The organism is Zhongshania aliphaticivorans, from assembly GCF_902705855.1.
Classification (GTDB): Bacteria; Pseudomonadota; Gammaproteobacteria; order Pseudomonadales; family Spongiibacteraceae; genus Spongiibacter; species Spongiibacter aliphaticivorans_B.
The window spans coordinates 56,932-114,602 of sequence record NZ_CACSIJ010000013.1; the positions used below are offsets into that span (position 1 = coordinate 56,932).

A 57,671-nucleotide genomic window follows, 5' to 3' on the forward strand; every position below is an offset into this window, starting at 1 on the left:
AATATAGAGATATTCCGCGCCGATGACCGCAAGGAAAACTGCGCCAAAGGCGGAGACGAAGAATAGGGCGTGGAGTACGTCTTGCACGTGAATACCTCACAAGGATGAATCAGATAGTGCCATCTTAGCGGGATATTACAAGCTAGGATTGACCTTCAAAGCCAAGTTTTTGACATTTACTGCCATGGCCGTAATGATACGGGAATAAATAATGGGGAATAATTATGCTTGCAGAGTTGCAGGTGAGCGGCGATTTAGCGGGTTTACTGCGGGATTATTTGGAGAAGCAGGGCGACACCCACTGCGAGCTATACACTGGGTTGCAGTCGTTCAGCGCGAATAATCGTATGAGCTTTGGGCAGTGGTGGGGCTTGCTAGATAAATTGCAGGCGCGCTTCCCTGATCGTCATGTGGGATTAGAACTCGGTGAGTTGGTGCGCTCGTCCCATTTGGGTGTTATTGGTTATCTCACCTTGGCCAGTGATACCGTCGCCGGCGCCTTGGCAGCGTTCCAGAGGTATCAGCGTCTTTTACATGATGGCGATAAGGCATCGATTCGCCTTGATGATGGAGTAATGACGCTGTTTTGGAGCAGTGATTATGGTCCGTCTACTCGCTTGTCTGACGAGGTCTTGTTGGCAGGCTTATTGAATTTTATTCGGCTGATGAGCGGTAATTCTGCACTGGCGCCTGTTCAGGTTGATTTCACCTTTGCGTCGCCAGCAAATGTCCACGTTTATGAAATGGCTTTCGGCTCGCCAGTGTTTTTTTCCCAGCCTCATACTGCACTGCATTTTCCTGCTGAGTATTTGAGTTTGCCGGTTAGTAATAGTGACCCCGGTTTGCGGGCGCTGCTAGAGCGGCAAGCGCAGGCGTCGATAGCCGTATTGCCGCAAAAAGAGAGTTTTATTCAAGCATTACGCACTGCGTTATTGCGTGGCTTACAAAGTGGTCGAGCTGGTTCTGCTGGGGTGGCCGCTATGCTCAATATGTCTGAGCGAACTTTGTTTCGCCGATTAAATGATCAAGGACTGGTTTTTAAACACGTTCTGTCGCAGATCCGTATGCAGCTTGCTCAGGAATACCTGGCCGACGCGCGGCTCACTCAAAGCGAGATTGCCTTGCTACTAGGCTATTCAGAACAAAGCGCGTTTAGCCGCGCATTTAAACGTGAAACCGGCATGACGCCGCGGCAATTTCAAATGCAGAGCTAGTCGTTTTTGTCAGCAGTGAACAGCGCGCGCAAGGTTTCAACACGCTCGCGATTCACTTCAAAATCGTAGTAGCCGATACGTGACGAGCTGCGGACATCGACTTTGTTCTGAGTCGGTGAATACAGTAATTCCACGTCATCTTTGTAGCGCATAATCGCTGTGCTGCTAACCGCATGCAGGTAGTTGGTATCGCGTGCAGCTACCTCAGTGCGCGGCATGGTCAGCAGTAATTGCTGCAGTCGTTGCCAGTCCTGCGCTGAGTTAACCGCTATCGGTGCAATATATTTATCGCTGTCTTTTTCAGTGCTCGACACGCAATGCGGCGCCGACGGGCAGTCTTGAAATTGTCCCTTACTAGCACCGAGCTGCGGTGCGCTACACGCTATGAGTTGGGTGCCCGCTAATAAAGTGGTCGCGGCATAAGCTGTCAGGCGTATTTGTTTGATCATAGGAACCTCTATGAGACCTTTGCACGATAGTTATTTTGCCCTCTGCCGGCGTCAAAATCGTACTCAATCGGTCATTTATGAGTATAAACTCCCTCATTCCGTGCGATTTTTCCTTGCCAGAGAACAAAATTCCCGCTCGTGCAAAGATCTATCTATATTTGTTTTATTGCCGTTCTACGTAAGAAGTGGGTTGTTGGAGTTTTAGCGTGTAATGAATTTTTATACTTTGTGTGATGCCTCTTCAGTCTTGCATAAAACTGTCACATAAACTCAATAAGCTAGTTGAAAGGCTATCAACAGTGGGGCAATGGGCATGAATTTAGATGAGCGCTTAGTGATGGATCGAATTAAAGACGATTTGCTCGACAGTTACGATGAAGAGTTAGAACTGGAATTAGAGGATCATTTTGACGAAGGTACGTTCTCAAATAATGTAGACCCTAGTGTTCAAGAAGAGCGTAAGCTGGCACGTCGAGTATATTTTAAAGAGCTATTTCGTCTACAAACCGAACTGGTAAAACTGCAAGACTGGGTGGCTGATAGTGGCCATAAGGTTGTGGTGATATTTGAGGGACGCGATGCGGCGGGCAAGGGTGGCGTCATCAAACGTATTACCCAGCGCTTAAACCCGCGTATTTGTCGTATAGCTGCATTACCTGCACCGAATGAGCGCGAACGTACGCAGTGGTATTTTCAACGCTATGTGTCGCATTTACCGGCGGCGGGTGAAATCGTCTTGTTTGATCGCAGCTGGTATAACCGTGCGGGTGTCGAGTGGGTGATGGGGTTTTGTGACGATAATGAATATCAGGAATTCTTTCATACCGTACCGGACTTTGAGCGCATGCTGTCTCGTTCAGGTATTCAGGTCATTAAATATTGGTTTTCAATTTCTGACGAAGAGCAGTACTCGCGTTTTTTGAGCCGTGTGCATGACCCCTTAAAACAGTGGAAGCTGAGTCCCATGGATTTAGAATCGCGCCGACGCTGGGAGCAATACACCAAGGCTAAAGAAATAATGCTCGCTCGTACTCATATAGATGAAGCACCGTGGTGGGTGGTTGAGGCTGTTAACAAAAAGAAAGCGCGCTTGAATTGCATCAGCCATCTTTTGAGCCAGATTCCGTATCAAGAGGTAAAGCGCCCCTTGATAGAATTACCGGCAAGGGAAAATAACGCGGACTACATTCGTCAGCCGGTACCAAAGGAGATGTTTATACCAGAGTTATATTAAGCGTTTAGATTTTAAGCGTACGCAACTAGTGCGGAATTTATTACTCTCTGCCCAACTGCTTTAACTGTCATTCTCGTGAGTGCTTAAATCGATTGTGTTGCAAAAATGTACTCGTTCTCAAATATCGACTATGAATTTTCGACTTACGTAACTAAAGCGTAAAACTGTTTGGTGGGTGTCAATGCGTCCGCCAAATTTTTCTTCATTTAACCTTTCTTCAACATAGCAACCAGCTCAATTCGAGCCAAAGTACTTTGGCCACAGTAAAAGCTTTTAAAACCTAGTATTGATCGTGTTATTCGGATGATTCCCCTCTTTTAGCTGAAGCGCAAATATGACGCACCCGGTATTAGTACCTTTCGTGAGAGTGCGGCCTGTGGACAAGGTCACCCGAATTAAAATTTTTTCGAAATTACACCAAACCATACGTGCGATTACACTGTGAAGGCTTGTGCAGCTTTTGAATTACATTTTCGCGCTAATTTTTCGATGGGCCGATTTCTAGCATACGTTTGATTACGGCGGGGGTGCGACCACCTAATGACACTTTATAGCAGCCTCTCACTGGAATGCCGACGGCCTTTGTGACGCAAATAATGGGGCTAAAGTGGTCGATACTTTCGTTTATTGAGCAATTGATGTTTTTTGGGTTAGAGGCTTCTGAAGCGGCAGCAAAAATAACGACCGCATTGGCTTGTGCCTTTAGGGCGTATTCGAAGCTGAGGCACTAGGGCGACGTAGCGAACATCGTCACGACGTTTTATCAGCTTGAACACGTCCTCGGTGTCGGCCATTTGCGGCACCTACGCGGGATTTACAAAACTGCTGGCTTCAATGTTTTTTATATCAGCGTTGGTGAGTAAATCGATTAACTACGTGTTGCGGCGTCAATCAATCAGTTGTTTCTCGTTTTACAGGCCGTTACGAATTCCAACTTCCCCAACGCGCACTTGGCTGGGCAGTTCGGTGCAGCTCATTCGGCTTTCTCAAATTCAATTAATTCAGCACCGCCGCTCACCAGCTCGCCGGCTTGGTAATAAAACGCTTTCACTATACCGTCGGCGGGGGCGCGAATAGTGTGTTCCATCTTCATGGCTTCCATTATTAGCAGGGCGTCACCTTTGCTGACGGTGCTACCCGCGGCTAATAGATGGCTGACAATGGTGCCATTCATCGGCGCGATCAATTGGTTCTCAGAGGCGTCGCCACTGCTGTCGCCTAAGTCGGGTCGTTTTATATTAAATTGCACGGCGCGCTCGGCGGTGTACATACTAAAGCTACCGTCGTGCTCCGCAAAGCTGGCGCTCTGACGGTGGCCGTCGATATCGGCCTGTAATACGCGCTCGTTGAGTTCACCGCTAACGGTGTATTCTTGTTCGCCGTGCTTAATATTGAAACTGGTGGGATCGGTATCAAGAGCCGTGGCGCAGACCGAGACGACGTCGTCACCAAATTGCAGCGCAAAGTGATGCTGCGCGGGTTGATTTAAACGCCAGCTGTGGGGGGTATTCCATGGTGAGCCGGCGTCGCTGCTGTTATAGGCGCGAGCGGCAATAAGCTGTTTCTGTTTTAAAATGAGATAGAGCGCGGCCAGTGCGAGATTGTCGCCAAGCTGGGGAATATCCCGATTGAGCAGCTGGTCTTCATGCTTGCCGATAAAGCCCGTGTCAAATTCTGCTTGGGCAAACGCGGGGTGCTGGCAAAGCGTGTACAGAAAGTCGATATTTGTGGTGACGCCATTTAAACGGTATTCCTTTAAGGCGCCACCCAAACGCCGCAGCGCGTGTTGGCGGTCGGTGTCCCACACAATTAATTTGGCGATCATGGGGTCGTAAAACACACTAACTTCATCCCCTTCGATCACGCCGGTGTCGATACGGATATGGGCCGATTCCGCAGGGGTTTCTAAAAAGTGAAGGCTGCCGGTTTGGGGTAAAAATTCATTGTTAGGGTCTTCGGCGTAAATCCGCACTTCTATGGCGTGGCCGTTAATTGTTAATTCATTTTGCTTAAGCGGCAGAACGTCGCCGGCGGCAACCCGCAGTTGCCACTCCACTAAGTCTAAACCGGTAATCATTTCGGTAACGGGGTGTTCTACCTGCAGACGGGTATTCATTTCCATGAAATAAAAACTACCGTCGGCGTCGAGTAAAAACTCCACGGTGCCAGCACCAACATAATCAATGGCTTGGGCAGCGCATACTGCGGCGTTACCCATTTCGGCACGCAGGGTTTCGCTCATGCCGGGCGCGGGGGCCTCTTCAATTACTTTTTGGTGGCGGCGCTGTATGGAGCAGTCGCGCTCAAATAAATACACCGCATTGCCGTGGCTGTCGCAGAACACTTGAATTTCGATGTGACGGGGCTGGGTAAGGTATTTTTCAACCAGCATGGTGTCGTCGCCAAAGCCGTTCATGGCTTCGCGCTTGGCGGCGTCAAGGGCGGTGTCAAACTCCTCGGCGCTCCACACTTGGCGCATGCCTTTACCGCCGCCGCCAGCCGTGGCTTTAAGTAATACCGGGTAGCCCATGTCGTTGGCGGCTTTGCGGATTATTTCCGGATCTTGGTCGTCGCCATGATAGCCTGGTACCAGTGGTACACCGGCTTTTTCCATAATTTGCTTAGCGGCAGATTTAGAACCCATGGCCTCGATTGCGGGGGTGGGCGGGCCGATAAAAACAATATTTTCAGCGGCGCAGCGACGGCAAAAGGCCGCGTTTTCTGATAAAAATCCATAGCCGGGGTGGATGGCCTGTGCGCCGGTTTTTATTGCGGCGGCGATGACTTTATCAATATCTAAGTAAGAGTCTCGCGCTGCGGAGCCGCCAATATGGATGGCTTCGTCGGCCATGCTGACATGCAGGGCGTTGCGGTCGGCGTCGCTGTAAACCGCCACGGTGCGGACACCCATGCGGCGTGCAGTTTTGATAATGCGGCAGGCGATTTCTCCGCGGTTGGCAATCAGAATTTTAGTAAACATGCTTGCGCTTCCGTATTATTTAATAAGCCAGTATTCAGTGCTAGAAAAGTGTGCTGAGTAACTTGTGTTGAAAGCTCAAGGCACTACATTCTGAATACGCCAAATTTTGTGTCTTCAATTGGCTTGTTTAAGCTGGCAGACAAGCTCAAGCCCAACACCATGCGGGTGTCGGCGGGGTCGATAACACCGTCGTCCCAAAGCCGCGCCGAGGCGTAATACGGGTGGCCCTGCTTTTCGTAGGTGTCGAGAATTGGCTGCTTAAAGGCTTTTTCTTCCTCGGCGGGCCAGTCTTTATCGTCGCGCTCATATTGGTCGCGTTTTATTTGCGCCATAACGCCAGCGGCTTGCTCACCACCCATTACCGAGATGCGCGCATTGGGCCACATAAACATAAAGCGCGGGTCGTAGGCGCGGCCGCACATACCGTAGTTGCCGGCGCCAAAGGAGCCGCCAATAAGTACGGTAAGCTTGGGCACTTTGGCACAGGCAACTGCCATTACCATTTTGGCGCCGTGCTTGGCAATGCCGCCTGCTTCGTATTGCTGGCCGACCATAAAGCCGGTGATGTTCTGCAAGAAAATCAGGGGAATTTTGCGTTGGGCACACAGCTCAATAAAATGCGTGCCTTTCTGCGCAGATTCAGAAAATAGTATGCCGTTATTGGCGATAATACCCACCGGGTAGCCAAATATGCGGGCAAAGCCACAGATTAACGTGGTGCCGTACAGGGCTTTGAATTCGTCAAAGTCAGAGGCATCCACAATGCGAGCGATAATTTCGCGCACGTCATAGGGTTTGCGACTGTCTTTAGGCACAATGCCGTAAATGTCTTTGGCGGGGTAGGCGGGTTCTTCGCTGGGCGCAATGTCGAGTTCAATTGGTTTGCGGCGATTTAAACGTTTTACGGCATTGCGCGCCAATTGCAGCGCGTGGTGATCGTTTTGGGCGTAGTGATCGGCAACCCCTGAGGTGCGGCAGTGAACATCGGCGCCGCCGAGATCTTCGGCACTAACCACTTCACCTGTGGCGGCTTTTACCAGTGGCGGGCCGGCAAGAAAGATGGTGCCTTGTTCGTGCACTATAATGGATTCGTCGGCCATCGCCGGAATGTAAGCGCCACCCGCCGTGCAACTGCCCATGACCACCGCGATTTGAGGAATGCCCATGGCCGACATATTGGCCTGATTAAAAAAGAAGCGGCCAAAGTGTTCGCGGTCTGGGAATACGTCGTCTTGGCGGGGTAGATTTGCGCCGCCTGAGTCGACCAAATAAATACAGGGTAAGACGTTTTCTTGGGCGATGCTTTGGGCGCGTAAATGCTTTTTCACTGTAAGGGGGAAATAGCTGCCGCCTTTAACTGTGGCGTCGTTGGCGATAATCATGCATTCCTGCCCGCAGACGCGGCCAATGCCGGTAATGATGCCCGCCGCGGCGAGTTCTTCTTCGTAAACTTCGTAAGCAGCTAATTGCGATAATTCTAGAAAGGGCGTGCCGACATCGACAAGAGCACTGATTCTTTCCCTTGGCAGTAACTTGCCGCGCTCGGTATGGCGGCGCTGAGATTTTTCACCGCCGCCGCGGCTGATTTTGGTCACAATGTTTTTGAGGTCGTCGACCTGCGCTTGCATGTGCTCGGTGTTTTCGAGAAAACCGGCATCGCGGGGATTAATTGTCGATTTCAGTACGGTCATGGTGGCTGCCTGTATTTCGTTTTATATGGGTCAAAATACTGTTATTCATATTCTCGCTAGGGCGAGAACGTGTTTTGTTAAGGCCACCACACCGTGTTTTTGTTTTTAGGGTGGCCCGTATTTAAAATCGCAGTGGCTAGATTTATACAGTCTCTTTAAACAGTTCGCGGCCGATTAACATGCGGCGAATCTCTGAGGTGCCGGCGCCAATTTCATAGAGTTTGGCGTCGCGCAGTAAACGGCCAGTGGGAAATTCATTGGTGTAGCCATTGCCGCCGAGAGTTTGAATGGCTTGTAGCGCCATTTGTGTGGCTTTTTCGGCTGCGTAAAGAATTACCCCTGCGGCATCTTTGCGGCTGGCTTCGCCGCGATCACAGGCGCGGGCTACCGCGTATAAATAGGCGCGGCTGGCATTGAGTTCGGTATACATATCGGCGAGCTTGCCCTGCATCAGCTGGAATTCACCAATGCTTTGGCCAAACTGTTTGCGGTCGTGTAAATAGGGCACCACCACGTCCATGCAGGCCTGCATAATGCCAGTAGGGCCGCCAGACAAAACCGTGCGCTCAAAGTCCAGACCACTCATTAAAACTTTAACGCCTTCGCCTTCCTTGCCAAGAATGTTTTCTGCGGGCACTTTGCAGTTATCAAACACGAGTTCGCAGGTGTTGGAGCCGCGCATACCGAGTTTGTCGAGCTTGGGTGAGCGGCTAAAGCCGGGGTAGTCGCGCTCTACTATGAATGCCGTCATGCCACGCGGGCCGGCATTGATATCGGTCTTGGCATAAATCACGTAGGTGTTGGCGTCGGGACCGTTGGTGATCCACATTTTATTGCCGTTAAGCACATAGTGATCGCCCTGTTTGTCGGCTTTCAGTTTCATACTAACCACGTCGGAACCGGCATTGGGCTCAGACATCGCCAAGGCGCCAATGTGTTCGCCAGAGCACAGTTTGGGTAGGTATTTTTCTTTTTGGGCTTGGTTGCCGTTTTTATAAATCTGGTTAACACACAGATTGGAGTGCGCGCCGTAGGACAGGCCCACCGAGGCGGAGGCGCGGCTGATTTCTTCCATGGCAATAACGTGGGCCAAATAGCCCATGTCGCTGCCGCCAAACTCTTCGCTAACGGTAATACCAAGCAGTCCCATGTCGCCCATTTTGCGCCATAAATCCATTGGGAAGGCATTATCTTTGTCGATGCTTTCGGCGCGGGGGGCTATCTCGGCCTGCGCAAATTGGTAGGTGGCGTCGCGCAACATGTCGATTTCTTCGCCAAGGCCAAAATTAAGAGAGGGGTAGCTAGAACTCATGGAAATCACCTGTGTTTTGTTTATTTAATTTGTATGCGCGGCTTATGCCGTTTTACTGGGCTTTTCTTTGCATGTCCTCAAGAGCTTCAACACAGCGTTCTTCTGCTTGGTCTAGTTCAGATAGCATGTCGTTGAGATCTTGTAGCTGTTGTCGTAATTGTTCTTTTATTAAACGTCGGCGCTCGCGAATTTTGTCTATTAATTTCATGATCTGAGGGCTGTTATCGTGCTCGGGGTGGTACATCTCGATAATGTCTTTGCTGTCTTCAAGTGACAGCCCCAATCGCTTGCCGCGTAGAATCAGCTTTAGTTTGATTCGGTCGGCGGCGCTATAAATACGGGTTTGGCCATTGCGCTCGGGATTGAGCAAGCCTTTTTCTTCGTAAAACCGAATAGTGCGGGTGGTGATGTCAAAGTCAGTGGCTAAATCCGTAATGCTATAACTGCGATTAGACATAAGGCGTTGTCCGAGATTTTAAATAATGGCATTATGCTACTTCACACCTTACGTTAACGTCAACGTAAGTTTTTGAGTGTAAATTTAGGATGGTTTACTGCGCAGGTTCTATCGGCGGCTTGTCGCGAGGGGGCTACCGACTGAGGTATTTTCTTAACTGGGCTAATGCGGTCGCCATCCACCCTGCATATTGATTTAGTAGCAGCATTATTAGAGGAATCTTATGAGTATTGAGGATCAAAAAGCGGGCGAAATTATTCGTCGTGAAGTAATGGGTAGCGACCATGTTGATAGGTCTTTGCGGAATGCGACGGCCTTTGATATGCCACTGCAGGAGGCTGCGATGGAGCATGCTTGGGGTGGTGTGTGGGCCCGCGAGGGATTGGATCGTAAGACCCGCAGTATGGTGACAGTGTCGATGTTAATCGCGCAGCAAGCACACGGTGAATTAAAGGGGCATGTGCGTGGAGCCTTGAATAATGGCGTGAGTCCAGATGAGCTTCGTGAAATTATCATGCATGCGGCAGCCTATTGCGGATATCCGGCTGCGTTGTCAGCGATGCGAGTAGCAAGGGAGGTGATTGATACTGATCAAGTCTAAATTACCTATTATAGGCCTTTGATATCGGCCGAATTTTTTGGCTACCCCCGTTGTACGTATAGCAAACTACTGAAAAGTTGATCGATAAGAGCGACTACGGCTTGGGCTATTTGCTGAGCGCATTGTTTATCTATTTACCCTTCTAGATTGCGTATAAACCCGTACTGCTTGCTTTCTGCCTTTGCTCGATAGAGCTTGGTAGGGCGTCTTCGTGGCCGGTGTTTTAGAGGCGTTCCGTGCTTTCTAAGTGTCGCTGGGCATGCCGTGAGATTGCCTTAGAAAAGGCGGCGGTCTTCCTATTGCATCGTTTCGCCTATATTGTTACATTTAGTGATGTAACATTAATCAGTAGAAGAATAACATTATGAGTACTCTCTCAAATGAAGATCTAACGGGGTTTCGTGATATTCAGCGGCTTGCCTATGACTGTGCTGAGGCGATTGCCGCTGACCTTCAGCCTGGAGTAAGTGAAAAGGACGTCGCGAAGAAAATGGAATCCTGGCTAATGGATCACGGTGTGGACGACTGGTTTCACAAACCTTTCGCGTGGTTTGATGATAGAACTGCCTTTGACGGATTTATTGGCTTCAAGCATCTGGGTGGTTTCAATCCTGCGTTTTACCCGAGCAATCGTCGTCTCGAAGAAGGCATGCCTTATATCCTCGATTGCGCACCTAGCCGACATGGTTACACGGCTGACATCGGCTACTGTGGAGTAGTTGGTGAGAATAAGCTTTTAGACCGGTTAATGGATGACTTACTCGAGTATCGAGTATTGCTGCTAGATCAAGTGCGGCAGCGCCTACCGTTGGCAGATATCAGCCGCGCGGTTGATTCACTTTGTGCTCGTCATGGTTATGAACCGCGTCATAAGGCCTATCCCTTTGAAACGCTTGCTCATCGGGTTGAGCTTCTTAAAGATGATGGTAAGCAGAGTCATATTAATCTGGCCCATTTTGGATTGAGAAATATCCGTGAGTTGGCGACGAGTGGCTGGGACATGTTAAGTGGTGGTGATTCTCCGATCTGGAACAGCGGTAAGCGAGCGGATCACGCCCCGACACCAGGTTTGTGGGCGGTGGAGCCTCATTTAGGCTTCCGCGGCACAGGTGCAAAATGGGAGGAGTTGCTTGTTGTTACCGAAACAGACGCGTATTGGCTGGATGACGATGTACCGCATGTGCGCCGTTGGCAGTCTCGCGGTATTTGGCCTATGGAGAAAGTAGCATGAATGAAATTAAACGCACTATCACGGTTAATGGCGTCAATCTTCATGTTCGAGAGTGGAATCCAGAAGCTCAGCCTACGATTGTCATGGTTCACGGCTATCCAGATTCTAGTCATGTTTGGGACGCTACGGCGAAATTATTGGCAAAGCGCTTTCATGTTGTGGTTTACGACGTGCGCGGTGCTGGTGAATCTGATGCGCCTAAACATACTAAAGCGTATTCACTAGAGCACCTCGCGGGAGATTTTCGCGCGGTAATCAACGAAGTAAGTCCAGATAATGCTGTTCATCTTGTTGCCCACGACTGGGGTTCAATTCAGAGCTGGGAGTCGGTAACTGATCCAGAGATGGCTAGCAGAATAGCCTCATATACGAGTATTTCTGGGCCCTCATTGGATCATACCGGTTATTGGATTGGGCAGCGTCTTAAGAGCGGTAAATCCAGTGAATACAATAAAGTTGTTAATCAACTTGTACACTCTTGGTATATCGGGGCATTTCATTTTCCGGGGTTCGCGCCAGCATTGTGGAATACAGGTTTAGATAAGCTGTGGCCCAGCCTTATAGCGCGTGTGGAAGGGGGTGTTGAAGCTCTTCCTAATCCTAGTCAGCGTAAAGACGGTGTTATAGGCGTGCGGCTGTACCGCGCAAATATGAGTCAGCGGCTCACTGCACCGCAGGAAAAACATACTACCGTACCCGTGCAGTTGATTGTGCCCGAGCGAGACAAATTCGTTACAGTTGAATTGCTAGATGATTTACACAAATGGGTGTCGCGACTTTGGAGAGAAAATGTAGATGCCGGTCATTGGCTGCAGCTTAGTCATCCCCAATTGGTTGCAGATCGAGTTAGCCGTTTTGTCGATTTTATAGCATCTGGTGAAGATGATAGCGAGGCGCCGGTCGCGCTTAGGCGCCTTCAGGTCGGCGGCCCCCGTAAAAAATACTCTGGGAAATTGGCTGTTGTTACGGGTGCGGGCAATGGTATTGGCCGCGAAACATTGTTGGCGTTAGCTGAGCAGGGTGCCGACGTTATTGGTATAGATATAGATCCAATTGCGCTTGATCGCAGTATTGAATTGGCGCAGTTATTGGGCGCCAATGCACAAGCGCATGTCATGGATGTTAGCGATGCAGCGGCGTGGGAGGCCTTCGACGCGGCGCTGGAGGAAAATAAGGACTGCCCGTCTATTCTGGTCAATAACGCCGGCATCGGCATGGCAGGACCGTTTTTGGAAACCAGTACCAAGGACTGGGAGAAGATACTGGGCGTTAATCTTTGGAGTGTTATTCACGGATCGCGCCTGTTTGGGCAGAAAATGGCTAAGGCTGGGAGGACGGCTACCATTGTCAATGTCGCCTCGGCAGCAGCTTTTACGCCTACTCGCACCATGACAGCTTACTCCACTACTAAAGCCGCCGTGCGCATGCTGTCAGATTGTATGCGTGCAGATCTCGCCGATTCAGGTATACGCGTGATTACAGTTTGTCCCGGTATTGTTAATAGCGGCATCACAGATCGGTCTAACTTTGTTGGGCAAGATGAAGCGGGAGAAAATCAAAAGCGTGCCCGTGCTTCAGCGCTTTATGCACGTCGCAATTTAAGTCCCAAGGCAGTTGCTCGCGGTATTCTCAATGCCATTGATGGCAGTCGCGATGAAGTATTGGTAGGGGCAGAGGCTTACGGATTGAATTGGTTGGGGCGTTTTGCGCCAAAATTAGCACGTCGTATAGCGCGTTATGACTTAGCAGGATAACGGGAGAAAATTGACAATGAATATAACAATGAAAGAGCAGTCTGAATCAGCGTCGCGTAAAGCTTGGAAGTTTCCACGCAAAAAAGGATCTTCCACTCCCCATTCCGTGACACCGCGACGAGTAGAGTTTGACTGGTCTAAGACCCAGCTCGAGTGGATACCTGATCAACCGTTTGCTAGCCACTTTATTAATGAACTTAATTTGATTCTGCCAGCAGGTGAGTTTTGGTTCTGCCGACTTTACAATCAAGCCTTACCCTTGATCACCGATGATAAATTACGCGAAGACGTGCAAGCATTTGTGCGCCAAGAAGCAATGCACGCGCGCGCACACGATGGCGCCATTGAGAAATACCTCAAGGGACATGGGATTGAAACTGCGCGCAACACCGACTTTATGGAGAAGTTGTTTACGGTTACTCTCGCTGACAATCCCTATGGTCGCAAGGTGCCTAAGTTTTTAGAGAGGAGATGGTTGGTATTTCGGTTGGGAATTATTGCCGCTATTGAGCATATGACGTGTGTGCTTGGTATGTATGCGATGGACAACAAGAAGTGGGATGAAGCAGGCGCAGACGAAATGTTGCTAGATCTATTGCGTTGGCATGGAGCGGAAGAAGTTGAGCACCGCTGTGTCGCTTTTGATTTGTATCGGCATCTGGGGGGCGGATATCTTTCTCGCTACTACCTAGCATCAATTTCTTTCCCCTTGATCTTTATGATTTGGGCAGACGGTGCGGCTCATATCATGAAGCAAGACCCGCGCTTCGCTAAGAAGAAACCTAGTGCGTTCCGCCCTTGGTTGTGGCGGGAGTGGGCGAAAGTCTCTAAGACGGGACATTTGCCACACCCGGCGTGGTTATTTATGAAAGAGTTACCTTTTCTTTCTCCTTTATATCACCCGTTAAATGAGGGATCGACAGAGCGGGCATTAGCTTACTTAAATAGTTCGCCGGCATACCGTGCTACCCAACAACCGAATGTTGCTAGCACCTAGCGGCAGCCGAGAAGAGGCTATGCGTGCATCGGGAGAATTTTAAGTGCGCGCATAGCTTTTTGGCGGGTCGCAATTGTACAGGCGCACGCGGAGTGAGAAATTCTCCGCAGAGTTAGCTGTTGTTTTGCAAGTGAGTTTGGTGCGTTAATGTGGCGGCTGAGTTTGCTGGTTAGGTGTTAGCTGTTTGGTCTTATTCTGTGATGGATTTTTGAGGTCTTTCTTAGCATTTTAGAGTAGCCATACATGACTACTACTCGTGTAAATGATCTATCACTGCAGAAAGGCGATCTCCGAGAAAGTTTCGTAGGGATCGATTTAACGCTAGCTCTGCTTCTGCGCGAATAGCTTGGTGTGCGACAGGTTTGAGTTCCCAAATAAGGCGGGAAAGTTCATTGAGGGTTTCAGGTGGAGGAAGCTCATCTCCAAATTCATCAAAGCGATCAACGGCGACTTTGACGAGACCGTCTGCTGCGCGTTGAACATTACCACGCAGCAGGCGTAATAGTTCGATGATTTCCTCAAAAGACATTCCTAGCTTCACCAGTTGTTCACCGGCTTCAATTAACTTGGGGCTAGGTGCTACAAACTTACTGCGCTTTCGTTCTAGTAGTCCGAGTTTAACGGCTTCATCAATCACACTTTTACGAGCGGCCTTGATGCCGAACATTTTCAAAAGTTCGGTAGCGGTGTACTCGCGTGACTTTTCGATATTGAATACTTGTGTAATAGCCCGCTCTAAGCCAAGAAGATCTTCTAAATCGCGGCCATCTGTCCAAGCGGCAAGCAGTTCGCGAATATTCTCAATGGTGTAGCCGCGGTCGAGCAAATTGTTGATGATGTCCAGCCGTGCGGCGTGGTCGTCGTTGTAAATCCCCAGTCTTCCGCGTTTAACCGGAGGCGCGAGAATGCCCCGATCCTGATAAGCGCGGATATTGCGCACGGTGGTATTGCCACGGCGCGCGAGATCGTCGACGGTATATTCGCCCTCGGGCAATGGTTGTTTGCCGGATTTACGTCCGCGGATACTGGTAATGCTAGTGGGTACTTTCATGCGGAGTATTATATAGCTGATGTGGTTGTTGGCAATAGATACCTGTACCACCGGTGTTTCCACCGGCGGTACAGTCGTTGCAGATATCTCCCTAATGTTATGAGGCGAGCTTGGCTACTTTGGGTGATGGTGCAAAACGCTTGGCCAGCGCATCAAGACGCTTCAATTGTACTGAATTGTCGTGATCCCATGGATGGAAGTCTCTGCGAAAGTAGTCGATAAAATCCTTAGAGAAATGCCTTATAATTCCCTTGCGGCCAAATAGTATTTTACCGCCAGCACGCCATCCTTTTACGTCGGTTATCGCTCCAGATCGATAGTTCATATATAACCAAAATGGCAGCACGCTACTCCAGAATATGCTCATAGCAATAATCATAGAGCTCCCGCGAATTGCGTAGGCTTTGGTGTCTTGGCCCACTACGTGTTCGTACACGTCGTAACACACGCCCTTGTGTTCGGTTTCTTCAAGAGCATGCCATTGCCAGACCGCTGCCATATTTTCTTCTGCTCCCTCGAGAAAACTTTCGTCTTCGAGAATATATCCGGCGAGCGAGGCAGTGAGGTGCTCCAGTGCGCAGGTGCCACCCAGTTGCATGGAAGGTGGCAGAACTTTACGCATGGTACGGAGTAATTTACCAACAAAGGCATCCATTTGTTCGCCGCCCAAGCCAGCGTCGGCGATCGCGGCATTGTAGTCGCGGTGTTCGCGGCCGTGCATGGCCTCTTGGCCGATAAAAGCGCTTATTTCTGCAAGTAGTTTTTTATCTGTAATCTGTTTGTTATCGCGATAGTGCCGCACCGAGTCGATAAAAAATTGTTCACCTTCGGGAAAGAACACCGAAAGCGTGTTGTAAAAGTTACTCGCGTGGGCGCCATCGGGGTGCCAGTTGGTCATTCGCTTGCTGTCGAATTTGAAGTGTAGATCACGGCGTACAGGGTTCACGGGTAGTGTTGTAGTTTTCATGTCAGTCGCTTCCTTATTTATGCTTGTGTGATTTTGGTGATGTGTTTATCGACCTTGCTGGAAGGTTCCAGGCGATTGATAAGACGCTCGAGTAGGCTGAATGCATCGGTGTAGTATTTGGGGAACAGTCGTTGAACCAGATCTAGCGCGAATGCATCTGGCCCAATCAAAATGCGTGAACGCTTGCGTTGAATACCGTCGAGCAAAATACTGGCGGCTTTTTCTGCATCGGTAAAACTGATTCGGGAAAATAGATCAACGCCAGCTTGAGAGCCAGTTATGCCGCCTGGTGCCTGATACAGTCGAGCATTGCGGGCGATATTGGTGCGAATGCCGCCGGGGTGTACCGAGTGAGCTGTGATCTTTGTTCTTTTCAGCTCGGCCTGCAGTGCTTCAGTAAAGCCGCGAATGGCGAACTTGCTGGCGTTATAAGCACCTTGGGTGGGGATTGAGAGTAATCCGAACAAGCTCGATACATTAATGATGGCTGCTTCTGGCTTGTTTAGTAATTGCGGAAGAAAGGCCTTGGTGCCGTAGACCATTCCCCAGAAATTGATATTGAATAGCCACTCGAAATCATCGTAGTCCAGATCGGCAATAGTTTGCGATACGGCGACACCGGCATTGTTAATCACTACATCGGCGCCACCTAGCTCAGTGCTGACGCGCGCTGCAAATTGGTAGACCGCTTTGCGATCGGCTACATCAAGCTCTTGAGTGAGATGGCGATGCCCTGTTGCGTCATTCAATGCGGCTAGGGCGCTGGTATCTCTATCTACTAGCGCGAGTACCGCGTCCTGTCGGTCGAGTTGTAGAGCCAAGGCTCTACCTATTCCTGATGCGGCGCCGGTAATCACGACGACCTTGGATCTAAAGTTCTTCATGTCATGCCTCTTATTCTTGACAGAATTCTATGAGTCACTAATATTTGTAACATTGATCATGTTGACATTAGTAAATGTAACGATGTATGTTGGCATCGTCAAGTAGCGTAATAAAAATATATTCAGGTTAATGGCGGAGAAAATTATGGGTGCATCGCAAACCGACAACATTACTAGAACGACCCGACGGAAAAACCAAGCCGAGGGGATACTGGATGTTGCGATTATAGGAAGCGGGTTCTCTGGAATTGGTATGGGCGCAGAGCTTAAAAAGCGCGGTATTAATGATTTTCGTATTTTCGAGAAAGCGGCCTCGGCAGGCGGCACTTGGCGGGACAATAGTTACCCCGGTTGCGCTTGCGATGTTGAGTCGGCGCTTTACTCCTTTTCATTTGCGCAGAATCCGAGCTGGTCGCGGGGCTTTGCTCCTCAGGCAGAAATACAGCAATACCTTGAAAAAGTCCTTCAGGATGTCAGCCTAGATGAGCATATGTGCTACGGCCACGCATTGTCTGCCGCTCGCTACGATGCAGAAGAGCAGATTTGGCAGCTAAAATTTAGCAACGGTCAGCGGGTGCAGACCCGAATGCTGGTCTCGGCTATTGGCGCTTTGCATTTGCCGAATATTCCAGATATTAACGGCCTTAACGATTTTAAGGGCGAGGTGTTTCATTCGGCACAGTGGCGCCACGATGTCGATTTAACGGGCAAGAGAGTCGCAGTGATTGGCACCGGTGCTAGCGCGATACAGTTTGTGCCGGCGATTGCCCAGCAGGTGAAATCTTTAACCTTATTTCAGCGCTCGGCTGCTTGGGTACTACCAAAGCCTGATCGGTCTATTTCTAAGCTGGAACAGGGCTTGTATCAGACCGTACCTCCCTTGATGTCTCTGCGCCGTGCGGTGACATATTCGCGACTCGAAGGGCGCGCACTAGCATTTAATTATTTCACTAGTGCTTTAAGGGTGACAGAGGCTCAAGCAGTACGGCATATCAAAAAATACGTAAAAGATCCCGTTAAAGTGCAGAAGCTGACGCCTGATTACCATATGGGCTGTAAGCGGGTTCTTATTTCTAATGACTATTACGCGGCGATTAATCGCGAGCATGTCGCGGTTGAAACCTGCGGTATCGAGCGCGTTAACGGAAACGCCATTGTTGACAGTAATGGCGTAAGTCATGAAGTGGATGTGATTTTACTGGGTACCGGTTTTAAGACTTTAGATGCGGTTGCGGCGCTCGATATTTGCAATGCTGAGGGGCAGTCTTTGGCGAAGTCTTGGGAAAATGGCGCGGAGTCGCATTTAGGTTGTATGTTGGCAGGCTTCCCTAATTTCTTTTTATTGCTGGGGCCAAATACCGGCTTAGGTCATAACTCTCAGGTGTATATGATCGAATCTCAGATTCGCTATATTGGCGATGCACTAAGCAAAATTCGTCAGCACGGTTTGGCTAGTGTTGAGGTGAAAGAATCGGTGCAGACGAAGTTTGTTAGTCAGATTCAATCGCGTTTAAAGAATACTATCTGGCAATCCGGTTGCCAGAGCTGGTATCTCAACGATAAGGGTGAAAATTGGACCTTGTGGCCGGGCTTTACTTTTGTTTACCGTTACCTGAGTCGAGAGTTTAAGTTGCGCAACCATCATTGTATTCCCAGCAAAGTAAATCAGGATGAGATGGCCCTCGACGTGATGGAAGGGGAACTCATTTAGCCTCCTTTCGCAGTAGTTGCAATGTTGCCGGCCTGAGGTTCAGCTCCGAGTGAGTAATCGTAGCTGACACCTCTGTTTGGGGTAGTTCAGCTGCGAGGTTTAGGCGTGAGGTTACCGGCGTTGACACTCTTTGGTCGACTTTAATTGTCGTCTCAATAATCGTATCTACCGGTAGTTTTAGCATCTCGTCTGCGAAGACGGTGATCGGCCCATGATAATTAAATCGGATATTGTCTTTTACCGGTACGCGCAAATTAACTGGCAGATCGAATTTCATCGGAATTGAGGTGGAAATCCGTAGATTACGCAGTTTCTTTACATTCCCGAAATTAATTTCTGTTGTCGCGGTTATCGCTGCCATTGTGTCTACAGGGATAATGCCTTCGTAGACGACCTCAAAGGCGACTGGAATATTGGCATCAAGTTTAACGTTGACCGGAAATTCACCTTTGAAGGGGACCTCCAGCACTTCTTTAAATGGCACTACAGTGCTGATGTCACCATCGAGTTGAATGTCGAGGGGGCGGGTAGTTTCCAGTGATGCATTTAACTGTGGAGGGAAGCGCACTTTCATATTTTGTTCGTGAAGGGTGAGCTTAATCAAGCCAAACTGGAATAGCTGTGTACCAACCCAAGCACAGGCGATGATGATCGCCAGCGTTAGTGGCACCAGTAACAGAAGGCCGCGNGGCGAAAGTATTTTCATTTGGACTCCTTCGTGTTTTCTTCGTGCCGTTCGGGGGAGTCTTTGTCGCTCAGGCCTAACTTCAGTGTACTTAACGGAATATTCAGGTCGGCATAGATGATGGTGACATTAAACGCTTCTTTGGGTAGAAACAGCTTGCCCTCGATATCCGAGTGCACAGGAACGCTCATATTGCTGCGGATGGGGATTTCAGCATCGATCACGGTGTTTAGCGGTACCGTTAAGGCTTGTTTTAGTACGGCTCTCACTGGTGTCAGCAGGTCTACGGGGATGTTTTCGCGCACCGGAATCGTCAAGCTGATGGGTACCTGTGCTTTAACTGGTACCTTGCCGCGAATAGGAATATCGATAATTTCTCCCAGCACCTCGGCCTCGACCACGGCATCTAGGTCGAGAATTTGGTCGATAGTAATCACGTCGTTAACCTGAACGGTGAGTTCAACGGGCACGTTAGTTTTTATTGCGGCCATCAGATTTAGGGTTTCATTTACAGGTACGGTGACGTCTTTTTTGATAGGAACCTGAGTCCGGATCATTTCATCAATACTGATGTCCAGTTGGTTTAATACCCGTGCACGTACCGTGAGAGCTTCATTGATTCTGATGTCGGCGGGTTGCTCTTGAAGTAATAGGCGGGCTTCAACATTTTGGATTGTCCATAGGGCACCTAGGCCCCCGCCGATGATGGCGCCGACCGCTAGGGCCGCAATAAGCATGGCGATTGTGGAGATGCCGGCTTGGCTTCGTTTTGTTTTTATCATTGTAGGGTTTCCACTATTTAGAATTTGAAGCGTAGGTACATCGACATAAAGTCGCGATCTCTAAATGCATTGCGGTCTCCGCCGCCGCCGAAGAAGTTGTAGGTGGTGCCTACAGTCCACGGGCCACGACGAAAATCGACTTGGAAAATACCAATTTGACGGCCTTCAAGAAAGTTTTCTGCAAAGCCTGGGCTGACGCCTTCAATGTCATGTAGCCATACCAGCATTGGTCGCATTTCAACGCCATCTATGGGTAAGTCAAATGAGCCTATTGCGGTTAATCGGTAGCCCCAAGAGAACTCGCTTACATAGCCGCCTTGGTTACTTATTGGGTTCAGTAGTGAGCCGTTACCGGTGTCTGCGGTGCCTGGGCTAGCATGTGTGTGAGTGCCAGGTCCCTCATACTGTAATCGATCTAGTGATGGTAAGCCGGGCACCCAAATGCCTTGTACTTCTGCTAAGAGGGCAAATTGTTTGGAGCCCAAAAATGCGCTGCGATTGCCAAACAATTTAGTGGCGGTGAGGGTGACCTGCACGGTTTGCTCCGACTCGTAACCTCGTATATAGGCGTTGGGGGCGATTTCGCCAGGTGTGCCACCGCGATAGCTAGTTACGTAGTCGGGCAGTGCGGTCTGGGAGGCCGGAATAGTCGCGGCAGGGAGTCCCGGTAGGGTTCCCGGTATGATTAAAATGTCGTGTCTGGGGAATGCGGGTTGTAGGCCGGCAAAAATGATGTCTTCGAGATCGACCTGAACGGGTTGGTTGTGCCTGTAGGCAAATTCTCCGCCGTAGAGAATGCCGCTCGATTCAATATTAAACGTAGCACCTAATAGGTGGATATCTTCAGGGTATTCAAGGAAGTATCGGAATGTGTCTAAGGGCAGCGCCTCAAAGTCTTCACCTGGTGTATTTAGCAACGGAATGCCGCAATCAATCAGAAATTCCGCGATATTGCGTGTATCAACACCGCGGCTATTACCCTCGCGGCGGGTGCAGGATGCATCGGCTGCGTAGCCGCTTAAGCTGGGAATACGAGCGTGATAATTGGCCAAAAATACTGCCAGTTCGGTGCCGTCAAACCAGTCATCCCGAAAATAGCGCAAGCCAACGCCAAATTGACCACCGTCGCGGGCCTCTCGATTTGATGCACGGCGGGCACTAAAGCTGGTACCTGAAATTAGGGATAATAAAGGGCTGGCTGGGGTTTGGAGCTGATCTGGATCGTTGGGTGTTTTTGCAAATGGCAGCACCACAGATTCGTTGTGGGTGACTTCGTTGCCTGCATCGAGAAAAGAGTAGATGGCGCCTTTGGCAGGTAATCCATAGGGCAGCCACTCAAATTGGTAGAAGGCCTGAACTCGGAGGCGGTCAGACCATACCATATCGAAGTTGACTAGTCCTACTGGGCGATAAATTTCCTCTAGCTCAAAACCGGGGCGGAATAGGTTGTTGGTTTCATAGGGGTTTATAAAGTTTAGATTACCACGTAAAACAAAGGTGGATTCCCCCCAGTTTAGGAGTTGGCGGCCGATTTTGATGTCGGCTTCGCGCTCCCCTATCGGCATACGAAATGCTACCCATGCGTCTCGTAGGTCAATAAATTGGCCAATCGCAGCTTCGGTTTCTTCTGGGCGACTGCGATGTGTCGGTTGGCCAGGTTGGGTTCCGGGGCGGACAATTTGATTGTTAGAGAACTCATCAAAGCCATAGTTTACGGCATCGAACAGGTACTGCCAGCTGATCTCGACGTCGAAATTTTCAAAGCCAAGTGATAATCGCGAGTCCCATTTCAAAAAACCGAGAACAGGGNCGCCGGCGTCGTAATTTAGATTGCCGTCGTCTGTATTCGACGACAGTAATCCTCTGGCTGCCATAAAACGTTCATTAGGTGCTGTGTCGTTCTGGGACAAGCCGATGCAATCGTCAGCAGCGCATAAATTGCGATTCTGCTCTAGGCTGATTTTGCCAATCATGTCGGGGTCGGGGGACTCTACTCGAAAGCCCATACTTAACATTAATACATTTTCAAACGACACTTTTACTGCTGGGGAGCTGGGGATCTCCAGGTTAATTGGTGTTTTTCTCTCTGCTTCGGCGTGCAGTAGACCTGAAAACAGGGATACCGTTAACACGATAAGACGGTATTTAATCAAAGTAAAATCCCCTTACTTATTGTTTTATATGCTTATTTTTCAGTGTTGGAGCTATTGTTATTTTTTCGTGTTTTCCAAAATTGAATTCTTGGAAGGTCGGATGCAATTTCATCGGTGACCCCAGAGACTTTTTCTACCTCGGCATGTAGTAAGCGAACCACCACAGTCATCTCAAATATGGAAAGGCAGAGCTCCAAAATGACTCGCCAAGTTGTCACCACGCCTATAAAGAGTACTGGGGCGAAGACGAATGACCAGAGAAAGCGAAAAAGCCAATTACTGGTTGCCCAAGTACTTACTATCAAGGAGAGGGCAAGAACCCCGGCAAACATGATCCCAGCTACGTATATTGTCGGCAGCATTCGGGTGGTAACTATATGATTAAAATTGATGTCGCCCAGTGCTTTTATAAACTCAGAGATGAATTCGCCAAGCTTTCTCTTCTGCATACAGCCCTCCATCGACGGCTTGCCATTATGGTGTTATTTTTATCGTTGCTTCCTAGTATAGCGATTTTAGGTATTGTGCAGATTACATTTACTAATGTAACATTGCAAGATGTCAGAAAATAACTGCCTACATATAATTTATAATAGTTGGCCTCCTTATGCGCACCACTGAACAACTTGTAAAACTTGCTCGCAAAATATCTGAAAGTGCCGAGCGCTTGCCTGGTGCTGACTTTGTTCAGCGTGAATACGAAGTAGTTGAAGACGCCATGCTGCAGACTCTGCATCGACGTTTGCGGCGAGCGGTTTCCCGCGAACCACAAAGTGGCGGTTTACTGGAAGGGCCAAAATCAAACGGTAATGATGAGAAAACAGTTGATGGCAGTGACCTCTTTGCCGAACCAATACAGCCGAGATCACCTGCGCAGCGCCTGCAATTCATTATGCAAGACGCCATGGAACAGACTAAAGAGGAGTCAATTCGTAGCTGGGCGAATCGAGTACTGGATCATTTGGTTGCTGACGAAGTACGAATTCTATCGGCACTGTCTGATGATAGTGATCACGCCGTAATCAATGTCAGTGGCTCCCAGACCTTAACGGGGCAGCGCGAAGTATTACTTTCTGGTATTTCCTCGGTTAGTAAGCCGGCAAGAGTGAAGGTTCGGGCGCTAATGCCGGTTTATCTCTCAAATCTTAAGTCTCTAGGTTTGGTTGAATTTGGCGCAAATAACGTAGAATTTGAATTGGAATACCAAGTGTTAGAAGCAGATAGTGACGTCATGGAGGTGATGGCTGTCGCGCAGAAAGCAGGGTATTTTCGCGTGCGATGTGATCGTAAGACTCTGAGGACTAGCCAGGCCGGGAGCCTATTCTGGGAAGTTTGTAACGCTAAAGAACTATAAATCAATTCAGCGCATAAAATTATAATAAAAGGGGTAATCTATGTTAGAGGCCGTATGGTTGGAATTCACCGCGCATTGGGTGCTTTATTTGTCGATGCCAATCACGAGTGGGGTAGTAGGCTTTATAACTAATGTTGTGGCGATAAAAATGATGTTTTCGCCTCTCGAATTTGTTGGTAAGCGACCTATTTTTGGTTGGCAGGGAATTATTCCCAGCAAGGCCGGTAAAATGGCTAGCATTGCAGTGGATACCATTGTGCCGAGGTTGATCACTGAGCGGGAGGTTTTTGATCGACTTGACCCTGTTCGTGTTGCTCAAGAAATCGAGGGGCCAATAGTTGCACTGGTCAACCATATGGTTGAAGAAATCATGTCTGAGTTCGAGCCGGGTATATGGGAAACACTTCCACGGGCGGCAAGAGATTTGATCATTCACCGTATTCAAGCTGATGCGCCCGACGCGGTTGCAGAGGTGATGAAAGATCTACGCAATGATATTGAAAATGTTTTTGATTTAAAGGATATGGTGATCACTACATTGGTGCGTGACAAGACACTAATAAACCGTATATTTCAAGAAACCGGCAGTGAAGAATTTAAATTCATCGGTGTGTCGGGGCTCTATTTTGGCGCTCTGTTTGGCTTCTTTCAGATGGTCGGATGGATGTTTTACAAAGCTGATTGGCAGTTGCCATTATTTGGTTTATTGGTCGGTTATTGTACCAACGTGGTGGCGTTAAAAATGATTTTTCAACCCCAGTCGCCGATGCGTTTTGGTCCGTGGAAGCTCCAAGGTATTTTCCACAAGAGGCAGAAAGAAGTTTCTCGTGATTATGCCCGGCTTATCGCTGATGAAATTGTTACACCGAGCAATATAATTGAGTCAGTGCTAAAAGGGCCGTATTCCGACCGTGTTTTTATGATGATTGCTCGTCATGTAAAGCGTGTTATTGACGATCAGTCTGGTATGGCTAGGCCCTTTGTGGCATGGACAGTAGGTACTCGCCAGTATGTAAAAATTAAGGAAGTAGCTGTTGTGCGCTTGGTTGAACGGCTCCCTGAAACGGTTAAATCAGTTGACGTCTACGCCAAAGGTGCAATGGATCTTGCTAACACCCTAGCTGCTCAACTTGAAGTGCTTCCGCCACCAGATTTTGAAGACATGTTGCGACCAGCATTTAAGGAAGATGAGTGGATTTTGATTTTAGTCGGTGCGGCACTTGGTTGTTGCGTTGGTATTGGTCAGCTAATTTTATTTACGTACTTAGGTTAATTTGGGTTGTAGTTAAAGTGATTTTCTTTGCGGAGTGGCGTTTAGCCACTCCGCTTTTTTCTGTTTTTAACTATGACGTTATATTATTTAAATGAAGATGGATGTTTTTATAAATATATAGGCGATTTTGTGTCTTTTGAAGTCGTGTTTCTAGACTTTTTTTGTAGTCAATAAATAGTAACGATGCTGCCATGCTGGGGTTATGTTACAACTTGCCGAGAGTTTTTTATGTATTATTTTTCTTTAGGGCTGTTTGCCCTGCTGTTGGTGTTGGTCGTTTATTTATTAATTCGGCTTACGGCCCAGCGTAACCTCCTGTTGATGTTGCAGAAGGAGCAACAGGCCTTAGCTAACGCATGGAAATCTAGTCCTGTGGATTTTAGTCAGATTCCGGTGTCCGAGAGTCAGGCATTTATTGCGATAAAAATATTGAATCCTGTGGAGTTGGCCGCTGAAGAATCGGTTTTTGCTGGTCTATTAAATAATTTTGCACCGGATGTGATTCGTAGCATAGTGTATAAGCGTACCGTTGAAATTATGCGCGGACAGCTTGAAGAAAAAGGCGTACAGGCGGAGATTAGTATTCATGGCTTGGATTGAGATTGCTAAATGTTTAGCGGCAGTCGTATTGATTGGTATTTCAATTTTTTCCCTGTGGAAACTCGAGGTTAATGTGCGTGACTTCTCTTTTCGTTTGCGTGCCGATGCCGCTGGACTGCTTGAATTGCGTTACCAAGAAGAGTGGCACCGCCAGTTAGAGTCTGCGCAGGACTTGGCCGAAGCAGTTATAGATACTAGTACTGCTACTGTACGTAATGTTCATATGGGTATCGCGAGAGCTTCTTTTGACGCTCTTGAATCGTACTCTGCAACTCGAGATACAGCCAAAATTGTTCGTCAAACGCATGACCTGATTTCTGAGTCTGTATATTCCTCGATTCGTGGTGTTAATAAAGCGGCCGGTTATTTGACCCGAGCAGGTATAGACGTGAAAGCCCGTCGGGCGAAATCGGTATTGCCACCTAGTGAGGATAAATAGATATCGCCATTTAGTGAATTTAGCATTTGAATTTGTGCTCATGAAATCATGGTGCTTTATTTATTGAGGGTGTTAGTGAATGTGGGGGCTTCGATGCCAAATTCGGAGCCAAATACCTTGGTGTTCAGAAGCGCTAGGCTAATAACGCTGCACAGTAATAGAAGAATAAAAAATAGTGAGAGGCTGACCCCAAAAAAACGGCCGATAATATCGTTTTCAACGCCAAGGGCGTGCGCGGGTGAAGTTTAACGGGCCATCTTTATTTTCATTAGGCGATTGGCTTAGGGTGCCGTGACTTGGCCGACTGCACTATTCTTAAAACGTCGGTGGTTGGAGATAGCTACTCGGTTCAAGACGTTATTGCGACAATAATATGGGGGTGTGATGAATCGATTGGACTGGACCGACGTGCTGGGCGAGGAGGCTCCAGCGGGCATAGCCGTATTGGATAGCGACTTACAAATTGCGCTTGCGACATTGCTGGCAGAATCACAGCAACGCCAACGATCTCAACTTGAAGCTGCACTCGAGGCAGCGCTGGGGCATGTGCCGCGGGTGTTGCGTGGTGCGGTTAGGAGGGTGCTGTTCCCATGAGTTTGGAACATCAAGCTGAAATATTAAAACTGGCGCGCGTACTGGATGTTGATACCTTAGCGTTGGCGATGCTGCAGGAGGTCGATGCAGCAAGTATTCGACAACTGCGCCTGCAGGCCGTCAAAAGAATTCACATTGGGGACGCGCCAATATTCAAACGAATCGTCTCGGCCTCACGTTTGTTGCCGGTACCGGTGCTGGCCTTAATTGCTGAAAAGGTAATGGGTTCATTAATCACCGCGCGGATTGCTGGGCAAATGGATGTTGAGCGCGGCGTGGGTATAGCCAGTCGGTTGCAGATAGGGTATCTGGCTGATGTTTGTCTGCATCTTGACCCTGCTCAAGCGCGTGAGTTGATACGGGCTATTCCGCAGCGGCAGATTGTAGCTGTAGCGCAGGAGCTGGCCGCGCGAGATGAATGTGTCGCCATGGGGCGTTTTGTAGACATTTTGTCTGAGGCGTCAATTATGGCCGTTGTCGATGTGCTCGATGATGCACAATTATTGCGAACGGCATTTTTTGTGGAGAACAAACAGCGACTCGATTCTATTATCGAGCACTTTGCACCGGAACGTCTGATTGCCATTATTCGCTGTGCGGCGTCTGATGCCGATCTGTGGCCCGAAGCCTTGGGGCTTATGCGGCACTTAAACCCCACTCTTCGTGGTCGCCTGGCGAACTTGGCGGCAAGCCTAGATACGGATGTGCTTAGTAGTATGCTGCGTTCAGTCAGTGCGCATGGTCTGTGGAGTGATGCACTGCCCATCATTGCCGACATGAGTGAAGAATCACAATCGCGGTTTGCCAATCTGCCTGATATTCAACAAACCGATGTGTTGCTGGATATCATAAGTTTCGCCTGTGCTGAGGGGCTCTGGCCTGATGTCTTGCCTCTGGTGAGGTTGATGGATGACGCTGGCAAGACTGCCTGTGCCCAAGCAGCGGAATATCTGGATGGAGAACAATTATTGTCTTTGGTCAGAGCTGCAAGTGATCATAGTATGTGGGGCGATGTACTTGACTTGGTTCAGCGTATGAACGAACCACAAAAATATGAAATCGTTGCTTTAATGGGAATGGCACCACAGGCTATTGTTGACACCATGCTGCCGGCAATTGACGTCTCAAATTACTGGGACTTGCTATTACCGGCATGGCCGAAAATGACAACCGTAGGGCGCGATAGACTGCGACAGGCAGCTGGAAAAATAAACCAGGAGGGAAAGTTACCTGCCTGACTTTGTAAAAAATTTGCAGGCGAAGATTGAGGAAATTGAGGTCAGATTGACGCTAAAGAGGCAGCTCAAGAGAGCTTAGATGTTAGAGCCAGATTCACTTGATGCAGGGAGTAGTGAATTCGATGGGTCTTTGAATTACCAAGTTGGATAGTCGTACATAAGGTTTTTCTGGAAATATAATATCCATCGGTAATATTCAGTTTTCGAATTGCCGCAGCTTCTGTCTGCCTCATTTGAGTAGTACAGTCTGAAGGGGATTGGTGTAAAAGACCTGTAATCCCCTATTATGTTGTCGTTTTTTATGTCAGCGACATCAGCGCAGAAACCAAAAGCTCATTGTCGTAATAGGGCGCACTTTGCTTGCTAACTAGTCTTGTATCGATCAGCTCGACGTTTAGCGACGTTAAAACCTCTGCAGACAGTTTTGATGGATAAATTCCATTGCGGCTATCTAATAATACAAAGTTCAAGAGTTTTTGGTTTGTCGTATGGTCATCACAGTCTGCGTGGAGCTGGGCAAGTAAGCGTTCAACTGAACTAGTTAAATCCATATTAAATTGTTCAGGGTCACTGCCTAAGTTTGGTATATATACTTTTGGGCAATCGTTTTCTGCAATGGCTTTGCCAACACCTTCTGGTATTAAATTCGCAAGTAGTGATGAGTAGAAACTACCAGGAGGGTAGCAAATGAGTTCGGCAGACTCTATTAGTTTGCGATTCTTTTTACGAATAGAAATCGATTTAATTGATTTAATTTCTGGATCTTGAGAAAGAAAAATATGCTCAATGGCAGAATCTAATGGCGCTACTTCTTTGCCGGTAATTAAATGCTGGCCGATGAGTTCACTACCATCTTCTAAATCTACGCCTAAGTGAAGATCGTCATTCACTATGGTCCGCACGGTACCTTGTACGTTAACCAGCTTAGAAAATAGAAAAATAATAGGGTCTAGGTGACGGTGATTATTTAGGTATCCACCGGCAAGAATGAGATTCCCGATGCTGGCACCTCGCAGATCGAAGTTTTTAGGCATGGAGCCTAAGAAAAATCCCAATTGATTGCAGATTAACTTGCGCATGGGGTTGGCGATATCACTTATTAGTGGCGATTTACCACGAATCAATTCATTTAACTGCATGAGTAGCAGTTGTTGCGATGACGCTTTGTCTAAGCGGTGGTCAAACAGGGCGACAATTTCTGGATGTCCGAGTACTGATTCGTCTGCTAAGGCCATCAGGCGACTGCGCAAATCACCTATTGAGGGCATATCAAAGGCTTTACGTAATTCAGCTGAACTGCCGCCAGAATCGAATGGTGTTAATAAATGGATGGAGTTATGGGTATAGTTTTTGAGGGTTTTACAAAGGCTGTTTAAGGCCGAACCACCACTAAAAAATAGTACGCGGGGCCCGAGCTCTGGAATTTTTCGGTAGCGGCTAATGCGTAATGGATCAGGAATATTAAGGCTGCGGGTAACTCGAACATTCGTCATAAAAATAAATCATTATCTTAAGGCTAATAGTGCTCTTGTCATATTTCTGTAACAGACAATGGCAACTGAATGGGTCAGAATTAGGGCATGATACCTCGCTATTGTGACGGTTTTTCGTCTTATTATGGTCTGTTCAGTCGTGAATGTAGTGTGAGAGTTGCTTTGACTGATATACCGCCGCGCCCGTTGCCAAGGGTTATATGAAGAAGATTAACCATGAAAATTCCTAAAAATATTCGCGATAATCTACGCTTTTTGTGCATAGAAATTGATTCCTTATTGGAGAGCTTGGAGGCGTGCTTTCTTGAGGAGGTCGCAGTGCAGGGGCGACGTATTCTCGACCGGGGTGGTTACGCTTATAACTTAAAGGTACGTATTCACAATGCTTCTCTGCAGCAACTGTCTCGCCTGCAAAAAGGTGATGCGAATACCATGAGTCTGCGTGGTGCAGAGTTTATTGCTACTGATCTTGAGCGTATTGCCGAACTTTGTCGTGAGAGCGCTAAGCAAATTAGTTATCTAGATGACCGCAGTGAGATATTTTCAGAGCGCTATCCGCCGATGCTCGCCTTGATACGTGAAGGTATCGGCATGATTGGAGTGGCAGTGAATGACAGCGATAGTCGCCAAGCGTTGAAAATAGGTCAGTTAGAGTCGCAGATAGATCGAACGTATCACCGTTTATATAAACGTTATATCACCGCTCTAAAGACGAAGAGTAAACATACCGAAAGTTTAGTGACTGCCTTGTTTCTCGCACATAACGTCGAGCAGATGGGGGACGCATTGCGCAATATTAGTGAAACTATTATTTCCGCGAATATTGGTCAGCCTGTTAATTTTGAGCGCTATCACGCTCTACAAGAGTCGGTAGAGCATTTAGAAACCGACGTATTACGGGGCCAATTAACAGTGCTTCCCATTGCTGAAACTCGCTCAGGAAGTGCTATTTCTGGTGTTCACGCTGGAGTGGGGAGCGAAAGGGAAACGATTGCTATTTTTAAGGAAGGCCAGAAAAGTAAACTTAAGGAAGAGCGGCAAGGAGTTAAGAGTTGGCACGAGATCTATCCGGGCTTGGCACCGCGTATACTGAGCTATAAAAAGCGGGGGCAGTCGGCAGCACTGCTAATAGAGCATTTGCCGGGTCTTACATTTGAGCAAATTTTGCTAAGTGGTAATCGTCATCAGCTTGCACATTGCCTTGAACGCTTAAGCGAGACATTGCAGTCAGTATGGACGCAGACGCGTAATGAAAAACCGGTGGCAGCCGGATTTATTGCTCAAACAGGCAAGCGGCTGTCAGAAATTTATAAAATTCATCCCGAATTCCGTATAGGCAGAACTGATATTTGTGGTCATAAAAGGCCTGCCTTTTCAGAGATATTGCAAAAGGCTGAGGCCTATGAGGCTCAGTTTTGTGCACCTTTCTCGGTTTATATTCACGGCGATTTTAATGTCGATAATATTATTTACGACCCTGCTGAAAATCGAATTAACTTCATAGATTTGCATCGCTCTAGGTATATGGATTACGTACAAGATGTGTCGGTATTTATGGTATCGAACTATCGATTGCAGATACTCGACCACGAAGTTCGGCAGCGTATTATGGCGGTGGCAAGAGATTTTTGTGAATCTGCTCGGCGCTTTGCCGCAGCGCAGGGTGATGAAAGCTTTGAAATTCGTTTAGCACTCGGGCTAGCGCGATCTTTCATCACATCTACCCGTTTTACTCTCGATAAGTCACAAGCACGGCGGATGTTTTTACGTTCTTGTTACTTGATTGAAAAAATACTCAATACTCCGGCGAGTGAGCAATCGTCGTTTAAAGTGCCAATTAGGGAGATATTCGTTGTCTAAATTAAAAATCGCTGTGGTAGGGATACCAGGTAAGTGGTCTACAGAGGTGTTTGCTGACGCACTTGAGCACAGAACGGGATTTCGCTTAGTGGTTGATATGGCAGAAGTCTGTTTAGATTTGAGCGCCGGATCGCTAATGTATCGTGGTACTAATCTGTGTGACCTCGATGGTATTGTGGTGAAAAAAATTAGTGCGGAATACAATCCAGGCGTCCTTAACAGACTTGAAATGTTGCGTTTTGCAGAGTCTCGTGGTGTTCGCGTTTTTAGTCCCGCGACAAGTATGCTGGGGCTGATTAATCGACTTAGCTGCACGGTCACCATGCGGCAATATGGGATTCCAATGCCGGATACTGTGGTGACAGAAGACATTGACGAAGCGATGACAGTGGTTCGTCAGTTTTCAGCGGCTGTATGCAAGCCTTTGTTTTCTACCAAGGCGCGGGGGATGTGCATTATTAATGGTCAGCAAGAAGATGAAGCTTTGGCCACCGAGTTGCGGCAGTTTCAGTTGGCTAATCCGGTCATGTATCTGCAGCGCAAGATTGATCTCCCCGGGCGAGATTTAGGCTTGGTGTTTTTGGGTGGTAAGTATATAGGGAGCTACGCTCGGGTTTCGCAAAGTGATAGTTGGAATACGACGATTAATAGCGGCGGTCGCTACACGCTTGTAGAACCGCCAGCGGAGACTATTGAAATAGCACAGCGCGCGCAAGCGGCATTTAATTTAGATTTTACCACCGTCGATGTGGCCGAAACTGATAATGGCCCAGTCGTGTTTGAAGTGTCGGCATTTGGTGGATTTCGCGGTGCGCTTGAAGGGGCAGGAATCGATGCAGCGGCGCTTTATAGTGATTACGTAATGGAAAGTATCCGGCCATGATTAGAAGTAGTGAGGGTATTTACCAGCAATTTTGTGAGGGTGTGGTATTTAAAGCACGCGAAATTATCTTGGAGTGGGCTGGTATGCGGGTGGCCCTGCGCAGCAACTCAATGGAGTTACTTGACAGCTTAAGCGGTTATTTTTCGCACTGTATATTATCGAGTTCAGATGTTGCTAATATCGGAGATTTGATACGTATTACTGCAATTGAGCAAGATGAGCCTGTTATAAATATGAGTTTTCAAGATTGGCGCAGAGAGGGTGGAAAGACGGGACGCAAGGACAGCTTTGTGACCTTGGATGATGGTCGCCTATTACGAAAAGTCCGTACGGGTATGGTTTTTTTGCAAAGTAGCGACCTTCTACTGGCTGTCGGCCCCTGTGTCGACAATAGCAATCAAGTCGTTAATTTTATTATTTCCCAATTAATGAACCAGATTCAGCATAAGAATTACCTAATTTGTCACGCTGCGGCTGCGCAAGTGAATGGCATGGGGCTGGCGCTGGCAGGATTCTCTGGTGGTGGGAAATCTACGTTAATGCTGAAATTATTGGAAAATAGTGATAGTAAATTTATTAGTAATGATCGTCTTTTTCTTCGCGACGGCGACGGCGACGGCGACGATGGCGTTCATGCTGTCGGCGTGCCTAAATTGCCTCGTGTTAATCCGGGTACTTTATTAAACAATGCTCGGCTTCGAAGCTTGATGGATGAAGATGATCAGCATTACTTTGATAATCTTCCCTATTCAGAGCTTTGGGACATTGAGAGAAAATACGATGTGCCAGTAGAGGCTTTGTATGGTGCAGGTCGAATTTTAGCCTCGTCGTCACTGATGACGGTAATTATTTTAAACTGGCGGCATGACAGTGATCTGCAAACGACGATACAAACAGTTGATATCTCTACTCGCCGGGAACTACTGGCAGCAGTTAAAAAAGCGCCGGGACCTTTCTATCAAGACGCCAGTGGCGAATTTTTGCAAGATGAGAGCGTAGTTAATGAGGAGCCTTATCTTGCCTTGCTTCAACAATCCCAAGTATGGGAATTGAGTGGCAAGGTAGATATTGAATACGGCGTTAAACTAATTATGAACCAACTAGCCTTAGAGACGGTATGCCAAGATTAATTGCTGCGCTTGTTCGCCATGGAGAATATTACCAAAGAGTGAATGTCCCCAGCGCACTGCAACCCTATCCATTGAATGCTGAAGGGCAAGCGCAGGCGAATAAGGCTGCCTTAGCGTTAATTGGCGAGGCGATAGAGAATCAGTGGGATATATGCACGTCAATTGATAGCTCGACCTTATTGCGCGCATGGCAAACAGCAGAGCTGTACCGTTCGGCTATTCAAGAATACATGACTGAGTCAGTCGAGCTGGCTAGCTTTGACGCATTATGTGAACGCAGTGTTGGCAGTGCTGCTAATTTGTCCTTGGATGAGATTCAAAACGTTATTGGCCACGATCCGCGTTTTGGCGATCTTCCTGATGATTGGAAGTCTGACAGTCATTTCTGCCTACCATTGGTCGGCGCTGAATCATTGATGATGGCGGGGCAGCGTGTCGCCGAGCATATACGCAATAGTATGCTCGGCTGTATTGGCGTTGAGCGCGATACGCTTAAAGTGTTTGTGGGACACGGCGCTGCGTTTCGCCATGCCGCCTATATACTCGGTGTATTGAGGTTTGACGAAATTGCTAAGTACAGTATGCATCATGCAAAACCTATTTATATCGAGTTAATTAATGGCGAGTGGACGCATATTGGCGGCGACTGGAAGCAGCGCGACGGATCACTACCGCTACTTGATTGAGCGTTTATTTTACAGAGTAAAGAGCAATTAATTTGCCTTATTCATTCAAATGTCACAGTACTGAAATATAACTGTAGACTGACGATGAAGGACGAAAACACCATGGCAATAGTCGCCGCACGGAATCTTCAGTTAAGCTCCCCGAATAGTGACTGCTATGTCGAGGCCGCCGGTTTAGCCTATGAACCTTGGGAGTTGGGCAGTCGCAGCGATCCACTTAAGCTGGCTAAGCGGCGGCTGCTATTGCGTGAGACCTTAGAAAAGTCTGTTGTGGAACATCCTTGGGTTTGGCCAAAGCGAACCATTATTTTTGTGTCTGACGCGCACGCCGATACCGAGGCCTTTCAGGAATCATTAGTGGCATCTGGTGGCGTAAAATTACATCGCCATCGTGGGTTTACGCTGACAGCGGCAGGGCGCAGGGCCACGTTCGTTATTGGTGGTGATTGTTTGGATAAGGGCCCTAGTAATCTCGCCTTATTGCGCAGCGTGAAAGCGCTGATGGATTGCGGCGCAAATGTGAAATTGCTGGCGGGTAATCACGACGTTCGCTTTCTCGTTGGTTTGCGCGCCATGAGTTTGCCCGCGCACTGCGATACCGAACATATGTTTGCTCGGATGTCGCCCAAGGTGGTTCCGCTATTATATGAAATATACCAAGACTATTTGCAGGGTAGTAAACGGGCCTTACGCGGTGTGCCGTCACTTGATGAGTGTAAGAGTCGATTACTGCCAGCGGCCGGCTGGCTTGAACGCTTTGAGGTGTCGGCGCGGGGCCGTATGTCCGACGAGACATTGCAGCGTGAATTGACGCGGATGCGGAAAAAAATTGCGGGACTTGAAGTCTCATTTGCTGAGGTGGGTATGGGGCTGCGTGAGGTATATGCCACCGCAAAATTATGCCAAAAATTATTTCTAAAGCGCGGGGGGGAGTTCTCGTGGTTTTTCACAAAAATGCAGCTGGCTTATCGCAGTGGCTCATTCTTGTTTATTCATGCGGGCTTGGACGATCAAGCAATTGATATAATAAAGCGCGAAGGCGTAAAGACGCTCAACACACTTTACTCACAGCAGTTAAGGCATAATTTGTTCGACTTTTACTATGGTTCCATCGCGAACACCATGCGTACAAAGTATCGAGATGTAGACATGCCATTGTCAAATACGGCAGTGACTGAACTCTTTCGCCAAGGTATTCACGCAGTTGTTCATGGGCACCGCAATCGCCTAGACGGCCAGCGACTAATGCTTAGGCACGGTATGTTGCATATAGAAGGCGATATTACGATGGATCGTAATTCTCGTGTTAAAGAAGGGCTGAGCGGTATTGGTATTGGCGCTACTATCATAGAGCCTGCGGGAAGGGTGTTGGGTATTAGTAACGACTATCCAGCCATCAAGGAATTTTTACCTGCGCGTTATTTACAGTAAATAGGCGCAGGAAGTAACTGAACAGGGAATAGCTGAGATGCGTCAAACTAAAACCAGTTTTCGTCATGAGTCTTTGCAAGACGGTAAGTCTATTCAGGATTTTTTAAAAGCAATAACAAAGGGCCTTGCTAAGGGTCGTCTGCAATTTAGTGATGAGGACGGAGACGTTGTGATGTCGCCAGAAGGATTGCTGAATATGAAGCTAACAGCGACTCAGGATGAATCGCGGCACACAATTGATTTGCGTATTAGTTGGCAGGTCGACGATGGCGAGATTGAGAAGAAATTACTTACTATCTCAAATTGAGGTTATGCGCCGCCGTGTCAGTAATACGATAGCCGCAGATGCCTTGTAAGGGAGTATCGAGCTTATCGTAGAGAAATGATAATTTTGCGCTAATCTCGGCTGTGATACAGTATTGCCAAGCATATGGTAAGCAGAAATTTTACGTTTGTAGTTTGACAGCAAATACGTGGTTTTCTGCTTAAATTTCTTACTAAGCCTTGGCGGGTATCTCGATGATCGTATTTAAAAGAATTCTACTTCTCTGTGTATTTTTAAGCTCGGGCTTTGCTTTTGCTGAATCCGCAGCGCCGGCCGCAACTGCGCTAGAGGTATTTAAAAGTCCTTCCTGTGGCTGTTGCGGTAAGTGGGTTAAGCACCTTGAAGATAATGGTTTTACTGCAAGCGTTCAGCATCCATCGAATTTGAATGAGACCAAGGCCGCATTAGGTATTCCAGCCAATTTAAGCTCATGCCATACCGGCGTCAGTGCCGAGGGCTACTTCTTTGAAGGTCATGTTCCCGCCAGTGTGGTCGCGAAATTTTTATCGCAGCCGCCGGCCGACGCTGCAGGTTTAGCGGTGCCGGGTATGCCTGCGGGTAGTCCAGGTATGGAGATGGGTGGCCAGTTCACTCCCTACAACGTCATGCTTGTGAAGAAGGACGGCTCCAGTGAAATCTTTGCCAGCATGATGTCTTACAGCGATCAGTTTTAGTTATTCCGAACGCTGGTTTGTGGCGATTAAAAGGGGCAGGGGCTAGTGACGGACATTCGCTGCCCCGTCGAAGGGTGGTCAAATTCTAGCGAAGCCGCATGCAAAAGTAGTCTCGGTGCGAGTTTCGTTGAATTATCGCAATGATATAAATCGCAGCCTAAGATGGGGTGGCCAATCGCAAGGCTATGGATTCTTAATTGATGAGTCCGGCCTGTTAGTGGAGTAAAAAGCACGCGGCTGCGTTTTGGATTAGTTAGCCGAGAAATAACGTCAAATTGACTTTGAGCGGATTTACCCCATTTTTCACATAGCTTAAGTACCGGAAAGTTTTCTGGATCTTTAGCTATTGCGGCATCAATGATGCCGCTGTCTTCCGTAATATGACCCAGTAATTCACTAATATAGGTTTTTTTGACGCTACGATTTTGAAACTGTTTGGTCAGATTGGCATTGGCGTCTTTGTTAAGTGCTAAAAGCATAATACCCGATGTGCCAAAATCTAAGCGATGGGCTAGGGTAATGCTCGGAAATTTCTGAACCATACGAAAATGCACTGAGTCTTTATTTAATGGGTTTTTCCCAGAAAGACTCAGTAAGCCACTTGGCTTGCTGATTAGCAGAATATCGTCGTCTTGATAGAGGATGTCGATCTTATCTGCGCAGTATGGCGCGATAAAATCGTCAATGAGCTTATTCAAAGATAAATACGGGGTTAATGATATCAGCCCCTAATTTTTGAAAATTCATCGTCCATACGCATAAACATATAGATACCCATTTTGTTTTCATCTTCAGAAAAGTTTTCTGTAATGCGCTTAATCACGTTGCAGGCACTGGCAATCATTTCGTTGCAGTGCTTCTCACCGGCAGGGGTGAGGGTGATCAGCTTCTCTCTTCCTGAATTAGGGTCTTCTTCTAGCTCAATATAATGTAGCGGCGATTTAGACAGTGCGCGCAGGGCTTTAGACACACTGCTGCTGGTAATGTCATACCAGTTGGTCATTAATTTAACGATATCTTTACGGCTGATAGCGGTTTCGCCACTGCGCTGAGTTTCGGAGCGAAGTATCCACATAATGACGGTTTGGTGGCGATCAAGTCGCCCACACTCCATTAATCCGGCTTCTATCTTCATCCCAATGGAAAAGTGAATGGGGTAAAAATAGTCCAAAAACATATTTGGCGCAGATTCCGCATTGACAGGCACGTCGCCGTGCTTTTTCCAGTTATTACTCAATTTTCTTCCCAATATACTGATTTATATGTGAATTTAGGGTTGATTCGAGGCAGTGTCAAGATATTTGAATTTCGACATTGTGATAATATAGAAACTATTTCCTATTGACACTATTTCTTTTGGCTTGTATTCTTTTTCGAAACAATAACGAGTCGAAATAGTTTATGTCTGTTAGTAGCAATAACTTAGAGCTCCAGTTCAAGGCTTTGCGCAACGCCTATTATTCGGAGCGCTTTCCTTCTTTGGCGACTCGCTTAGATCGTTTACGTCGCATTAGGGCGATGTTGTCTGAAAATGAAGCCGCGTGGTGTGACGCCTTGTCACAAGATTTTGGCTATCGATCTGCAGACCAAAGCTCTTTTGCGGACATTACTACCAGTATTAAATCGGTTAATCATGCTTTAAAGAATTTGAAGTTTTGGATGAAGGCCGAGCGCCGCACTCCAGATTTGAGCTTGAGAATGAGCGGCGCTAAGACCTATGTAGAAGCCTTCCCCAAGGGTGTAGTTGGCATTGTTAGCCCTTGGAACTTCCCCATAAATTTGGCGCTTTCACCGCTAGTCTCAGTATTGGCGGCGGGCAATCGCGCATTTATAAAGCCTTCTGAAGCCACCCCTGCGACGTCGGCTCTGCTAGAGAAGTTAATAGGCCAGTATTTTGCGGCTGATGAAGTGTCAGTGGCCTGTGGTGACGTCGATGTGGCTCAAGCTTTTGTGAAATTGCCGTTTGACCACATTATTTACACCGGTGGCGAAACAGTCGCTAAGTATATTATGCGCGATGCTGCTGAGAACCTTGTGCCTCTGACTCTTGAGCTGGGCGGTAAGTCGCCGGTAATAGTCAGCAGCTCTGCAGATTTAAAAGTAACCGCAAAGCGCGTTGCTTTTGGTAAATATTTTAATGCAGGACAAATCTGCATTGCCCCAGATTACCTCTTAATTGCACCGGAAAGATTAGATGCTTTCTTGAAAGAGCTTCAATCCGCTGTTGAGCACACAGACTCATCTCAAGGTTCAGCTGATTCCGTATCTATTGTTAATGAAAGGCATCGTCAACGCCTAGAAAATTTAGTTGCTGAGGGCGAGAACAAAGAAGGTCGAGTTATTAAGATGTCTGGACTTAATCAATCGGCTTACCAACTTACAGTGGTAGTAAACCCGGCTGATGAAGCTGGAATAAATGGTGCCGAAATATTTGGCCCAGTGCTACTTATAAAAACGATCGGTGATCTCTCCCAGCAAATTGCCTATATCAATCAATCTTCGCACCCCTTGGTTATCTACTATTTCGGCCGGAGTGAGGCCGAATTTCGACGCGTGGCCAATGAAACCAGTTCAGGCGGCTTAGTGAAAAACGACGTTATTTTTCAATACGCTAATGATGACCTGCCGTTTGGTGGTGTTGGTGGTAGCGGAATGGGTAAATACCGTGGTGTGTACGGTTTTAAAGAATTTTCAAATAATAGGGCGATTTATAAATCTGGATTTATAGATGTATCGGGTTTTGTTACTCCGCCGTATTCAGATGTGTTCAGAATGGTTAACAAATTAATGAGGAAGATATGAATAATAACGCTATGAGTATTAATGACACCGACATCGAAGTCCTCATTAAAAACATGTTGTCGCCGGAGTGTATTAGCAATCCATATCCAGTTTATAAGCAATTACGCAATCATGCGCCGGTAAATGGCTTGCTAGATTATCCGCCGGGAACAGTGCCAGGAGTCGATACGCCATACCCAGCGTGGGTAGTGACACGTTACGAAGATGTGGATTATGTATTGCGTAATCCAGAAATATTCTCATCAGAAGACCCAATGCAGGCTAACTCTAGTGCGCCTAGTTTGATGCTGGTAAACCATGATCGTCCTAGGCATACCGCGCTAAGAAATTTAGCGAAAATGGCGTTTACACCAAAGCGTATCCACGACAATATCGTTGAGAGATTGCGTTTAGATGTTAACAAAATTGTAGACCGTTCACTCAATAATGAAATAGATTTTATGGTTGACGTGGCGGGCGTCATTCCTGCCTTGGTTATGACCTATCTTATGGGTCTGCCGCCTGAAGATTATAAGCTTCTTGTGCGTTGGGCAAACGCATTTATGGTGTCGTCAGACTTCACTCCAGAAGAGCGCCAGTCTTGTAATATTGAGCTTTTTCACTACTTTGTGGCTGCGGTAGAAAAGCGTTACGCGGATATTGAAGCAGGTATTGAAGTCTCCGATGACCTCATGACAGCGTTTATCAATGCTGAATACGAAGGTGACACTTTATCTAAAGAAGAAGTCGTTTTGTTCTGTATTACCTTAGTGGTCGCTGGCGCTGAAACAACTACTTACTTCATAGGTAATTTGATGGGTGTCCTGCTTGAAGATGCCGATTGGTTTTCTAAGTTAAAAGAAGATCGCAGTCTGATACGTCCATTTATGGAAGAGTGTCTGCGTCGTGATGGTCCTCCGCAACGTCTGTTCCGTTTAGTGCTTCAAGATTGTGAAATCTCTGGTCAAATTATTAAGGCTGGTGATTGGATCGCATTTTTCATGGCCGCAGCAAATCATGATGAGAGCGTATTTCCTGAGCCAGAAAAATTTATAATTGGCCGTAAAAATATCGCCAAACATGTCACCTTTGGGCGTGGAATCCATCATTGTTTAGGTGCACCGTTGGCCCGTGTTGAAGCTGAAATTATGCTAAACGTAGTTCTTGATAAATGCGATGGCATTAAAGGAAGTATTAGTAATTCAAAACGCCAATCAGGTGGTTTACTGGCCTATGGTTTTTCTACTTTGCCCGTCGAACTTGTAGCTAAGCGCACGTAATCGAATTTTATTAACGGAAGTAAGGCATTTCTTGTGCAAGTAATAGTAACGGATAGAGCAGGCGATGTAGCTGAGTATAGTGTGGAGGAATTTTCTGACCTTTTCACACAGCTTGGTGATGAAATGAAAATAGACGCTTTATGTGGGGGATGTTGTTCTTGCGCAACTTGCCATATCTACACAGATGCGAGCGACGCGATGTATTTGTCAGATTGCGATGAAAGTGAACGGGATGTATTAGATGGCTTATTACATGTTCGCGACGGTAGTCGTCTTCTGTGCCAGCTTAGCCTTAAAGAGAAAATGAAGACCTTAAAAATCACAATAGCTCAATCCGAATAGGGGAATAATAATGAGTGATACAGAAGCAAAGAAACTTGAAGAAGCGAATCTGGCTTTAACCAAGGAGGTTTTTTTTCGATTTGGTAGCCATGACGTAGATGGCATCGTTGAGTTGCTGCATGAAGACGCCCACATCGAATTCTATGGGCCTAGCGAAATACCCTACGCCGGAGATTATAACGGGTTAACCGAATGCCGGGAATTTTTTAGAACCGTGCTTTCCTCGGTTGATATTCATGTATTTGAAGCCGACGAGTTTATTTGTGAAAACGACAAAGTCATTGTTGTGGGGCACTTGCGCTTAACGACGAAGATTAACGGCAATGAAATTAAGTCGCCATTTGTTCACGTTATCACTTGCAAAGATGGGAAGTGGCTGTGGTTCCGTGACTTTATGAATACCACGGTAGCTTACAAGGCGTTTACTAACAATGCTGCCTAGTCACCGTAGTTTCTATGTGTCGGATGTGGGCTTGTTTCTACTCTTGGCAGTTCCATGCCTTAACGAGTATGTGATCAGTCTAGTACTTTCCTTTGGCGATGTTGATTTCTATGTCGGCTCGGCGAAGACAGCCCTAAATACCTTTGTTGGTATTGCTGGTGTGCTGGGGCTCGGCTTTTCTTTACTTAGATTACGGATTGCCGATAGCAGAGATCTGGTGTTCATTAGTTTTCTGGTGAAGTTATTTGCTGGCGGATGGTTGCTGTTTGGCTATATGCAGGGAGTATCTTCTGCGCTACTGGTATTGGCATTGGCAGACTTTGGTGCAGCAGTGGTTTTCGGTGCAGCATTAGTAAAAAGAACTTAAAAAAAATAGACCTGGAAGTGGCAGTGCTAAGCAGGTGTGAATAAAAGCCTGCGTCGCTGCTTAATAAAAATAGATAATAATGGTGTGTAAAACATGAATTACCTTTATCGAATGATGGCCTTGGCTATTGGTGGTGGCGCGGCGATGTCCATTCCGACTACGGTGCTAGCGGCTGGTCAGGGAAGTCGTCTAATTGAGGAGGTCATGGTCACGGCTCAAAAGCGTGAAGAAGATTCTCAAGATATTCCTATAATGATTAGTGCTTTTAGCGGCGAAAAGCTAGATGCTATGGGTGTGGATTCGACGGCAGATCTACAAAAAATTACTCCTGGCCTGACGTTTACCTACGCCTACGGCTACACCGTAATTTACTTGCGCGGCATTGGTACAGATGCATTTCTACCCAATGCTGATCCAAGTATAGCCACCTACATTGATGGTATGAATATTGGCCCGAGTCAGGGTAAGCAAGACACCTTGGGCGCGGTAAAACGTGTAGAGGTCTTGAAAGGGCCACAAGGTACACTGTTTGGTCGCAATGCCACCGGCGGTGCGATTAGTATCATTACGGAAGATCCGCCAGAAGAGTTTACGGGTTATTTAAAAACGGAAATCGGCAATTACAACGCCAAGGCTAGCCAGCTATATTTGGGCTTGCCAGTGACCGATACCTTGGGGTTAACCGTTTCGTTATTTAATAGCTCGCAAGATTTATATGGTCGTAATGAAGTATTTGGCGAGCCGGGCCCAATGAGAGATGAGTTTGCCGAAGGTGCCCGCGTTAAAATGCGCTGGGATCCCTTAGATAGCTTCGCCGTCACTTTAATTGCGGCTTATGGCAATCAGTTCACCAGTAACTCCCTGTCTCAAGAAAACACCCGTCCATCACCAGTCCTACTCGCCGGCGTCGAAGCCGATGAGCCAGATCGCGTTTGGCACAATAATGACCTCGGCGGTAACTCAACTATGAACGAGTTATATGGTGGCATATTTGAATGGCACCCTGGCCCAGTAGATGTGAAATTCATTTATTCAGAGAACTACGCTGTTGTTGACGAGGCGCATTACGACCTAGATTCCACAGAGCAGGCGGAGGCCTATTTTTACAGTGCTGACCAGTTCAATGATCAAAAGACCTATGAGTTACAAGTTTTATCAAATGAAGATACTTGGTTGTCAGAGGATCTGCAGTGGGTTGCCGGCTTATATCGCTTAGAGGGAGAGGGCGGTTTTGGGAGTTTGTATCTCACGCTGAATCCAACTGGCTTGGCTTTTAATCTGGTCGGCTTGCCGAATCTTTTAGCGCCGATCTTAGGGCCGATACTCAATTCAACGCCGGATGTTGTGCTTGGTAATGGCGGTATTCTTACCACAGAGTCTAACTCTGCTTACGCGCAGGCAACGTGGTTTACCACGGACTGGTTTAATGTTACCGCTGGTGTGCGTTATCAAGAAGAAGTGCGTGGCATTACCAATAGCTATTTAGACGTGGTGTTGCCAACTGCCGGTGACCCGCCAAATGAGTATTATAAGTCGGGTGATCGTTCGCAAAATGTTCGTATTTCAGATTTTGAAGCCCCTGATCTTGAGGAAAAAACGGTTTCGCCGCGTATCGCAATACAGTTCTTTCCATCAGATAATTTACAGATATTTGCCTCTGCGCAGCGCGGCTATAAAAGTCCGACCTACAATATTGTTAACTTCTTTACCAACCCTGATCCGGTAGATAAAGAAGAGGCAACTGCCTTTGAGATTGGCTTTAAATCGGATTTGTTTGATAGCACCCTACGTCTTAACGGGGCAGTATTTAAAACCAAAATTGACGGCTTACTCACTGCTCTTGTTGCTATTCCGTCTGGCGGCATAGTCAGCTTTAAAAACGCGGGTACCGCTGAAATAGAGGGTGCTGAAATTGACTTCCAATGGCAGCCGATGGCGGATCTCAACCCGGGCTTAGTATTTAGTGGCGGCGCTACTTACCTTGACGCTTTCTATACCGATTATAAAAACGGCGCCGGCTTTGATGACGACACCGGCTTATATTTTGGTGACGATAGTTTGACAGGCGATCCAGCGCGCGACTTTAGCGGAAACCGTATTGTGAGAACACCGCGCTTTAGTTCAAGTGTGTCGGCTAACCAATTCTTGAGCCTTGGTGAGCTGGGTAATCTTGAGTTCGGTGTGGATTATTACTACAACGGGGGCTACAACACGACTCCGCAGGCATCGCCTCACTTTGAACAAGATCAATATGAAACTTGGGCGGGACGGATTTCGTACTTTTATGATCCCCTTGGCTTGCAGTTAACGGCCTTTGTTAATAACGCGAAAGACAAAGATTATACCCAAGCAATGGTGCAGCAGGACTTTGGTCGCACAGTGACTTTGGCGCCACCACGTACCTATGGCCTGAAATTGAAGTGGGATTTCGATACCTTGTTCTGAACTTAGCAATCACCCTTGCGGAGGATGTGTGGACGGCGCGTCCTCCGCTTTTTTAATTTTTAGAATAAAAAGGAAATACATATGAAACTGAACTTTATATTTTCTAAATCTATAGTCGCAGCAGCATTGCTGGTAGCACTGCCATTGCTTAGCACAAAAGCATTCTCACAGGTGGAGTTGGCGAATTTGTTGTCCCTTAGTGACGGCCCTGGCGCGGTACTTTATGCCCCTATTAGTAGTTTGGGCCTATTGCCAAGTTCGCTTGCGAGTGGCGGCGCGTTTTTTAATGCGGGCAGCGATATATTGCTGAGCGGGCGAAATCCGGTAGATATCGTACTTAGCTTAGGTGGGCCTTTGAAGGTGCAGTTAGTGCCCATACTGGGTGTGTTGATGAACGNCCCACTGTCGACCGGCGATTTTATTCTTGGCGGCGGTACGATTATTTCAGAAGGCTTGACCATCATTCCGTCAATCCCCTTATTAAATTCGCCGCTGCTGGGTTTGTAATAAAGATATTTAGCGTAGCAATGGCCTTAACATGTTTTCTAGGCCATTGAGTTTTATCTCATACATCAGTGCTAATTGATCGCCGAGTTTACCTGCCGGAAATCCCTGTTTGTGAAACCACACTAAATAGGGTTCTGGCAGTTCTAATAATTTCCTTCCCTTGTATTTTCCGAAAGGCATAACTTGATTTACGGCATCTATTAATAGTTGCGGATCTTGGTCAAGCGTCATTATTCATCTCTTTGCTGTGCCAGGCATTTGCGCCAAGTGCAATGAGTCGGAGTTGCTTTTCTGCTTTTTTAATTAGCTCGGCATCGTCTTCACCACGCGGCCTGCCCATTAGCTGTTGAGTGACGATTTGGATCATTGAGCCGATCATCAAACTCGCCAACATTTGTAAGTCTTCTTCGCTCCAATTATCGCTACTTACCAATCTGGCCAAATCGCTAGCGAGTTCGACTTCAAGTTGTTTGAACTCAGCGTTAATCGCATTGCGGATGACCGCTACGCCGCCAGAAGCCTCTCTACTAATAAACTGAAACTGGCGCCGATGTGCGCGCACATAAGTGACAAAGGTTTCTACCGAGCGGCGAATAATGAGCTCTTCAGGTATGGGGTTGGCCCGCACCGTAATGAGCATGGCGCGTAGCGTGCTGAAGGATGAGGTAACTAATTCGAGGCCTAGGCTATCCATGTCGGGAAAGTGCCGGTAAAACGCGCCGGGGGTAATTCCAATTTCGCGGGTTACTTCACGCAGGCTGATGCCGTCGAAACTCTTATCGCGGTTGATCAATTCTAGTACGGCCTCGAGCAGTGCCTGCCGTGTATTGATGAGGGTATCGCCGTGGCTGCGATGACGCTTTTGTGGACGACTCATAGAGTTGCTTAACCTTGGTCGGGAATTATCGCATCGCGTATTGAGGGGAAATCCCACTAAGTTCACGGTTCGGGATGTCAGTCGCGCTGCTCAGAATATAGTAAGCAAGTTTACAAGCCCTCGCTGGATGTGGCCAGCGAAGGATGTGGTGGGATGGTATTGCTATTACGCGGTGATCGACGTTTGAGAGCCACGGGGCGGTAAGGCCAGTTTGAATATTTTTGCCCAAACCGAAGCGTACTGGCTCCACAGTGGGCCGGTGTTATATGGAATATCGTATTTATTGCAGACCTTGCGTACTTCTAGCGCCATTTCAGCGTAGCGGTGCGCAGGAACATCGGGAAACAGATGGTGTTCGATCTGGTGAGACAAGTTTCCGCTCATGATATGAAAGAGCTTGCCGCCCTCGATGTTTGCAGAGCCAAGTAGTTGGCGGTAATACCAATGACCTTGAGTCTCGTTTTCACATACATGGGCGGGGAAGGTATGGACTTCTGCGGGGAAGTGTCCGCAGAAAATAATGGTGAAGGTCCAGATATTTCTAATGATATTTGCTACCGCATTCGCGGCCATAACAATAGGGAATAGTGGGCCAGCAAGGGCGGGAAATAGAATGAAGTCTTTTCCCCAAATTTGCGCGGTTTTACCCAAGGATTGTTTTAGTTTGGGCCAGGTTTCACGAAATGTTTTTCTGCCTGAACGCAGGCTGTCCACTTCTACATCGTGCAATGCCACGCCCATATCGAAAAATAGCATTAGCAATGTTGCATGAATTGGATTGCCTAAATATGTGGGATGCCATTTCTGTGCAGGATCCATACGTAGAATGCCATAGCCAATATCGCGGTCTTTACCCAATATATTGGTGTAGGTGTGATGTTCGTAATTATGGGAATGTGCCCATTGTTCACTCGGGCAATTGGTGTCCCAATCATAGAATTTAGAATGAAAGCGTGGATCGCCCATCCAGTCATATTGACCGTGAATAATATTGTGGCCAATTTCCATATTGTCGAGAATTTTGGCAATTCCAAGCCCAATACTACCGGCGCAGATGAGTAACCAAAACATGGGCCAACTTGCCAATGCTAGGCCAAGTGACGGTAAAAACGGCAGGGCAGCATATATGCTGATTCTAGAACTTATTGCGAGCCCGCGCTGAAATGCGACAATACGCTTGATATAGTTTGCGTCTCTGGTGCCGCGCTGACTCAGTGCCTGTTGTTTTATGGCGCCTATCTCTTCGCCGAAAGAGTCGAGTTGTTCGGCGCTTAATGTATGTTGTTTCATAGCCTTTCTCCAAAAAGAGGTGCTAGTGTTTGTGTGGGTGGCTGGTGTGGATCACTACAGCGACAGGCTGACATCGCCAAGTGGCTGTGAAATACACAAGCGAATATGTTCTTCGCCGTGACTAATCTCCCCCGTGCTGATATTGCGAACACTGCCGCTGGTTTTTAAACAGCTACAGGTATGACAAATCCCCATTCGGCAGCCAGACTGGGGGCTTAGGCCAGCATCTTCGGCTTGCTCCAATAGGCTGCGGCCATCGTTGGTCACCATCGATTGGCTTTGATTAAATGCAATGTCGCCACCGGCTTCACCATGGAGATGCACCGCAGTTGCCGCCTTGAAGCGCTCGCTGTGTAATTTGTCTTTAAGACCCAATAGTTCGTACTCGGACTGCACCGCATTAATTAATTGCTCCGGCCCGCATACATAGCTAAGGGGTATCGTAAGGGATCTTGTTTGTTCTACTAATGCAGGGTTAAGGCTTAATGCTTTCAGAAGATGTTGCTGATTAAAATGGCCCTGTAATGCGTGCTTTGCTTGGGAATCATTTCTGCTGTAAACCATTAACAAGGAAAAGTTGAGATGCTGCAGAGCTAATTCTTCTAAGCGCTCTCTAAAAATACAGCTATTACAATCGCGGCTGTAATAGAGGAGGGTGATTACTCCGCTGTGTTGATGTTCAAGCAGGGTGTCTATCATGGCCATTATGGGTGTAATGCCGCTGCCTCCAGCAATAAATAGCAGCGCAGTGGGGATTTGAGCGGGCAGTACGAAATCACCCTGCGCTAGCGAAATCGCAATGCGGTCGCCCACTTTTAGCTGGGTGTTGAGATAGTGCGAGATAAACCCGTCATGATGATCTTTAACGGTGATACGCGGTTTGCGTGTATAGGCACTGCGGCTGAGGGAATAGCAGCGATTGTGCTGGCGACCGTCTATTTCGACGTGCACTTGAATAAATTGACCGGCTTGAAAATGTGTCCACTCACCGTTGGGCGATAGTTCGATACTAACTGAGTCGTCAGTTTCCCGCGTGATGCTGGTGATACGCGCTGGAATACGAGTGTTATCCAGCGACCACATAGGGTTGATGACTTCAAGGTAGCGACCAATACCGTGTGGCGCGGCGAGTGCATTGATTAGCGGTGTGTCGACGATACGACGCCAAGCACTGCGGGCTGTTGTTGTGGCGCGGCTCATATCCTTTCCTTTATTTCTGAAAATTTGTGTACTGGCTCACGTCGGAATCAGTCTTTAGTGAACGTTTGTGCACAATAGGCTTGTCATAATCTTTTGTCAACAGTTGTTCACTTAAGTTTAGGGGAGCAGGTAACGCTGAAGATACCCGATGATATTTTATAAGGTGTTGAAATTTATATGTTTTATTTCTTGTTATGGGGTTTGAATGTCTGAATGATTTTTTCGATAGGTATGAATGTGATTTTTTAACAGCAGTTATTTTTCACTTTGCTAGATAGCGGTTCTTGGTAAGGAGCTAAGCGCTGGGATTGCTTCTAGCAATTCTGTTAAACTGCGCGACCCCAGTATCCGTGACAAAGAGATAGAGTTATGGCGGAACAAGCTTCAGCGCAACAGGTGGTTCGCGAACATTTGGCGCAGTTGCATGAGCAGCCCAAAGTTCCTGCAGAAGAGCGGGCGGCCTTGCGTGAAAAAATTAAGCGTCTGCTTGTTGAGCGCAATGCGGTCTTAGTGGCGCATTATTACACTGACCCCGAAATTCAGGCTCTTGCTGAGGAGACGGGTGGTTGTGTATCTGACTCTTTAGAAATGGCGCGCTTTGGGCGCGATCATGATGCCTCGACGCTGGTGGTGGCAGGCGTTAAATTTATGGGCGAAACCGCTAAGATATTGTCCCCTGAAAAGCGCGTATTAATGCCGACTTTAGAGGCCACCTGCTCTTTAGATATTGGTTGCCCAATCGATGAGTTTTCTGCATTTTGCGACGAGCACCCCGACCGCACCGTCGTGGTTTATGCAAACACCTCAGCCGCAGTAAAAGCCCGTGCAGATTGGGTGGTGACTTCTAGTATTGCTTTAGACGTGGTGGATTACCTAGACGGCGAAGGGCAAAAAATACTCTGGGCCCCCGACAAGCATTTGGGTGATTACGTTCGCAGAGAGACCGGCGCTGATGTATTGCTATGGGATGGCGCCTGTATTGTTCACGAAGAATTTAAAGCCCAAGGTATTCTTGATCTGAAAAAGGTCTACCCAGATGCGGCGGTATTGGTGCATCCAGAGTCTCCCGCAAGTGTGGTTGCCTTGGCAGATATGGTGGGTTCGACAACTCAAATTATTAATGCCGCCCGTGACCTGCCGAATAAGCAGATGATCGTCGCAACAGATCAAGGGATTTTTTATAAGCTCCAGCAACAGGTGCCAGATAAGGAATTTCTTATTGCGCCCACTGCGGGTAGCGGTGCAACCTGTCGTAGCTGTGCAAACTGCCCGTGGATGGCGATGAATGCCTTAGATAATTTGGCCGCAGTGCTTGAAAGCGGGACAATCGAGGTGTTTGTTGATCCTGCATTAGGCTTAGAGGCCATGAAACCATTAACGCGCATGCTTGATTTTGCGGCGGGTAAGCGTTAATCGTGTGACGTATATTGAAATAAAAACGCCGCTAATTTAGCGGCGTTTTTATTTCAAGCATGAATTTATAACTGCTTCAATTTTTCTTCCATATCGGCAATGTCCTTTAGCCGCTTTCTGATTCGGCTTTGCTCAATATGATTGCTGCCGGTGCGGTCGTAACCATAGCGCAGCTGTTGCTTGGCTCGCTCAAATTGGCCAACAAGAATAAAGTACTCCGCGCGGGCAAGGTGTACGCCTAGAATATTCCCTGCTAAACCACGCACTTCGGCTAGGCGATACCAAAGATGCGGGTCGTCGGGGCGACGCTGAGACTGCTTGCTCAATAGCTGGTCAGCTTCATCGTAGCGATTGGCGTCTTGCAAGGCGTCGGCCAGTTTCATTGTATAGGGGTTGTTGCCGGGGCTAATCGCCAGTTGTTTGCTGAGCATGGCGATGGCCTTGTCGTATTCTTTCTTGCCAATGAGTATGTCCGCTTCGGCAATGCGATAGGCAATGCGGCCGCCGTCGTCTTTTAGCAGGGGGGCGAGCTTTTCGCGGGCTTCATCCCAGCGCTCTAGCTTGATTAGGGCAATCACCACGCCGTAGCGATGGGCTTCACCGTTAACTCCAGAGCTGCCGGACCAGTTTTTAAGTTGATCTTCGGCGTTATTGCTGTGAAACAGCGTGGCGCGCATTTTCATCAGCTGATAATTGAGGTTGTCGGTATAGACCTTACGCGGATATTGACGAGCGCGGTTTTTGCTGTCGGCGACGCGGCTATCGGTCAGCGGGTGAGTTAGTAAAAACTCAGGGGGTTTAGAGCGGGCGTAGCGTAGGTTTTTGCCCATGTTTTCGAACATGCTTGGCACGCCGTTAGGGTCCAGGCCAGTTTTAGCCAAGGTTTCCATGCCTAGCCGATCCGCTTCTTGCTCATTTTGACGGCTGAAACGCAATTGACTGTCTAGCGCTGCGGCCTGCGTTGCAGTAATGGCGGCTATGCCGGCATCTGCCCCGGCAGTAGCGGCAAGCACCACGCCAGCGAGCAACCCCGCTAGAGTCGGTATGGTATTTTGCGCGGACTTGTCTAATGAGCGGGTGAAATGGCGTTGGCTAATGTGGGCTATCTCGTGGGCGAGTACGCCGGCGAGCTGAGATTCGTTGTCGGTGTTTAGGAATAAGCCGCTGTGTACGCCGATGACGCCACCCGGTACAGCAAAGGCATTGATCGTCGGGTTATCGACAACGACGGTTTCCAAACGTCGATCTTTTAATTCACTGTTAGATACCAAGCGATAAAGCAGCGATTCAATATAATCCTGCATTAGCGGATCATCGATGGTTTTTACACTATTGCGGAACATTTTGAGCCACATCCTGCCCAAGTCGTGCTCTTGTTGAGCCGAGTAGCGCGATGCAGTCACGTCCCCAAGGTCAGGTAAATTAGTGGATGGGCTGTTGTCTGCGAGGCTAATGCCTGCAGTGAGTAATAAACCAATACCGAGCAGTTGTTTAAACACAGTCAATCTTATATACCTTGCATCGCGAAAATAGTGCGGTCTTTAATCATACTAGAGCGCTTAGCCTATGACCTTCTTATTCATTAAAAGTGCTTGCTTATGTAGGTGTAAATTATTGTTCAAGTTAGGCTGCGACGTGATCCCTTGGGGCGCTCGACGTCGCAGGCTATACTAGGGGCCAACGGCGCTTGGGCATTGGCTTTAGACGTGCTTGAATTTTAGCAGGCCTCATTATTTTATCGTTTTGATACGGAAACTATGACTGATATTAATGTCTTTTTGGATGCCGCAGGCCTAGATTGCCCGCTGCCGCTATTAAAAGCAAAGCAGGCCTTAAATCGTATGGCCAGTGGCGAAGTACTTGAAGTGTTAGCGACCGATGCCGGTTCTGTGCGGGATTTTGAGGTATTTGCCAAGCAAAGCGGCAATACTTTGCTATTGAGCGAAGATAACGCTGGCATCTATCGCTATCTCTTTGAAAAGAAGTAACACTGCCCGACTCACGTCACCAACCTTATAGGAATCTCAGTTATGCTGGGTATTGTTCGTTCATGGTTTGACCGCCTGTTCGCAGAAGAAGAAACCGTGGTATTGCTGCTGTTGATTGGCGCGTGTTTTTTGCTAATGGTGACGCTGGGTAATGTGTTGGTGCCCATTGTTGCCAGCATTGTCTTGGCGTTTATGATGCAAGGTATTATTGCTCGCCTCAGTAATATGGGCATGTCCCGCTGGCTGACGATTGCAATTACTTACTTGGTTTTTGTCAGTATTTTCTTTGGCGTTTTAGTTGTTCTGCTGCCGCTGGTTTGGCAGCAGTTGACGAACCTTTTTCAAGAATTACCCACCATGCTGCGTAAGCTTCAGCAGCTTTTACTATTGCTCCCACAGCGCTCAGAAATGTTTACCGAGCAGCAAATTCGTGACTGGATGGCCCTCGCCAGCAAAGAATTAGGCTCGGTTGGGCAGTATTTGCTGTCATTTTCTATTGCGCAGCTTCCGAATGTTGTTGGTTTGATTATTAACATCATCCTTATCCCGATTCTGGTGTTTTTCTTTTTGAAAGATAAAGAGGCCATACTGTCTTGGCTGGCGAGTTTTTTACCTGGACGGCGGCCCTTATTAAGCGCCGTTTGGGCGGAAATGAATGTTCAGGTTGCCAACTATGTTCGCGGTAAAGCGGTAGAGATTGTCATAGTCGGTTTTGTTTCTTATGTCGCCTTTATTGTGATTGGCTTGAACTATTCAGCCTTGCTGGCTTTGGCGGTTGGGCTTTCGGTGGTTATTCCCTATATTGGCGCGGCGGTGGTTACGCTGCCGGTATTACTTGTGGGCTTTATTCAATGGGGCTGGGGAGGGGAGTTTTTCACCCTGTTTATTGTCTACAGCGTGATTCAAGGACTCGACGGCAATGTCTTGGTGCCGCTGTTGTTTTCAGAAGCAGTGAATATGCATCCTGTGGCGATTATTGTTGCGGTATTAGTCTTTGGTGGTTTTTGGGGGATTTGGGGGGTGTTTTTTGCTATCCCATTGGCAACCCTAGTGAAGGCAATTTTATATGCGTGGCCGCGCCCCAAAGTGGCGGGAGAGAACGCGACGGATATGCTGGCCGACGAATAATAGAGAAAAAACATTCAACGTGGTGAAGGAAGGTTTGTGAAATATTTGAAATCAGTGGCTTTGTTTGTCCTCATTTTTCAGTTGGCAGCCTGCAGTTGGTTGAATTTAGGCGATGCTAGCGAAGAAGTATTAAAACCCGTCAGTGACCAGCGTGAATATCGCTATTTAGAGCTTGAAAATGGCCTGCGGGTTATGCTGATTTCAGATGCGGGGGCCGACAAAGCCGCCGCATCCTTAGATGTTAATGTGGGTAGCCGCCAAGACCCCAAAGATTATCAAGGCTTGGCGCACTTTTTAGAGCACATGTTGTTTTTGGGTACAGAAAAATATCCAGAGGCTGGTGCCTATCAGGCATATATCACTGCCCATGGTGGCAGTCATAACGCCTTCACCAGTTTTGAGCACACCAATTACTTTTTTGATATTAGCGCCGATTCTTTAGAGCCGGCACTGGATCAATTTGCCCAGTTTTTTGTGGGGCCACTGTTTAACGCAGAGTATGTGCAGCGTGAAGTGAATGCGGTGAACTCAGAGTATCGCGCTCGTATACGCGACGATCAGCGCCGAGAGTTGGCGGTGTTTAAGTCACAGCTAAATCAAGAACATCCTTTCGCCAAATTTTCGGTAGGTAATCTCGATACCTTGCACAGCAGCGAAGAGGCTGCACTGCGGGAGCAGTTGCTGAGTTTTTATCGTAAGAATTACTCCGCCAATATCATGACGCTGACGGTAATTGGTCGTGAGTCCCTAGCTGATTTAGAGGCTCTTGTACGACCTAAATTCAGTGTTGTTAAAAACCGCAGTCGCGATTTGGCAGCTATCGATGTGCCCCTATTTAAAGTTGGTGATTTACCTCGTTGGATAAATATTCAGCCTGTGCAAAATCGACGCTCCTTGTCAGTTAACTTTCCGGTGCCGGATGCGGAGCAATACTGGCGCAGCAAGCCCTTGAACTACATCGGCAATATTCTCGGTCATGAAGGCGGTGGCAGCTTGCTGTCGGTGCTTAAAGCGCGGGGTTGGGCAGACAGCTTGAGCGCAGGGCAGAGCTTTGATTATCAGGGCGGTGCACTGTTTGGTGTTGATGTTTCCTTAACTGACACTGGTCTCAAGCATGTAGATGAGATCGTTGGCTTGATATACGAGAGCATTGCTCAGTTACGTGGCAGCGGCATTGATGCGTGGCGTTTTGAGGAGCAGGCGGGTTTAGCCAAACAGCAGTTTATGTTTAGGGCCCAAAATGCACCGATCAATGAAGTGGTGCAGCTGTCTATGGCGTTGCAGAAATTTCCTGCCCAAGAGTTACTGCGTGGGCCGTATTTGATGGATGACTATCGGCCTGACGTGTTAAAAGAATTTTTAGCGGTGATGACGCCAGAAAATAGCTACATCAGCTTGGTGGCACCGGATGTGAGTGTCGATGCCGAGATTGCTCGCTATCAAGTTAATTACGGCCAGCGTGAAGTCAGCACCGAGCAATTAAGTGCCTTGACCAAAAGCGACACCGCAGGTCTTGGCTTGCCGGTAAAGAATAACTTTGTCGCCTCTGATTTTAGCCTCAAAACTGGCGGAGAATCTGCGCCTAAGCTATTGGCCAGTGCGCCGATTGAGTTGTGGCTGAATACCGACGATGTATTTGAATTGCCGAAGGGGCGAGTGTATTTGTTACTCGAATCTGATGACGCCGTGGCGGACGCAGAGCACCGCGCAAAAAGTGATTTATGGCTGCGCATGGTGAAAGATCAGCTTAATGAACTGGCATATCCCGCCCAGTTAGCAGGTTTAGATTTTGACGTGTCGGTAGGTTGGCGCGGTATTCAAATCAGCGTTGGTGGCTTCAATCAGAAGCAGGGCGAATTACTGGGTGAGTTATTGGCGGTATTGAAAGCCCCAGAATGGCAGCAAAGTCGCTTTTCAAGATTGAAGGCGCAACGCCTTCGTCAGTTTGAGAATGCTCGTCGTCAATCACCTTATCAGCAGGTGGTTGCTGAATTACCCCGCATGTTGAATAGCGAGACACCGGGTTTGGTGGAGCACGAGGACGCTACTCAGGCTGCTGATATGGCCGCCGTTGCCGAGCATGTGAAATCAGTGATGAAAAATCTGCATTTACGTATGCTGGTAGATGGCAACTTTAACGAGGCTGACGCCAAGGCTCTGACTGAGGTGGTCACGACAGCGCTGCCAAATGCAGTAGACACACGGTCGCCGGCGCAGTTTGTGACGCAATTGACTGCAGGAACGTCGGTGCGAAAAATTGCTGCGGAGCATGACGACAGCGCGGTGCTCTTATATGTGCAAAGTGCGGTTAAGGGCATGGAGGCGCGGGTGGCAATGGGCCTAACAGCGCAGATGATGAGCGCGGATTTCTATCATAAATTACGTACTGAAAAACAGTTGGGTTATGTCGTTAGCGCCAGTGTTTATCCTCAGCGTGAAGTTGCCGGTATGATCTTTTTGGTGCAGTCACCGGTGCTTGATCCCGCCGCGGTTCAGGGCGAGATCAATGCATATATTCAGCAGTGGCTAGCCACAGGTGTAGACGAAGCAAGTTTTAATAAGCATAAGGCTAGCTTGTTGCTACGTCTTGCGGAGCAGCCAGAAAATTTATGGGACGCCGCCGCCCGCCACTGGCAGGATTTGCTGGACGACTACCCCAAGTTTAATAGCCGAGAATTACTGGTCGAGGCTTTAGAAGGTTTGAGCTACAGCGACTGGCTTGCGGCGACCCAGCGCGATTTTGCGGCGGACAAGCAGCGCGCTTTGCTGGTGTATAACGCAGGTAAATGGCCAGAGTCGATTCCTGCTGGAAAGGCGAGTGGCGAGCCTGCTAAGTTTAAGGCCGGCTTACCCGCTTATCGCTTTGAGTAATTTGAAGATAATGGCTTACAGGGTGTAAGCCATTGTTTTTGATGCATTCTATGATGATGTTGTAATAGTTTATTCATATAAAAAATAGTTTCATTTAGTTGATTTATGCATAAAAAGCTGTGAGAATTTCCGTCGCCCAAATCTGTAAACCAGATCTTGGGCGTAGGTAAAAATTCCTGTATTCGGGTGTTCGTAGGCTCAAAAGGCTCGCGTTTTGCCCAACTAGGCCAGGTGATAACCGTCACTCACAGGCTGATTCCAAGCACCCGGAGCTGATCGCTCTCCGGTGAGTCAGTTGTAAGCGGAACACATCCAAGCTCAATGCTTGCTGGTCTGGACAGCCCACTGTATTGGTAAAGGACTGTGTATGTATCAAGACCATGATTTGCGTGAAGACTTAGATCCCCAAGAAACCCAAGAGTGGCTAGAAGCCCTCGATGGCGTATTAAAAAATGGTGGTCGGGCGCGCACTGCATTTTTGATGAAAAGACTGGCCAAGCACGCAACACGTGCCGGCACCGAGCTTCCCTCTGCAATTACCACCTCATTCCGCAATACCATCGAACCGAATAACGAACGCCGTATGCCAGGCGATTTGTTTATGGAACGTAAAATTCGCTCGATGATTCGCTGGAATGCCTTGGCGATGGTGATGCGCGCCAACGATAATAACGAGGGCTTGGGCGGTCATATTTCGAGCTTTTCGTCCTCCGCAACCTTGTATGATGTGGGCTTTAACTATTTCTTCCGTGGCGGCGAAAAGGCCGATTTAATCTACTACCAAGGCCATAGCTCGCCGGGTATGTATGCGCGCTCCTATCTTGAGGGGCGTATTGATGAAACTCAGCTAGATAACTTCCGCCGCGAAGTCGACGGCAATGGTTTGTCGTCGTATCCACATCCTTGGTTAATGCCAGATTACTGGCAGTTCCCTACGGTGAGTATGGGGCTGGGGCCGATTCAGGCGATATACCAAGCACACGTAATGAAGTACCAACAAAGCCGCGGTTTGGTTGATCACGGCGACCGTAAGGTGTGGTGCTTTATGGGGGATGGCGAGAGTGACGAGCCAGAATCACTGGGATCTATCGCCTTGGCGGGGCGTGAAAGATTAGATAATTTAATTTTTGTTGTTAACTGTAATTTGCAGCGGCTGGATGGGCCGGTGCGTGGCAACGGCAAAATCATTCAGGAGCTGGAAGGTGTTTTCCGTGGTGCTGGCTGGAATGTCGTCAAAGTTATTTGGGGTCGACACTGGGATAAATTATTAGAAAAAGATACCACCGGCTTATTGCGTCGCCGAATGAATGAAGTGGTTGATGGCGAGCTACAAAACTATAAAGCCAATGGTGGTGCGTATACCCGTAAACATTTCTTTGGTAAATATCCAGAGCTGCTAGAGCTGGTAAAAGACCTGTCTGACGAAGATATTATGTATCTCAATCGCGGCGGTCACGACCCATACAAAGTTTACGCAGCCTATGCCCAGGCGATGGAAACCAAAGATCGTCCGACTGTGATACTAGCCATGACCGTGAAAGGTTATGGCTTGGGCGAGGGTGGCGAAGCGCAAAATGAAGCGCACTCGGTTAAAAAGCTCGATTTAGAAGAACTGAAAAAATTCCGCGACCGCTTCGGTGTGCCAATCAGCGACGATAATTTAAAGTCGGTGCCGTATTATCGCCCTGCAGAAGATAGCCCAGAAATGGTCTATATGCGCAAGCGCCGTGAAAAGCTAGGCGGTTACTTACCGGCTCGTCAGGCGGAGTTTGAAGCTGTAACAACACCAAGCTTAGATACATTTAGTGCCCAGTTAAAAGCCACCGGCAAGCGTGAAATTTCATCGACGATGGCTTTTGTTCGCATGCTGTCTAGCTTGGTGAAAGACAAGGAAGTAGGTTCTCGCATCGTACCAATTGTGCCGGATGAAGCTCGTACCTTCGGTATGGAGGGGATGTTCCGTCAGCTAGGTATTTACTCCTCTCAGGGTCAGCGTTATACACCGCACGACTCTGATCAAATCATGTATTACAAAGAAGACAAGCAGGGCCAAATTCTCGAAGAGGGGATTACCGAGGCTGGTGCATTTTCTGCGTGGTTGGCGGCGGCGACCTCCTATAGCAACCATCATTACCCGATGATTCCGTTTTACATTTTCTATTCAATGTTTGGTTTTCAGCGGATTATGGATCTTGCTTGGGCGGCGGGTGATTCGCAGGCGCGGGGCTTCTTGATTGGCGCTACTGCCGGTCGCACTACTCTGAACGGTGAGGGCTTGCAGCATCAAGACGGTCATAGCCATTTGATGGCAAATATGATTCCAAACTGTATTTCATATGACCCAACCTACTCCCACGAGCTAGCCGTAATTATTCAAGACGGTATGCGGCGCATGTATCAAGACAAGGAAAACGTTTATTACTACGTAACCGTAATGAACGAAAATTACGCCCATCCCGATATGCCAGAGGGCTGTGTAGAAGGCATCATAAAGGGCTTGTATTGTCTTGCGCCATCGGAGGTTAAAAAGCCAAAACTAAAAGTGCAGCTAATGGGCTCTGGCACCATTTTGCGCGAAGTAGAAGCGGCGGCAGTAATTCTAAAATC

General features: G+C 47.9%; 51 protein-coding genes (2 of these 51 only partly in view). 31 read left to right on the plus strand and 20 right to left on the minus strand.

Translation table 11 applies throughout. From position 1 onward, the window contains the following. Nucleotides 1–87, minus strand: the beginning of a protein-coding gene (locus GVJ32_RS09925) for a sterol desaturase family protein (RefSeq protein ID WP_159239907.1). Its footprint begins 810 nt before the window's first position; the window shows 87 of its 897 coding nt (coding positions 1–87); the start codon lies at nt 85–87; the stop codon falls past the left edge of the window. A 137-nt stretch (nt 88–224) separates the two neighbouring features. Between GVJ32_RS09925 and GVJ32_RS09930 the strand changes: the two genes are divergently transcribed. Beyond that, nucleotides 225–1,214: an AraC family transcriptional regulator gene (locus GVJ32_RS09930; protein ID WP_159239908.1), complete on the plus strand. Its 990-nt coding sequence runs from the start codon at nt 225–227 to the stop codon at nt 1,212–1,214. Here the strand turns inward: GVJ32_RS09930 and GVJ32_RS09935 are convergent. Then, on the minus strand, nt 1,211–1,663 hold the full coding sequence (locus tag GVJ32_RS09935; RefSeq protein ID WP_159239909.1) for a DUF1499 domain-containing protein: 453 nt from the start codon (nt 1,661–1,663) through the stop codon (nt 1,211–1,213). The genes GVJ32_RS09930 and GVJ32_RS09935 overlap by 4 nt on opposite strands. A gap of 313 nt (nt 1,664–1,976) precedes the next feature. Here GVJ32_RS09935 and ppk2 point away from each other — a divergent pair, with 313 nt between their 5' ends. Beyond that, nucleotides 1,977–2,897 carry a polyphosphate kinase 2 gene (ppk2, locus tag GVJ32_RS09940; RefSeq protein ID WP_159239910.1) on the plus strand — a complete coding sequence of 307 codons (921 nt, stop codon included), beginning with the start codon at nt 1,977–1,979 and terminating at the stop codon, nt 2,895–2,897. Nucleotides 2,898–3,870: 973 nt separating this feature from the next. On the opposite strand, the gene GVJ32_RS09945 is transcribed toward ppk2, so the two are convergent. The 4 genes from GVJ32_RS09945 to GVJ32_RS09960 all read right to left on the minus strand — a co-directional run bounded on the left by GVJ32_RS09945 (nt 3,871) and on the right by GVJ32_RS09960 (nt 9,337). After that, complete coding sequence (locus GVJ32_RS09945) at nt 3,871–5,877, minus strand: acetyl-CoA carboxylase biotin carboxylase subunit (RefSeq protein WP_159239911.1); 2,007 nt, start codon at nt 5,875–5,877, stop codon at nt 3,871–3,873. Nucleotides 5,878–5,960: 83 nt separating this feature from the next. Further along, nucleotides 5,961–7,568 carry a carboxyl transferase domain-containing protein gene (locus tag GVJ32_RS09950; RefSeq protein WP_159239912.1) on the minus strand — a complete coding sequence of 536 codons (1,608 nt, stop codon included), beginning with the start codon at nt 7,566–7,568 and terminating at the stop codon, nt 5,961–5,963. 142 nt (nt 7,569–7,710) lie between these two features. Continuing rightward, complete coding sequence (locus GVJ32_RS09955) at nt 7,711–8,880, minus strand: isovaleryl-CoA dehydrogenase (RefSeq protein WP_159239913.1); 1,170 nt, start codon at nt 8,878–8,880, stop codon at nt 7,711–7,713. Nucleotides 8,881–8,932: 52 nt separating this feature from the next. Further along, nucleotides 8,933–9,337 carry a MerR family transcriptional regulator gene (locus tag GVJ32_RS09960; RefSeq protein ID WP_159239914.1) on the minus strand — a complete coding sequence of 135 codons (405 nt, stop codon included), beginning with the start codon at nt 9,335–9,337 and terminating at the stop codon, nt 8,933–8,935. Between the two features lie 223 nt (nt 9,338–9,560). Here GVJ32_RS09960 and GVJ32_RS09965 point away from each other — a divergent pair, with 223 nt between their 5' ends. From GVJ32_RS09965 to GVJ32_RS09980, 4 genes are all read left to right on the plus strand, one after another. After that, nucleotides 9,561–9,938, plus strand: a complete 378-nt coding sequence (locus GVJ32_RS09965; protein WP_159239915.1) for a carboxymuconolactone decarboxylase family protein — start codon at nt 9,561–9,563, stop codon at nt 9,936–9,938. Nucleotides 9,939–10,302: 364 nt separating this feature from the next. Then, nucleotides 10,303–11,169, plus strand: coding sequence for a M24 family metallopeptidase (locus GVJ32_RS09970; RefSeq protein ID WP_159239916.1), 867 nt, complete (start codon nt 10,303–10,305; stop codon nt 11,167–11,169). Continuing rightward, the gene (locus GVJ32_RS09975; protein WP_159239917.1) at nt 11,166–12,923 is read left to right on the plus strand and encodes an SDR family oxidoreductase; all 1,758 of its coding nucleotides are present in this window, start codon (nt 11,166–11,168) and stop codon (nt 12,921–12,923) included. The genes GVJ32_RS09970 and GVJ32_RS09975 overlap by 4 nt, the downstream gene beginning before the upstream one ends. 16 nt (nt 12,924–12,939) lie before the next feature. Continuing rightward, entirely contained in the window at nt 12,940–13,920 is a 981-nt protein-coding gene (locus GVJ32_RS09980) for a metal-dependent hydrolase (protein WP_200841400.1), read from the plus strand. Between the two features lie 250 nt (nt 13,921–14,170). Here the strand turns inward: GVJ32_RS09980 and GVJ32_RS09985 are convergent, their stop codons facing one another. The 3 genes from GVJ32_RS09985 to GVJ32_RS09995 are packed head-to-tail and all read right to left on the minus strand — an operon-like array spanning nt 14,171 to nt 16,822. After that, on the minus strand, nt 14,171–15,022 hold the full coding sequence (locus GVJ32_RS09985) for a MerR family transcriptional regulator (protein ID WP_159239918.1): 852 nt from the start codon (nt 15,020–15,022) through the stop codon (nt 14,171–14,173). 46 nt (nt 15,023–15,068) lie between these two features. Continuing rightward, a complete protein-coding gene (locus GVJ32_RS09990; RefSeq protein ID WP_159239919.1) occupies nt 15,069–15,938 on the minus strand; it encodes a metal-dependent hydrolase in 870 nt (289 codons plus the stop codon). Nucleotides 15,939–15,955: 17 nt separating this feature from the next. Further along, nucleotides 15,956–16,822 carry an SDR family NAD(P)-dependent oxidoreductase gene (locus tag GVJ32_RS09995; RefSeq protein WP_159239920.1) on the minus strand — a complete coding sequence of 289 codons (867 nt, stop codon included), beginning with the start codon at nt 16,820–16,822 and terminating at the stop codon, nt 15,956–15,958. Between the two features lie 145 nt (nt 16,823–16,967). Between GVJ32_RS09995 and GVJ32_RS10000 the strand changes: the two genes are divergently transcribed. Continuing rightward, nucleotides 16,968–18,533 (plus strand): flavin-containing monooxygenase, encoded by a 1,566-nt coding sequence (locus GVJ32_RS10000; protein WP_159239921.1) that lies wholly within the window; start codon nt 16,968–16,970, stop codon nt 18,531–18,533. A gap of 702 nt (nt 18,534–19,235) precedes the next feature. On the opposite strand, the gene GVJ32_RS10010 is transcribed toward GVJ32_RS10000, so the two are convergent. The 3 genes from GVJ32_RS10010 to GVJ32_RS10020 form a co-directional block, all read right to left on the minus strand. Further along, nucleotides 19,236–20,000 (minus strand): hypothetical protein, encoded by a 765-nt coding sequence (locus GVJ32_RS10010; protein WP_159239923.1) that lies wholly within the window; start codon nt 19,998–20,000, stop codon nt 19,236–19,238. A gap of 17 nt (nt 20,001–20,017) precedes the next feature. Next, nucleotides 20,018–22,132, minus strand: a complete 2,115-nt coding sequence (locus GVJ32_RS10015) for a DUF1302 domain-containing protein (RefSeq protein ID WP_435808078.1) — start codon at nt 22,130–22,132, stop codon at nt 20,018–20,020. Between the two features lie 53 nt (nt 22,133–22,185). Further along, nucleotides 22,186–22,602, minus strand: coding sequence for a DUF4282 domain-containing protein (locus tag GVJ32_RS10020; protein WP_159239925.1), 417 nt, complete (start codon nt 22,600–22,602; stop codon nt 22,186–22,188). 158 nt (nt 22,603–22,760) lie between these two features. Here GVJ32_RS10020 and GVJ32_RS10025 point away from each other — a divergent pair, with 158 nt between their 5' ends. The 6 genes from GVJ32_RS10025 (at nt 22,761) to GVJ32_RS10050 (ending at nt 27,651) form a co-directional block, all read left to right on the plus strand. After that, nucleotides 22,761–23,507 carry an Abi-alpha family protein gene (locus tag GVJ32_RS10025; protein ID WP_159239926.1) on the plus strand — a complete coding sequence of 249 codons (747 nt, stop codon included), beginning with the start codon at nt 22,761–22,763 and terminating at the stop codon, nt 23,505–23,507. A gap of 40 nt (nt 23,508–23,547) precedes the next feature. Beyond that, nucleotides 23,548–24,780, plus strand: a complete 1,233-nt coding sequence (locus GVJ32_RS10030; RefSeq protein WP_159239927.1) for a DUF445 domain-containing protein — start codon at nt 23,548–23,550, stop codon at nt 24,778–24,780. A 228-nt stretch (nt 24,781–25,008) separates the two neighbouring features. Further along, entirely contained in the window at nt 25,009–25,380 is a 372-nt protein-coding gene (locus GVJ32_RS10035) for a hypothetical protein (protein ID WP_159239928.1), read from the plus strand. Further along, nucleotides 25,367–25,819, plus strand: coding sequence for a hypothetical protein (locus GVJ32_RS10040; protein ID WP_159239929.1), 453 nt, complete (start codon nt 25,367–25,369; stop codon nt 25,817–25,819). The genes GVJ32_RS10035 and GVJ32_RS10040 overlap by 14 nt, the downstream gene beginning before the upstream one ends. Nucleotides 25,820–26,203: 384 nt before the next feature. Then, the gene (locus GVJ32_RS10045) at nt 26,204–26,413 is read left to right on the plus strand and encodes a hypothetical protein (RefSeq protein WP_159239930.1); all 210 of its coding nucleotides are present in this window, start codon (nt 26,204–26,206) and stop codon (nt 26,411–26,413) included. Further along, nucleotides 26,410–27,651, plus strand: coding sequence for a hypothetical protein (locus tag GVJ32_RS10050; protein ID WP_159239931.1), 1,242 nt, complete (start codon nt 26,410–26,412; stop codon nt 27,649–27,651). The genes GVJ32_RS10045 and GVJ32_RS10050 overlap by 4 nt, the downstream gene beginning before the upstream one ends. 299 nt (nt 27,652–27,950) lie before the next feature. Here GVJ32_RS10050 and GVJ32_RS10055 read toward each other — a convergent pair whose 3' ends face one another. Beyond that, nucleotides 27,951–29,144 (minus strand): GAK system CofD-like protein, encoded by a 1,194-nt coding sequence (locus tag GVJ32_RS10055; RefSeq protein ID WP_159239932.1) that lies wholly within the window; start codon nt 29,142–29,144, stop codon nt 27,951–27,953. Nucleotides 29,145–29,360: 216 nt separating this feature from the next. Here GVJ32_RS10055 and GVJ32_RS10060 point away from each other — a divergent pair, with 216 nt between their 5' ends. From GVJ32_RS10060 to GVJ32_RS10090, 7 genes are all read left to right on the plus strand, one after another. After that, a complete protein-coding gene (locus tag GVJ32_RS10060; protein ID WP_159239933.1) occupies nt 29,361–31,004 on the plus strand; it encodes a PhoU domain-containing protein in 1,644 nt (547 codons plus the stop codon). Continuing rightward, nucleotides 30,997–31,887, plus strand: coding sequence for a GAK system ATP-grasp enzyme (locus GVJ32_RS10065; protein WP_159239934.1), 891 nt, complete (start codon nt 30,997–30,999; stop codon nt 31,885–31,887). Before GVJ32_RS10060 ends, GVJ32_RS10065 begins: the two co-directional genes overlap by 8 nt. After that, complete coding sequence (locus tag GVJ32_RS10070) at nt 31,884–33,017, plus strand: HprK-related kinase B (RefSeq protein WP_159239935.1); 1,134 nt, start codon at nt 31,884–31,886, stop codon at nt 33,015–33,017. The genes GVJ32_RS10065 and GVJ32_RS10070 overlap by 4 nt, the downstream gene beginning before the upstream one ends. After that, a complete protein-coding gene (locus tag GVJ32_RS10075; RefSeq protein WP_159239936.1) occupies nt 33,005–33,703 on the plus strand; it encodes a histidine phosphatase family protein in 699 nt (232 codons plus the stop codon). Before GVJ32_RS10070 ends, GVJ32_RS10075 begins: the two co-directional genes overlap by 13 nt. Nucleotides 33,704–33,787: 84 nt before the next feature. Then, nucleotides 33,788–35,134: a metallophosphoesterase family protein gene (locus tag GVJ32_RS10080; protein WP_159239937.1), complete on the plus strand. Its 1,347-nt coding sequence runs from the start codon at nt 33,788–33,790 to the stop codon at nt 35,132–35,134. Between the two features lie 37 nt (nt 35,135–35,171). Next, nucleotides 35,172–35,441, plus strand: coding sequence for an amphi-Trp domain-containing protein (locus GVJ32_RS10085; RefSeq protein WP_159239938.1), 270 nt, complete (start codon nt 35,172–35,174; stop codon nt 35,439–35,441). 212 nt (nt 35,442–35,653) lie between these two features. Then, the gene (locus tag GVJ32_RS10090; protein ID WP_159239939.1) at nt 35,654–36,133 is read left to right on the plus strand and encodes a DUF411 domain-containing protein; all 480 of its coding nucleotides are present in this window, start codon (nt 35,654–35,656) and stop codon (nt 36,131–36,133) included. A gap of 26 nt (nt 36,134–36,159) precedes the next feature. Here GVJ32_RS10090 and GVJ32_RS10095 read toward each other — a convergent pair whose 3' ends face one another. Beyond that, nucleotides 36,160–36,831 carry an RluA family pseudouridine synthase gene (locus GVJ32_RS10095; protein ID WP_159239940.1) on the minus strand — a complete coding sequence of 224 codons (672 nt, stop codon included), beginning with the start codon at nt 36,829–36,831 and terminating at the stop codon, nt 36,160–36,162. A gap of 23 nt (nt 36,832–36,854) precedes the next feature. Continuing rightward, nucleotides 36,855–37,370 (minus strand): winged helix DNA-binding protein, encoded by a 516-nt coding sequence (locus tag GVJ32_RS10100; protein WP_159239941.1) that lies wholly within the window; start codon nt 37,368–37,370, stop codon nt 36,855–36,857. Nucleotides 37,371–37,534: 164 nt separating this feature from the next. On the opposite strand from GVJ32_RS10100, the gene GVJ32_RS10105 reads away from it, so the two are divergent. From GVJ32_RS10105 to GVJ32_RS10130, 6 genes are all read left to right on the plus strand, one after another. Then, nucleotides 37,535–38,935 carry an aldehyde dehydrogenase family protein gene (locus GVJ32_RS10105; RefSeq protein WP_159239942.1) on the plus strand — a complete coding sequence of 467 codons (1,401 nt, stop codon included), beginning with the start codon at nt 37,535–37,537 and terminating at the stop codon, nt 38,933–38,935. Then, the gene (locus GVJ32_RS10110; protein WP_159239943.1) at nt 38,932–40,194 is read left to right on the plus strand and encodes a cytochrome P450; all 1,263 of its coding nucleotides are present in this window, start codon (nt 38,932–38,934) and stop codon (nt 40,192–40,194) included. Before GVJ32_RS10105 ends, GVJ32_RS10110 begins: the two co-directional genes overlap by 4 nt. 33 nt (nt 40,195–40,227) lie before the next feature. Continuing rightward, the gene (locus GVJ32_RS10115; RefSeq protein WP_159239944.1) at nt 40,228–40,536 is read left to right on the plus strand and encodes a ferredoxin; all 309 of its coding nucleotides are present in this window, start codon (nt 40,228–40,230) and stop codon (nt 40,534–40,536) included. Between the two features lie 10 nt (nt 40,537–40,546). Beyond that, nucleotides 40,547–40,978, plus strand: a complete 432-nt coding sequence (locus tag GVJ32_RS10120) for a nuclear transport factor 2 family protein (RefSeq protein WP_159239945.1) — start codon at nt 40,547–40,549, stop codon at nt 40,976–40,978. Then, nucleotides 40,968–41,345 (plus strand): hypothetical protein, encoded by a 378-nt coding sequence (locus GVJ32_RS10125; RefSeq protein ID WP_159239946.1) that lies wholly within the window; start codon nt 40,968–40,970, stop codon nt 41,343–41,345. The genes GVJ32_RS10120 and GVJ32_RS10125 overlap by 11 nt, the downstream gene beginning before the upstream one ends. A 93-nt stretch (nt 41,346–41,438) precedes the next feature. Beyond that, nucleotides 41,439–43,790: a TonB-dependent receptor gene (locus GVJ32_RS10130; RefSeq protein ID WP_159239947.1), complete on the plus strand. Its 2,352-nt coding sequence runs from the start codon at nt 41,439–41,441 to the stop codon at nt 43,788–43,790. A gap of 516 nt (nt 43,791–44,306) precedes the next feature. Here the strand turns inward: GVJ32_RS10130 and GVJ32_RS10140 are convergent. The 4 genes from GVJ32_RS10140 to GVJ32_RS10155 form a co-directional block, all read right to left on the minus strand. After that, nucleotides 44,307–44,528 (minus strand): DUF3820 family protein, encoded by a 222-nt coding sequence (locus GVJ32_RS10140; protein ID WP_159239949.1) that lies wholly within the window; start codon nt 44,526–44,528, stop codon nt 44,307–44,309. Further along, nucleotides 44,518–45,174 (minus strand): TetR family transcriptional regulator, encoded by a 657-nt coding sequence (locus GVJ32_RS10145; protein ID WP_159239950.1) that lies wholly within the window; start codon nt 45,172–45,174, stop codon nt 44,518–44,520. The genes GVJ32_RS10140 and GVJ32_RS10145 overlap by 11 nt, the downstream gene beginning before the upstream one ends. Before the next feature lie 165 nt (nt 45,175–45,339). Next, entirely contained in the window at nt 45,340–46,464 is a 1,125-nt protein-coding gene (locus GVJ32_RS10150) for a fatty acid desaturase family protein (RefSeq protein WP_159239951.1), read from the minus strand. Nucleotides 46,465–46,518: 54 nt separating this feature from the next. After that, nucleotides 46,519–47,664 carry a ferredoxin reductase gene (locus GVJ32_RS10155; protein ID WP_159239952.1) on the minus strand — a complete coding sequence of 382 codons (1,146 nt, stop codon included), beginning with the start codon at nt 47,662–47,664 and terminating at the stop codon, nt 46,519–46,521. Nucleotides 47,665–48,033: 369 nt separating this feature from the next. Between GVJ32_RS10155 and nadA the strand changes: the two genes are divergently transcribed. Beyond that, nucleotides 48,034–49,077, plus strand: coding sequence for a quinolinate synthase NadA (gene nadA / locus GVJ32_RS10160; protein WP_159239953.1), 1,044 nt, complete (start codon nt 48,034–48,036; stop codon nt 49,075–49,077). 65 nt (nt 49,078–49,142) lie between these two features. Here nadA and GVJ32_RS10165 read toward each other — a convergent pair whose 3' ends face one another. Further along, nucleotides 49,143–50,576, minus strand: a complete 1,434-nt coding sequence (locus tag GVJ32_RS10165) for a M48 family metalloprotease (protein ID WP_235035121.1) — start codon at nt 50,574–50,576, stop codon at nt 49,143–49,145. 258 nt (nt 50,577–50,834) lie between these two features. Here GVJ32_RS10165 and GVJ32_RS10170 point away from each other — a divergent pair, with 258 nt between their 5' ends. From GVJ32_RS10170 to aceE, 4 genes are all read left to right on the plus strand, one after another. Continuing rightward, nucleotides 50,835–51,065, plus strand: a complete 231-nt coding sequence (locus GVJ32_RS10170; RefSeq protein ID WP_159239955.1) for a sulfurtransferase TusA family protein — start codon at nt 50,835–50,837, stop codon at nt 51,063–51,065. A gap of 42 nt (nt 51,066–51,107) precedes the next feature. After that, nucleotides 51,108–52,193, plus strand: a complete 1,086-nt coding sequence (locus GVJ32_RS10175; protein WP_159239956.1) for an AI-2E family transporter — start codon at nt 51,108–51,110, stop codon at nt 52,191–52,193. A 36-nt stretch (nt 52,194–52,229) separates the two neighbouring features. After that, nucleotides 52,230–55,064, plus strand: coding sequence for an insulinase family protein (locus GVJ32_RS10180; RefSeq protein WP_159239957.1), 2,835 nt, complete (start codon nt 52,230–52,232; stop codon nt 55,062–55,064). Between the two features lie 385 nt (nt 55,065–55,449). After that, nucleotides 55,450–57,671, plus strand: partial view of a pyruvate dehydrogenase (acetyl-transferring), homodimeric type gene (gene aceE, locus GVJ32_RS10185; RefSeq protein WP_159240331.1) — the 5' portion only. Its footprint extends 424 nt past the window's final position; the window shows 2,222 of its 2,646 coding nt (coding positions 1–2,222); it begins with the start codon at nt 55,450–55,452; its stop codon lies off the right edge, out of view.

Bases quoted from the DNA above. Each gene is read 5' to 3' on its own strand.
- GVJ32_RS09930 (WP_159239908.1), top strand. From the start codon at position 225: ATGCTTGCAGAGTTGCAGGTGAGCGGCGATTTAGCGGGTTTACTGCGG.
- GVJ32_RS09935 (WP_159239909.1), bottom strand. From the start codon at position 1,663: ATGATCAAACAAATACGCCTGACAGCTTATGCCGCGACCACTTTATTA.
- ppk2 (WP_159239910.1), top strand. From the start codon at position 1,977: ATGAATTTAGATGAGCGCTTAGTGATGGATCGAATTAAAGACGATTTG.
- GVJ32_RS09945 (WP_159239911.1), bottom strand. From the start codon at position 5,877: ATGTTTACTAAAATTCTGATTGCCAACCGCGGAGAAATCGCCTGCCGC.
- GVJ32_RS09950 (WP_159239912.1), bottom strand. From the start codon at position 7,568: ATGACCGTACTGAAATCGACAATTAATCCCCGCGATGCCGGTTTTCTC.
- GVJ32_RS09955 (WP_159239913.1), bottom strand. From the start codon at position 8,880: ATGAGTTCTAGCTACCCCTCTCTTAATTTTGGCCTTGGCGAAGAAATC.
- GVJ32_RS09960 (WP_159239914.1), bottom strand. From the start codon at position 9,337: ATGTCTAATCGCAGTTATAGCATTACGGATTTAGCCACTGACTTTGAC.
- GVJ32_RS09965 (WP_159239915.1), top strand. From the start codon at position 9,561: ATGAGTATTGAGGATCAAAAAGCGGGCGAAATTATTCGTCGTGAAGTA.
- GVJ32_RS09970 (WP_159239916.1), top strand. From the start codon at position 10,303: ATGAGTACTCTCTCAAATGAAGATCTAACGGGGTTTCGTGATATTCAG.
- GVJ32_RS09975 (WP_159239917.1), top strand. From the start codon at position 11,166: ATGAATGAAATTAAACGCACTATCACGGTTAATGGCGTCAATCTTCAT.
- GVJ32_RS09980 (WP_200841400.1), top strand. From the start codon at position 12,940: ATGAATATAACAATGAAAGAGCAGTCTGAATCAGCGTCGCGTAAAGCT.
- GVJ32_RS09990 (WP_159239919.1), bottom strand. From the start codon at position 15,938: ATGAAAACTACAACACTACCCGTGAACCCTGTACGCCGTGATCTACAC.
- GVJ32_RS09995 (WP_159239920.1), bottom strand. From the start codon at position 16,822: ATGAAGAACTTTAGATCCAAGGTCGTCGTGATTACCGGCGCCGCATCA.
- GVJ32_RS10000 (WP_159239921.1), top strand. From the start codon at position 16,968: ATGGGTGCATCGCAAACCGACAACATTACTAGAACGACCCGACGGAAA.
- GVJ32_RS10010 (WP_159239923.1), bottom strand. From the start codon at position 20,000: ATGATAAAAACAAAACGAAGCCAAGCCGGCATCTCCACAATCGCCATG.
- GVJ32_RS10020 (WP_159239925.1), bottom strand. From the start codon at position 22,602: ATGCAGAAGAGAAAGCTTGGCGAATTCATCTCTGAGTTTATAAAAGCA.
- GVJ32_RS10025 (WP_159239926.1), top strand. From the start codon at position 22,761: ATGCGCACCACTGAACAACTTGTAAAACTTGCTCGCAAAATATCTGAA.
- GVJ32_RS10030 (WP_159239927.1), top strand. From the start codon at position 23,548: ATGTTAGAGGCCGTATGGTTGGAATTCACCGCGCATTGGGTGCTTTAT.
- GVJ32_RS10035 (WP_159239928.1), top strand. From the start codon at position 25,009: ATGTATTATTTTTCTTTAGGGCTGTTTGCCCTGCTGTTGGTGTTGGTC.
- GVJ32_RS10040 (WP_159239929.1), top strand. From the start codon at position 25,367: ATGGCTTGGATTGAGATTGCTAAATGTTTAGCGGCAGTCGTATTGATT.
- GVJ32_RS10045 (WP_159239930.1), top strand. From the start codon at position 26,204: ATGAATCGATTGGACTGGACCGACGTGCTGGGCGAGGAGGCTCCAGCG.
- GVJ32_RS10050 (WP_159239931.1), top strand. From the start codon at position 26,410: ATGAGTTTGGAACATCAAGCTGAAATATTAAAACTGGCGCGCGTACTG.
- GVJ32_RS10055 (WP_159239932.1), bottom strand. From the start codon at position 29,144: ATGACGAATGTTCGAGTTACCCGCAGCCTTAATATTCCTGATCCATTA.
- GVJ32_RS10060 (WP_159239933.1), top strand. From the start codon at position 29,361: ATGAAAATTCCTAAAAATATTCGCGATAATCTACGCTTTTTGTGCATA.
- GVJ32_RS10070 (WP_159239935.1), top strand. From the start codon at position 31,884: ATGATTAGAAGTAGTGAGGGTATTTACCAGCAATTTTGTGAGGGTGTG.
- GVJ32_RS10075 (WP_159239936.1), top strand. From the start codon at position 33,005: ATGCCAAGATTAATTGCTGCGCTTGTTCGCCATGGAGAATATTACCAA.
- GVJ32_RS10080 (WP_159239937.1), top strand. From the start codon at position 33,788: ATGAAGGACGAAAACACCATGGCAATAGTCGCCGCACGGAATCTTCAG.
- GVJ32_RS10085 (WP_159239938.1), top strand. From the start codon at position 35,172: ATGCGTCAAACTAAAACCAGTTTTCGTCATGAGTCTTTGCAAGACGGT.
- GVJ32_RS10090 (WP_159239939.1), top strand. From the start codon at position 35,654: ATGATCGTATTTAAAAGAATTCTACTTCTCTGTGTATTTTTAAGCTCG.
- GVJ32_RS10105 (WP_159239942.1), top strand. From the start codon at position 37,535: ATGTCTGTTAGTAGCAATAACTTAGAGCTCCAGTTCAAGGCTTTGCGC.
- GVJ32_RS10110 (WP_159239943.1), top strand. From the start codon at position 38,932: ATGAATAATAACGCTATGAGTATTAATGACACCGACATCGAAGTCCTC.
- GVJ32_RS10120 (WP_159239945.1), top strand. From the start codon at position 40,547: ATGAGTGATACAGAAGCAAAGAAACTTGAAGAAGCGAATCTGGCTTTA.
- GVJ32_RS10125 (WP_159239946.1), top strand. From the start codon at position 40,968: ATGCTGCCTAGTCACCGTAGTTTCTATGTGTCGGATGTGGGCTTGTTT.
- GVJ32_RS10130 (WP_159239947.1), top strand. From the start codon at position 41,439: ATGAATTACCTTTATCGAATGATGGCCTTGGCTATTGGTGGTGGCGCG.
- GVJ32_RS10140 (WP_159239949.1), bottom strand. From the start codon at position 44,528: ATGACGCTTGACCAAGATCCGCAACTATTAATAGATGCCGTAAATCAA.
- GVJ32_RS10145 (WP_159239950.1), bottom strand. From the start codon at position 45,174: ATGAGTCGTCCACAAAAGCGTCATCGCAGCCACGGCGATACCCTCATC.
- GVJ32_RS10150 (WP_159239951.1), bottom strand. From the start codon at position 46,464: ATGAAACAACATACATTAAGCGCCGAACAACTCGACTCTTTCGGCGAA.
- GVJ32_RS10155 (WP_159239952.1), bottom strand. From the start codon at position 47,664: ATGAGCCGCGCCACAACAACAGCCCGCAGTGCTTGGCGTCGTATCGTC.
- nadA (WP_159239953.1), top strand. From the start codon at position 48,034: ATGGCGGAACAAGCTTCAGCGCAACAGGTGGTTCGCGAACATTTGGCG.
- GVJ32_RS10170 (WP_159239955.1), top strand. From the start codon at position 50,835: ATGACTGATATTAATGTCTTTTTGGATGCCGCAGGCCTAGATTGCCCG.
- GVJ32_RS10175 (WP_159239956.1), top strand. From the start codon at position 51,108: ATGCTGGGTATTGTTCGTTCATGGTTTGACCGCCTGTTCGCAGAAGAA.